Below are 57,671 nucleotides of genomic sequence, written 5' to 3'. Positions count from 1 at the left end.
TGTTGCACCATTGCATAGAAGGCAATTACATGAAATAAAGGGTAGAATATCGTCACGCTAATATCTGAGATAATAAATAATTTAAAGAACAGGGACAGCTCAGATAAGACCAGGCAGGCCGAAGCCAGCATAAGCCACAAAGAGGCATAATGAGACTTGAGAATATACTGTGTAAAAGATATTGCCAGGAGAGTGATGAGCAGCAGAATAAAAAGAGAGGCTTCCACCCGGTGAGAAGGAAGCACCTGGGGCAAAAGCTGGTTTATGGTATAATAAAGGAATCCGAGGAAAACAAACATGATCAAGAGAGAAATAAATTCCACCACATGAATCCTGCCCCATCTAAAACCCGCCAAAGCAAAAACATAGAGAATAACCAGGGCAGTGCCAAAGCACCAAAGAATAGGAATTAAGTTCTCAGAAAGTCCTTCGAGCATCAATAAATCGCGAACGTAAAATAAAAGCAATGCAATGACCATTGGCAGGAACCATTTCTTCACCTTAACCCTGTAAAATAGAATAAGCACCGGAATTAAAAGGAATGTTGTGGGAACAGTAAGGATATCAAGCCTAAGAATAGAGCCAACAACAAAAAGCACACCCACTACCAGGAATAAGAAAAATACTTTTTGACTTGTTTTCACTCTTTGCAATTACAATGTTTAGCAGTTCAGCTAATTGAGTAGAAAAATAGAACTTTTTTTGATTTAGAGATAAACAATTTGTAAAAATTCACAAAAGACTTCTTTTAAAAAAGGATCATAATTTACCTTTCTTTTACTAAAACTTATACTTTTGTCTTTTTATGTAATATAAATGAAGCGATACCTACTCTTTTTGCTGTTGACAGCCGGGGCATGTAAATTCAACGACAATTACACACCGGCCCGCATTGAAGGAAAACAGCTTGAAATAACACCCGACATACCGGCTAACGATTCTCTTGAAAATTTCATCACCCCATATAAAGAGCACATAAATAAGGAGATGGAAGAAGTCTTAGCTTATCTTCCTTATAACCTCAGCAAGTCTGACGGGAGGTACAATACAGCCATAGGCAACCTTATGGCAGATGCCTTAATAGAACTCTCAAATCCCATTTTTAACAAGCGTACAGGAGAGAACATAGATATTGTACTGCTCAATTATGGCGGAATAAGATCATCTATTGCCAAAGGTGATGTGACTACAAGAAGTGCCTTCCAGGTAATGCCTTTTGAAAATGAAGTAGTTGTTGCAGCACTAAAAGGAGAAGCCGTGAGAGAAATGATCCATTACCTTATAGATTCGGGCACTGCTCATCCTGTGGCGGGCATTGAATTGCAACTTGAAAAAGACAACAGCATAAAGAAAGTTTTGATTCAGGGGAAACCTTTAGAGGATTCGGCCACCTATTATGTTGCTACAAATGATTATCTCCTTGAAGGAGGTGACAGTATGAACTTCTTTTTAAAGGCTGAAGAAGCAACCAACCTTGACTATAAGATCAGGAATTTGCTTATTGATTATTTTAAAGCAAAGGATACCCTTAATCCGGTGAGAGATCAACGTTTTATCAAAGTAGAGTAATGGAAAGACGGAAGTTTATACAAAGTACAGCCGCTGCAGGTGCTCTTGCAGGAATAGGCAGCTTAGGCCTTTTATCGTTTACGGCTGCTAAAAAGCCAAAGCACATTACCATTTTACACACCAATGATGTGCATAGTCATATTGAACCTTTTGATAATGGCCACGCACAATATCCAGGTATGGGCGGAGCTGCCCGCAGGTATACCCTTATAAATCAAATTAGACAGGAGAATCCCCATACCCTATTGCTCGATGCCGGGGATATCTTTCAGGGGACACCTTATTTCAACTACTATGGCGGCGAACTCGAATTTAAGCTGATGAGTAAAATGAGGTATGATGCCGCAACTATTGGCAACCATGATTTCGATAATGGAATTGATGGTTTGCTGGCACAACTGCCACATGCCAAATTTCCTTTTATAAATGCCAACTACAACTTTGACAACACTGTTTTGGAAGGGCGAATCAAGCCTTACCAGGTTTTTGTACGGGACGGGATAAAAATTGGCGTTTTTGGTGTAGGTATAGAGCTTAAAGGCCTGGTCGCAAAAAAGCATTATAAAGAGACCGAGTATCATAATCCTATCGACACTGCAAAAACCATTGTCAAACAACTACGGGAAGAGGAAAAATGCGAACTGGTTATTTGTCTTTCCCACCTGGGCTACGAATACCGGGACGATAAAGTAAGTGATCAAAAACTCGCAGCAGCTACTAAAGATATAGATTTGATCATAGGAGGACACACCCATACTTTTCTTCCCAAACCTACTGTAGCACTAAATGCAATAGGTGAAAAGGTATTGATCAACCAGGTTGGCTGGGCCGGTGTCAACATTGGCAGGATAGATTTCTACTTAGATTCTTCAGGAAAGAAGAATGGCGGGGGCGCCGCTATTATTGTGTAGCAGTTTTTAATAAGAAAAGATACCAATCCTAAATGTGAGACTCAAAAGCTGTTTTTGAGATCTTTGGAATAATATCACCTGCAGAGAAGCGTAATTAAGACCAACAAAAAAACCTTCTCAAAAATGTCATTTTTGAGTACCTACGGCTGAATTTGTTCCAGGCTGGTTTTAGAAAGGGGTTTGGAAAGGAAGTCGGCAACGTATGGAAATTGTTCCCTCTCCTCATTAAAGTCTTCAGTTGAAGACGATAAAATGTAGATGGTGAATTTTTGTTTTATTCCGTGATCTAACTTTTCCAGCTCTTCCAGGAATTCCCAACCCGACATAGCGGGCATGTTAACATCAACAAACAACACTGTAGGCACCTGGCCTTCAGCTTTAAGTTCCTTTTCAATATGAATGAGGGCAGCTTCAGGGTTAGTAAAGCTTATCACTTTAGCACCGGGATCATAACCTTTAACGGCGTACTCACAAATAAGGTTATTTGTGCGGTCGTCATCAACTATTATATACTGCCTCGGCTTCTTCATTTTCTAACTTGTTTCTACTGTTTTCATGCTTAAATTCAATAGTGAATTGTGTCCCTTTATTTTCTTCACTCGTCACCTGAATCTCACCTCCTAAAAGCTCAACCTGGGTCTTTACCATAAAAAGCCCCATACCTTTTCCTTCTACGTGATGATGAAAGCGTTTATAAAGGCCAAAGATTTGATTCCCCTTTTTTGAAAGGTCAATCCCCATCCCGTTATCCTTAAAAGTAATACATACATTACCCGACTTCTCTTCAGAAGTAATTTCAATTACAGGAGAAACTTCGGGTCGGCGGTACTTGATACTATTAAAGATAAGATTATAAAAAATGCTATGTAGATAGGTCTTGATAGAATTTATATAAGGCACTTCGGAAAAGTTTGTGATAATTTGAACATTTTCCTTCTGAATAACCTGCCCGATACCCGATTGCACACTTTCAACCAATTCACTGAGTACAATAGGCTCCTTCTTTTCACTCATGTCTACCTTAACCTGAAGTATATTATTCAGGTCTTTAATGATAGTGTCCAATCTTTCGACGTTAGAAAGCAGCTCTTCCTGAAACTGTGTTTTTACTTCCAAAGGGTAATCCTCTTTCAGCAGTTCTCCCAACCCCATGATGTTTGCTACAGGAGCGCGTAAATTGTGAGAAATGATATACGAAAACTGTTCAAGTCCCTTATTTGCCGAAACAAGTTCTTCAGTATAGGCTTTCAGGTTTTTGTTGAGCTCGATGATCTTCAACTCCGATTCTTTTCTTTCGGTCACATCCCTGAAATAGACCGATAATCCACCTTTAGAAGGATATGCAGTCACATCGAACCATTTGTTCACCCTCTCAAAATATTCCTCAAAATCAACGATGATCTGCTCTTTTGAAGCCTTGTAGTAGCAGGTATGGAATTTAGTACCAACGGCATCGGGAAAAACTTCCCAAAAGTTCTTTCCAAGAATGCGGTCTTTATTACTTTCAAGTAATTTCTCTGCATGCTGGTTCCAGTAGGTCACCACCCATTCATTATCAACCGTAAAGAACGCATCACCAATACTTTCAAGGATGGTCTGCTTTTCTTCTGATGCTTTTAAAGCTTTTAATTCTGAATTCTTGATATTAGAAATATCCTGCACGCTGCCATTGATCCTTATACACTTACCGTCAACAAAAGTGGGACGCCCAATCTTCCTCACCCAACACTCATTGCCTTTTGCAGTAACAATCTGCACTTCAAGATCGTAAGGCACATTATTTTCAACAGCATTTTTAAGTGCCGCTTTCATTCGCTCCTGGTTTTCACCTTCCTTACAAAAGAGGAACCCTTTTTCATGATCGGGCTTAAAATCGGGTGCCACTTCATGGATCTCTTTGGTAACCGGAGACCAGTACACGGTGTCCTGAACAAAATCAAATTCAAAACTCCCTATACGTGAAAGCTTTGAAGCTTCATCCAGGAGTTCTTCCAGTTTCTTTCTTTCTGTCACATCCTGGATAGCGCCAACCATACGTAGTGCTTTTCCATTTTCATCTCTAAGAATAAAACCTTTTTCTACTACAAAAGAGTATTTTCCATCTGCATTTTGGAACCTGTACTCTGCTTCCCAATGATTCTCGCTACCTTCTAAGGTGCGGGACAGGCTTTCATTAATCACAAGCCTTTCGTCGGGATGTATGTTTTTTGCCCAGGAATCAATTGAGAGAGAAAAATCTTGCTGAGAATAACCAAACAAAACATAGAATGCTTCTCCCCAAAAGAGATGATCAATTTGTATATCCCAATCGTAAATAGCATCTGAAGTAGCTTTGGAAACCAGTTCATAACGGGCATTGGTTTCCTTGAGGGAGCGCTCTGCCTCTACCCTGTCGGTAATATCAATTCCCACTCCCTGTAGTTCAACAGGCTTTCCTTCGGCATCTGTGAGGCATATAAAATCCCAGAGGGTAGGTTTAACTTTTCCGCCTTCCTGTGACTTATCAATTTCTACCTGGTGAACAACATTGGGATTAGCTAAACATTTTTTAAAGGCACTGCTTACTTTGAGGTGATCATACTCCATCACAGTCTCAATAGCTTTTCTACCCACTAAAATTCCATTGGGGGAGATCCAGTTAAAATCAGTAATAAATTTTTCATTCACGTAAGAATACTTCCCTTGAAGATCTATTCTGGTAAGGTAGTTCGTTTGTGATTTAAGAATAGCACGTTGCCTGCTTTCACTTTGCTTCAATTTGAGCATCGCATTCTTATAGTCTGTCACATCCTGTATAGAACCTTCCAGCTTTACCGGTTCTCCCCTGTTATTTTTAACCAGTTTTCCTTTTTCATGCACCCATTTGATACTACCATCGGGCAGGACAATCCGGTGTTCAAAATCCATATCCTTACTTCCGGAAAGGGCGGCACCGCGCTCATGTAGAAAAGTCTCTAGGTCATCGGGATGTATGGTTTTTAGGAAACCTTCAAAATCTAGGTTATAATCCTCTTTTTTTCGCCCCCAAATCCTGTAAACCTCATCACTCCAAAAAAAGTTATCCCCCTTCACCCCTACCTGCCAATAACCAAATTTCGCCAGTTCTTCGGCCCAAAGAAGTTTCTTGCTCTTATCTTCAAGCTTTTGAATGATCCTCTCTTTCTCGGTGATATCAATAGCGGTTACCAGCCGGCAGTTCCTGCCTTTAAAGAGAATACTGTACCCGTGCACTTCAACAGTAATTAAAGAGCCGTCTTTTTTCCTATGAATGAAATTACCCACATTAAGCAATCCCTTTTCATCCTTTATACGCTGCAAATTGGCAGTAAGTACCGGAATTTCTTCCTGAGGCCGGAGATCACTGAGATGGAAATTTAAAAACTCTTCTTTTGTATATCCATAATACTTCACTGCGGCCCGGTTAACTGCCAGGATTTCGAGGGTTTCAAGATCAAATATCCAGTTTGGAAGCGGATTGAATTCAAACAAATGTTCATAATTCTTCTTTGACAGCAGTAACTCTTCCTCTGCTGTCTTTCTTCTCGAAATATCGCGGATGATGACTATTGCGGTTCTGGCATTCTCTGTTTCGTGAAATGATACTGCGGAAAAAATATCTGCAGGAAATGTAGAGCCATCTTTTCTTTTCAGGATCATTTCCCCCACAAAACCGGCTTCTGAACTTTTGGGTTCCAGAAGTTCTTTCAAAATGGCATTCTCTTCTTCAATTATTCCCCGAAGCCCTATTCCAGACAATTCATCAGATGTTCTTTGAAACATTTTACATGCCGAAGGATTCGCAGCCAATATACGACCCCCGGGCACGGTAAAAAGAACTGCATCTATGCTGTTTTCAAAAATAGACTGATAGGTCATTTTCGACTTACCGGCCGATTTTCGGTTTCTTACCTTTATTTTATTCAGAACCAGGGGAAGTCTCTTTAGCCGATCACGAAAAATGTAATCATAAGCTCCTGCCTCTAAAAGATCAATAGCTTTCTCTTCGTCTTGAGGACCTATTATTAGAACCAGCGGAATTGGTAAATTCTCAATAAGATCTCTGTAAATAGCATCCAGCTTCTCCTGATATTCGGCAACTACAAGGTTGGGACGGCTCCCATTCCCAAAATGAACGGTATCAATAACCTCTTCTTTCCCTGACAGCATCACCAGGTTATCTTTCCTTAACACATCAGCCACATCTGCAAAACAACTGTCTGAAGAGGAAAAAAGAATAACATTTTTAGTAACAGCGCTTTCAGGCATACTCGACGAAATAATTATTTTTATCGATAAACTACATTAATTGGCGAAATTAGGCTTTTTTTAAGACTGTTTTATTAGCTACCTCAGTTTTAACTAAAATCCTGTTTACGGATCTTTTTCACCTTCTCTTTTTGTATTTATCACAAGTAAATCTCTGCGGCTTCTAACATTTTAATGTGCAATATTCAAATGTCTCCTAAGATTCGCGGAAGCAATCAGACAAGGGTATTTCTTTTCTATCACAGCACCTAAAATCATACCTAATTTTAATGATTTATTTGGAATAATAAGGTGACCAGGATCATAAATAATGTGCATCCAATATAATACTTTTGCACGCCAAATATAGATCTATATATTGACAGTCAACAACCTACACCTACAGATTTCGTTTTTTAATAAGAACAAATGATGAGGGAAGAATAAAATTTGGTTAAAAAATGATTCTGGAGCAGCTGCAACTCTATAAAGAATTAAATTTGACCGGTTTTATTTAGTTGAAAAATGAATTTGAAATAAAAAATTGACCATGATTAAAAGAATAATTCAAAAAAGCTATGATTATCTGGATTTCCAGGAGAGATCAATGCTCACTATCTTTTTGATTCTCTCGGTAATTTTAACTGCCATACTTACCTGGGGCACATAACTATTTAATCATTTCGAGGAACTTTTCTTCATCAATGATTGTGATCTGGAGACTTTCAGCTTTAGCGAGTTTGCTAGGGCCCATGTTTTCACCTGCTACTACATAGCTGGTTTTTGAAGAAATAGAGCCTGAAACTTTTCCGCCGTTATCTTCAATGAGCTTCTTAAGGTCATTGCGGGACATTTCAAAAACTCCTGAAACTACAAAGGTTTGGCCTTCCAGTTTGTTTGTTTGTCCGGCAAGTTTCTCGGCAGAGATCTCTAATTGCAACCCGTAACCTTTCAGTCGTTCCACATTGTTCAAGTTCTCTTCATCTGCAAAGAACTCCACCACACTTTCGGCAATTCGCTCCCCTATCTCATCAACATTTTCTAATTCCTGCTGATTTGCTTTTTTCAAAGCATCAATGTTCTTAAATTCTTTAGCCAGCTTTTTGGCTACAGTTTCCCCCACATAGCGGATTCCCAACGCGAAAAGTACCCGTTCAAATGGGATCTGCTTAGAGTTCTCTATACCATTGATCAAATTTTCAGCCGATTTTTCAGCCATACGCTCCAGCGGCAGGATCTGTTCTTTCTTCAACTCATAAAGATCAGCGTAATTTCCAATGAGACCTTCATTCACTAGAAGTGCCACAGTTTCACCTCCCAAACCTTCAATATCCATCGCTTTCCTCGAAATATAATGCTGGATCCTTCCAATGATCTGTGGCGGACAACCATTAAAGTTAGGACAGTAATGCTGTGCCTCTCCTTCATTTCTCACCAACTCAGTATCACATTCCGGGCAATTGGTGATATATTGGGTAGGATTGGAATCCGGGTCTCTTTTGGTGAAATCTACCCCAACGATCTTCGGAATGATCTCCCCTCCTTTCTCCACATAAACCTCGTCCCCTTCCCGAACGTCAAGTTTCTCTATTTGATCGGCATTGTGAAGCGAAGCCCTTTTCACCGTTGTACCTCCAAGCTGCACCGGCTCAAGATTTGCTACCGGAGTTATCGCTCCTGTGCGGCCCACCTGATAGCTGATCTTGTTCAATTTCGTAGAAACCTGTTCGGCTTTAAATTTATAAGCCATAGCCCAACGCGGTGCTTTGGCTGTATATCCCAGCTCTTCCTGCTGGTGCAGGCTGTTAACTTTCACCACCACCCCATCGGTCTCATAAGGCAAATCGTGCCGGTGCACATCCCAGTAATTCACAAACTCCATCACCTCTTTCAGGTTTTTGGCCAGTGTAGCTTCCGCAGGAATTTTAAAGCCCCACTCCCTCGCTTTTTCCAGCCCTTCATACTGCGACTTGATCCCTGGAAGATTTCCGGTTAAGCTGAACAAAAGACAATCTAAAGGCCGCCTAGCCACTTCGGCACTATCCTGCAACTTCAGGCTTCCCGAAGCTGTATTTCGCGGATTCGCATAAGGCTCTTCTCCGGCCTCCACTCGCGCAGCATTAAGCTGGGCGAAACCTTCGTACGGAAGCACAATTTCGCCCCTAATCTCAAATTTTTCGGGAAAATCACCTTTCAGTCTTAGAGGAACAGACCTTATGGTTCGTACATTATTTGTTACATCATCACCCTGAATCCCGTCGCCGCGTGTCACGGCCTGCTTAAATTCCCCTTTTTCATAGGTAAGACTAATTGATGCCCCGTCATACTTCAATTCGCAGGTAAAATTCACCTCTCCATCCACCTGTTTTTCTATTCTTTTCTCCCAGTTTTCAAGGTCTTCCTTAGAATAAGAATTATCAAGCGAATACATCCTGTGCTCATGCACCACGGTGGCAAAATTTTTAGTGACAGCCCCACCAACTCTTAAAGTTGGGGAGTTCTCATCATAAAATTCGGGATGTTTCTCTTCAAACTCCTGTAGCTCCTTCAGTTTTTGATCAAAGTCATAGTCGGATATTTCCGGCTTATCGAGTACGTAATACAGGTGGTTGTGGCGGTGAAGTTCTTCCCGCAGCTTTTTTATTTTTTCTTCAGGTTTCATAGAAGACTTAGTCTTTCGTGCTTAAATGAGGCTCCAAAAATGGCATTTTGGAGAGATATTTTTATTTCAAAAGGAGATGGGTACGCTTTGTCACCAACGGGTATCCAGTCTTTTTGTTCTTTGTTTATTATAATGAAAAGCCCTCCGTCATCACCGGTGGCACAAAAATGTTCATAATCCCCGGTGAACTTTGTAAGGCCGAAATTGGAATTTAGAAAATTAAACTGCTCTTCCACATTCGAGGTGGCAAGGCCAATTTCACTGATCCCTTTAATGCTTGCTGAAGAAAATTCTTCGGAAGCAGATTCAAACATATACCGGCGGGAAATAAATTCGAGGATATTCGAATCTTTGTCATAAAAATAAACCGATTTCGCCTGCCACGCGGGGAAATCAATAATTTCATTGCCATCATCAGGTAGAATTTCCACTCGCTGCTTTAACCAGTGAAGAGCCTTTTCTTCCTGAAGTGCCGTAATGTGAAAAGCAATATGATAAGGAGTGGCGTTTTTGTCCTCTTCAAATTCGAGGCTCGAAAAACCCGTTTTCACCCGGAAATTTTCTTCTGAAATTTTCTCCACCGGCAGCCCCAGCACTTCGCCATAAAAGCGGAACTGCGCCCTGACATTCGGAGTGTAAAGCTTCAGAAATTCGATTCTCATGATTTTATTCCTCTTAGCATGCGATCTACCCCGAAAATATCCTTTTTTAAGCTGGTTGCGAAATTTTTTTCTGCTAAAAGTGCTTCCGTTTCTTTTCCCAGGTACTGGTTGATCTCAAAGTAAAGTTTCCCGCCCGGTTCAAGGTTATCGGCCGCCAGCTCTGTGATTTTTCGGTAGAAGATCAACGGGTCGTGGTCTTTTACGTAAAGTGCTGTTTCAGGTTCATGCTCGAGCACATTGCGCTGCATCTCTTTTTTTTCGAGCTCCCGCACATAAGGCGGATTGGAAACTACTACATCAAACTTTGAAGGCAGCCCTTCAGCAGCAAGAATATCTTTATGAATAAAGTTCACCGCTACTTCATTTAAACCGGCATTGAGTTTTGCTGTTTCCAGGGCTTTTTCAGAAATATCTATGGCTGTGATTTCGGCTTTGGGTAAATGTTTTGCGAGGGAAATTGCGATACAGCCGCTACCGGTGCCAATATCTAAAATCTTTATTCCTTCGGAAGCATCAAGATCGTGAAGCATCCATTGCACCAGCTCCTCGGTCTCCGGCCTCGGAATTAGCACGTTTGAATTCACCTGAAAATTTAATCCGAAGAATTCTGTTGTTCCGGTAATATATTGAAGGGGTTCATGTTGCTGAAGCCTTTGCAAAGCAGCCCTGAGCTTCTCCTCAGCTTCTGCCGGAAGTTCCTGCTGCGGATTCAAAGCAAGATCCAACCTGGTGAGTCCGGTAAACTCCTGCAGCAGAATATTAAAGAAAGAACCAATTTCCTCCTTAGGGTACTCTCCTTCCAGGGTGTCAAAAAAGGTATTTTTAAAGGCTGTTATTTTCATTAATTTCGGCCATTTTGAATATTTTGAAACGATTGAACTCTTTTCACACAGAGGTCACGAAGAGAAAAAAGAAGAACACGAAGAGACAATTGTATTTTTTCCCGCAGATCTCACAGATTTCCGCAGATCTTTAATTTTCAAATCTCCAAATTCTTAAATCTTCAAATCAACTTTGGAATTTGGTTTGTATTTTTTGGTTTTTGGTCCTTGATTTTTGGTGCTTGGTGCTTGGTTTTTGGAATTTACGATCAAAGATCCTTTATCAACCACACCGTACAGTTGTAATGTCCCGTGTCACCCAAGGGTTTTTCCAAAGACTCAAACCCGGACCGTAGATAGAGCTTCTGCGCCTGTTTCATATAAGGCAGGGTTTCAATATAGCATTTTTGGAACCCCTGCTCTTTGGCAAACTCCAGGCAGGTAGTCATCATTTGAGCACCTACACCCTTTCCTCTCACTTCAGGTAAAAAATACATTTTTTGAAGCTCACAAATAGCCCCTTCAAAGTTAGCCAAAGGTGCAATTCCCGCGCCTCCAATGATCCTGTCTTTATCTTCAACAACAAAATATTCCTTATTTGGCGCATTGTATTCGGCATGCATATCTTCAAGGGCGGCATCTTCGTAAGCTGTTCCCACTTTTGGAACTCCCATTTCTACCAGCACATTCCTTATTAAGTCTTTAACCTGCTCATTATCTTCGGGTTTAATTTCCCGTATTACATAACTGCTCATTATCTCTATTAAATGCTATTTTTGTGACGGTGAAGATACATGAAAAATACATAAACCGCTGTATTCAGCTGGCGCAAAACGGGCTGGGAAGGACTTACCCCAACCCTGTGGTGGGCAGTGTTATTGTTCATAATGAAGTGATTATTGGCGAAGGCTGGCATCAAAAAGCCGGGGAACCTCACGCCGAAGTAAATGCAGTGAATTCGGTAAAAGTTAAAAGTCTGCTTCCAAAGTCTACTATTTATGTAAGCCTGGAACCCTGCAGCCATTACGGAAAAACTCCACCCTGCAGCAACCTGATCATTGACTGCGGAATCAAAAAAGTGGTGATTGGCACTGTAGATCCATTTTCGGAAGTTGCAGGAAAGGGAATTAAGAAGCTGATGGACGCCGGTTGCGAGGTAAGAGTGGGTGTTCTGGAACAGGAATGCCGCGAACTCAACAAACGCTTTTTCACCTTTCACACGAAAAAACGCCCTTATATTATTCTGAAATGGGCCCGGAGCAGCGACGGATTTTTAGCGCCCTTACCTCTCAAAAATGCCAAAAGAAAACCGGTTTGGATCACCGGGAAATACACAAAACAGCTGGTTCACAAATGGCGCGCCGAAGAACAGGCGATCATGGTGGGCACGAACACTGCCGTAGCCGATAACCCTCAACTCAACACCCGCTTGTGGCAGGGAAATGACCCTGTCAGGCTTGTGCTGGACAGAAACCTTAGAATTCCGGCAGATTCTTACCTTTTTGACGGATCGGTGAAGACAATTGTTCTTACTGAAGATCCTTCAGAAAAAATGTTGTCCAAAAATGTCATTTTTGAGACCCTGGATTTCAAGGAAGACCTTGCGCAACAGGTTTGTGAAGTACTTTTCCGTCACGAAATCCAGTCGGTGATCATTGAAGGCGGCCGGCAAACCCTGCAGACCTTTATTGATGCCGGTTTATGGGATGAAGCCCGGATTTTCACCGGAAAAACACATTTTAAAGAGGGAATAAAAGCTCCCGAAGTGACCGGCAGGCTTATTTCTGAAACAAAAGTGGATCAGGACCACCTAAAAGTTATTTTCAATGATTAAAACCATCATATTTGATTTTGGAGATGTGTTTCTCAACCTCGATAAACCAGCCACGGCACGGGAATTAAAGAAGTTCGAAATATCCCATTTTTCAGAGGAAATGCTGCAGCAAAACATGGCCTATGAAAAAGGTTTAATCTCTTCGGAAGCATTCATTTCAGGGTATAGCAAATCTTTTCCGAAGTTGACTTCAGAAGTATTTGTGAAGTCGTGGAATTCCATTTTAATTGATTTTCCGAAGTACAGGCTTGAATTTCTTCAGCAGTTAAAAGAAGAGGGTAAATACAAACTCATTTTGTTGAGCAACACCAACCATATTCATATTGACTGGGTAAAACAGCATATTTCATTTTTTGAGGAGTTTAAAAACTGTTTTGACGCCTTTTACCTTTCCCAGGAGATCAACCTGCGCAAACCCGATCAAGAAATTTACAGTTTTGTACTGCAACAACACGATCTAAACCCAGAGGAGACGCTTTTTATTGACGACACTCCCGAAAATACCGAAGCGGCTGCAAAACTGGGCATTCACACCTGGAATATTGATCCTGTAAATGAGGATGTGGTCGATCTATTCACCATTAAAAGCGATTTGTTTTGATCTACCTGCTGTTAAGTGTGCTTTCTTCAAGTGTGATCTTCGTGATCTTCAAACTTTTTGAGCGCTTCAAGATCAACACGCTACAGGCCATAATTTTCAATTATTTTTTCGCCTTTTCGGCGGGGATGCTTGTGGACCGCCAACCCATAGATCCGCTAAAAGTGTTTTCTGAAGACTGGTTTCTAGGAACCTTCATTCTCGGGTTTATGTTTATCGCTGTGTTTTACCTGGCGGCGCTTACCACCCAAAAAAGCGGATTATCGGTAGTCTCTGTCGCTACAAAAATGTCGGTTGCCATTCCTGTACTTTTTGGGATCATTTTATATAATGAAAGCACAGGCTGGATCAAGATCTTCGGAATTATACTCGCCCTGGTGGCTGTTTACCTGACTTCGATTAAGAAGAAAGAAGGAATTAAGATCAAAAAGAGGAACCTGATCTTTCCACTCCTGGTGTTCTTTGGCAGCGGAATTATTGATACTACCCTCAAATTTTTGGAAACTTCTTATGTCGCCGAAGCCGATGTAGCCTTGTTCTCGTCAACTATTTTTGCCATTGCGGGAATTATTGGCGTTTGTATTCTAATTTTTCAGGGAATAAGAGGATCTCTCAAGTTAAATTTCAAAAATGTCATTGGCGGCGTGGCTTTAGGAATTCCGAATTTTGGTTCTATTTATTTTCTTGTACTGGCTCTTCGCACAGAAGGCATGGAAAGTTCTACGATCTTCCCCCTGAACAATGTCGCTATTGTGATGATCTCTACTTTCCTCGGAATTCTTTTATTTAAGGAAAGAATGCTGCCAAAGAACTGGATTGGGATCCTTCTGGCAGTTGCCAGTATCATTTTAATCGCAACTTCTGAAGAATGGATGTAAAAGACACTTATAAAACCATCACGAAACCTTCCGCAGAAGTCCTTTTTAAGGACAAGAACAGTAAATTCTTTGGCTATGCCTTCCCTGTTACCACTGAAGAAGAGGCTAAAGAACATCTTGAAGACCTCAAGAAGAAACATCATGCCGCACGGCACTGGTGTTACGCCTGGCAGCTTGGTAAAAGTGACTTTCATTACCGGGCTAATGATGACGGCGAACCATCAAATTCAGCCGGAATGCCTATTTACGGGCAAATTCAGTCGTTTGAAGTTACCAACATTCTCATTGTGGTAGTACGGTATTTTGGCGGGGTAAAACTGGGAGTTGGAGGATTGATCAATGCCTACAAAACTGCGGCCCAGATGGCACTGGAGGAATCTAACATCGTTACCCGCACCATCGACCTTAAATTTGAGATCTCTTTCGATTATCCCGAAATGAACAAAGTGATGCGGGTGATCAAGGAAAATAACCTAAATGTAGTGGATCAAATTCTTGAACTGGATTGTAAGATTATCATTTCGGTCAGAAAAAGTGAAGCCGAAAGGATCTACGAAAAATTTGACGCTACTTATAAAGTAATGATTAAAGAGCTGGAAGATTAAAACCCCAGCTTTTCAAGAATGTGTTGCGGACATTTAATAGGTTTGTTCTTTTCCATATCCACAAAGATGAGGGTAGTTTCAGCTTCGGTGAGCAGTTCCCCATGTTGATTAAAGATTTCATACTCAAATTCAATACGCACTCCCGGTTTCTTTTTTAGGCGCGTTTCGATCTTTAATTCGTCATCAAATTTAGCCGATTTCTTAAACTTAAGGTTGAGTTCGTAAACCGGCAGCATCACTCCCTCTTCTTCCATTTTGCGATAGGAGATCCCAATAGCATCTAACCAGTCAATACGTGCAATTTCAAGATATTGAGCATAGTTGCCGTGATATACGACTCCCATTTGGTCTGTCTCTGCATATCGAACTTTAACATAGGTGAAGTGGCTTTTCATGATTTTTTTAATGAATTATTTGATTCGGTTTTGTACTTTCACAGTGAACGAAGTATGCTAAAATTTTTGTTAAATTTCAAGTAGGCAAACGTTTTTTTTTCAGATAATTTGTTCACATATTTGTTGCTCTAAAAAACCCGGGAGAAAGACATTTTCTCTTTTTCTTATGGAAACCACTACTAACAAACGTATTATAAATTTAGACTCCGGAATGTCAGAAACTGCGCAATCAGTTTGGAATAACTGCCTTACTTTTATTAAAGATAATATTACTCCACAGGCGTATAAAACGTGGTTTGAACCTATCAAGGCGGTAAAACTTTCAGAGAGCGCCCTAAGCATTCAGGTACCTTCAAAATTTTTCTACGAGTGGCTGGAAGAGCACTATGTTAAACTTCTTAAAGTTTCGTTAAATAGAGTGCTGGGAGACCAGGCAAAACTGGTGTATGTCATAAGAATGGAAAATACGTACGGAAACAAACAACCTTTTACAGAAAAGATACCGAGTACCAACCGTTCTAATGTTGCTTCCCAGGAAGTTGATGTACCTATAAAGAACAAAAATCCCGAGTTAAAGAACCCGTTCATCATTCCCGGAATAAGGAATGTAAAGATCGAATCACAACTTAACCCAAGTTATAATTTTGATAACTTTTTAGAAGGAGATTCAAACAGGCTTGCAAGGTCTGCCGGGTTGGCTGTGGCTAATAAACCGGGGGAAACTTCCTTTAACCCATTGCTTATTTTTGGCGGCGTTGGTTTGGGAAAGACACACCTGGCACATTCTATAGGGATTGAAATTAAAGACAAGTATCCCGAGAAGACAGTTCTTTATATTTCTGCCGAAAAATTTACGCAGCAGTATATAGAATCAGTAAAGAAGAATAACCGTAATGATTTTATACATTTCTATCAGATCATTGACGTATTGATAGTAGATGACATTCAGTTGCTTTCTGGGAAAGCCGGGACCCAGGATGTTTTCTTCCATATTTTTAATCACCTTCATCAAAACCGAAAGCAGGTTATTCTAACCAGTGACAAGGCTCCGGTAGACATGCAGGATATTGAACAACGACTCCTGTCCCGTTTTAAGTGGGGGCTTTCAGCCGAATTACAACATCCTGATACCGAAACAAGAGTACAAATCATTAAGAGTAAACTCTATCGTGACGGGGTGGAAATGCCCGAAGAGATCGTGGAATTCCTTGCCAACAATATTAAGACCAATATTCGTGAACTGGAGGGAGCAATAATCTCTTTGATAGCCCATTCCTCTTTCAATAAGAAAGATATCACACTTGAGCTGGCAAAGAAGATCGTTGATAACTACGTTAAGAACACCAAGCGCGAAGTTTCTATAGATTATATTCAGAAGGTGGTGAGCGAATACTTCCAGATGGATGTGGAAACCCTTCAATCTAAAACGCGTAAAAGACACATTGTGCAGGCGCGCCAACTGGCGATGTTCTTTGCAAAAAAGTTCACTAAAGCTTCTTTGGCAAGTATAGGTTCTCAAATTGGAAAAAGGGATCACGCCACCGTTTTGCATGCCTGCAAAACAGTTGACAATTTAGCTTCAACCGATAAACAATTTCAGAAATTTGTTGAGGATATCAACAAAAAACTAACCCTGTAATATGAAAACCCGGATCCTGATGGTGTGCCTTGGCAACATTTGCAGGTCACCCCTGGCCGAAGGCATTCTAAAATCTAAAGTTGATGCTGAAAAAGTTTTTGTCGATTCGGCAGGAACAAGCAACTATCATGTAGATGACTGCCCCGACCCAAGATCGGTAGATATTGCCAGAGAAAATAATCTTGAAATTAGAACACAACGGGGTCGGCAATTTTCACCAGAAGATTTCGACAATTTTGACAGGATCTACGTGATGGATATGTCAAATTATCACGACGTACTGTCCCTGGCAAGAAATGAACAGGACAGGGAGAAAGTTTCTCTCATTCTTAATGAGGTCTTTCCAGGAGAGAATGTTGAAGTTCCCGATCCTTACCATGGCGGCGCCAACGGATTCAAAAAAGTTTACAACATGCTGGATGAAGCCTGCACGATCATAGCTGAAAAACACCAATAGATTGAGCTCTCCCTTCTCCTATTCCGGAAAATTATATTTGCTACCCACCACTCTGGGTGACAATGAACCTCTTGAAGTTTTACCGGCCACAGTACAACATCAGGTAGAACGTCTTGACATTTTTATTGCAGAAAATGAAAAGACCGCCCGCAGGGCAATAAAGAAATTAGTTCCCGGTAAATCTCAGCCTTCACTTCAGTTTTTCATATTAAACAAACATACCGATCCTGCGGAAGTTTCAGGATTTTTAGAAGCCTGTAAAACAGGTAAAGATATAGGTTTATTGAGTGAAGCAGGTTGCCCCGGAGTTGCAGATCCCGGTGCCGAAGTGGTGAAAATTGCTCACAGAGAAGGCATTCAGGTTGTCCCGATGGTGGGCCCCTCCTCTATTCTTCTGGCCATGATGGCTTCAGGAATGAATGGTCAAAACTTTGCTTTTAACGGATATCTTCCCATTGATAAGGCTGCCAGAAAGGGAGAAATTAAAAACCTGGAAAAGATCTCTCATGAGAAGAACCAGGCGCAGTCTTTTATTGAAACTCCTTACCGTAACAATAAAATGCTGGAAGACCTCACTCAGGTGCTGCATCCCGGCACCCGTATTTGCATCGCCTGTGATCTTACTTTACCAACAGAATTTATAGTGACCAAAACTGCTGCCGACTGGCGTAAAACAAAAGTGGACCTTCATAAAAAGCCCACTATCTTTATATTACAGAAGGATTATTAACCTTCGCTTTCCGGTCTGGCACTACGAAAGAAGTATCAAAACCTTCAAATTTCTTAAAGTAATATTTTATAGAAGTTCCAAAACCATCGCTAAAACTGTTGGCTCCATTGCTTCTTAAAAATTTCTTGACATTACCGGGGCCTGCAAGGTGCGCTGCCGCCAGGATGCCAGATTCTGTTATCCTGATCCCGTTCACTACCTGATTCTGGAATTTTGCAATATCCTTACGTAAAATCCATTTGTTACGAGAAGAATTTGCGTAAAAAGCAGCTTCCTGAAGATCGGGGGAATTAAGGAAAAGGTTGGTGTCTTTAATTCCGATTAATTTTAGGGTACCTCTTCCAAACTGGTATTTTCCCATGTAGCCAAATTCATTGATGACCTTGTAATCACCACCCGACTCTTTAAAGCCCATGGCTTCCTTAAAAGCTACGTAAGATTTCCCTAACTGCGGGTAAGACCTAAGCTGCGGATCAAATACTGTAACATCTGGTGTATGGGGAACGTCAAAATTCAGTTCCTCATTTACTGTCTTGAATTCTTCAAGAACAGCAGCATCAAAATCCTTGGTTTTGTTGGTGGAAAAGCTATAAAAAAATATAGATGCTCCTACAACCGGTAATACTGAAAATTTTGCAACTTTCTTCTTCATCCTTTTTGTTTTTGCTCAAGTAAATCATGAAGATTTCCTCGAAACGGCCGACAAATGTACTACATTTTTTAATAATCTAATTATCAGCATGTTAAACTTACTGAGAGCATTTTTTTTCTCAGCTGACCGGTTAAAAGCATAGAACGTGCCAAAAAGGGTTTTATTGTGGGGAGATTTTCCGGAATATTGCTGTTTACCTGTTGATCTTCTGCTTATTGATCCATTGAACATAGGCCCGTTTATTGGCGTTGTGCTGCGACAGGGTCTTTGCGAACTTGTGGTAACCAAAATTCTCCACATCGGCCACGAAATAGAAGTAGTCGTGATCTTCATGGTTAAGCACCGCATCTATTGAAGAAATGTCAGGCATGGTTATAGGCCCGGGAGGCAGTTCTTTATATTTATAGGTATTATAAGGAGAGTCAAGAGTAAGATCAGCATAAAGAACCCTTTTTATAATGGTATCGAAATTCTGCAGCCTGTCTTTTAAGGCGTAGATCACAGTTGGGTCGGCTTCAAGTTTCCAGCCTTTCTCAATTCGGTTCATATAGACCCCGGCTACCTTTGGCCGCTCGTCTACTTTGGCTGTTTCTTTTTGCACGATAGAAGCAACCACCATCACCTGGTGCGGAGTAAGCCCAATCTCTTCGGCCCTTGCCAGTCTTTTTTCTGTCCAGAAGCGGTCGTACTCTTCTTTCATCCGCTCCCTAAATTCGACAGCTGAAGTATTCCAGAAGAACTGATACTTATTTGGAATGTACATGGCAATCGCATTTCTTCCTTCAAAACCAGAATGTGTCAAAAATGCCGAATCTCTCATGCTTTCCAGAAGCTGTGTACTATCGGCTTCTATTTGGGCTGCGATCCTTCCGGCAAGATCTTCAAGTCGTTCCTGGTTATTAAAGGTTACCCACACCGGCTCGTTTGTACTGCGAAGGGTATTTACAATCTCGTTGTTGTTCATGCCTTTCTTCAGAATAAATCTTCCGGCCTTCACATTATTGATATAGCCTTTTTTCTGTGCAACCAGGTCAAATTCTTCGCTATCTTCAAGATAAGGCTTCAGCAGCTCTCTTACTTCAGCATAAGTTGCGCCTGTAGGCACGTATACCTGGGCAGTTTCTTCAGAAAAAGCAGTGTTAGGAGAAAAGATAATGTCATAGACGTACCAGGAGAATGCTGCCAGACCCAGGATGCCAAAAAGGGCAATTATTAATAAGATTTTTTTGATATACATTAGTTGATCAATTGATAGGTAATTTCATCTTTATATTCTCCCTCTACCAAATTCCAGTCCTTTTTTCTGGCAGTGAGTAAAAATCCGGCTTTTTCAAAGAGCAGCCTACTCGAAGTATTATCACAGCCTACGTTAACATAGACCTGGTGCAGGCCCAGGTGTGTAAAGCAATATTTACAAACCAGTTCTAAAGCCTGGGTGCCATATCCTTTTTTCCGGTTTTTCCTGTTAATAATAAGGATACCAAGGGCAGCACGACGGTTCCTGGGGTCAAAGTCAAAAATATCTATAAGCCCCACAGCTTCCGAAGTGTTATCACAAATGACCAGCCTCAACTGTTTAACATCGTAAATATCGCGATGAGAATTTTCGAGATATTGTTTAAGCACATAGCGGGAAAAAGGAACGCTGGTGGCGCTCACCTCCCAGAATTCTTCATTGTTCTCTACTTCAAAGAGCAAATCGAGATCTTCGGGCTCTAACGCTCTCAGAAAAACCTGTTCCCCCTGAAGTGTTAACATGTTATTTCTCCTTTAAAGACCTGTTGTGCAGGCCCGGTTAGCCAAACATCACTGTAACTGCCACCCCTAGGCGTAAAACGAACGCTAAGTTCACCCCCCGGCGTTTTTAACTCTACTTTATTTGAAGATATTCTTCCGGAGTGATAGGCGGCGATAGCGACAGCTGTAACCCCCGTACCGCAGGAAAGAGTTTCATCTTCCACTCCCCTCTCATACGTACGCACTTTTAAAGTTGACTCATCCAGAGACGAAGAGAAATTCACATTTGTGCCTCCCTTAGCCTCATATTCTGGTGAATACCTTACGGCAGCTCCTTCTTGTTTGACATTAATCTGGTCTACTTCTTCTGAAAAAATGACATGATGCGGGGAACCTGTATTGAGGAAAAGAGCATTACCAATTTCAGAAACCCCTTCAACATCCATCATTTTAAGTCCTACCTTTTCATCTTCTATTACAGCTTCATGAAATCCATCTATTGCAGTAAATGCCGCCCTGTCTGAAATAATTCCTAAATACTTCGCAAACGCTACAAGACACCTGCCGCCGTTACCACACATACTACTTTCGTTGCCATCGGCGTTGAAGTACACCATCTTAAAATCATCCTGCGAATTTTCTAAATTCTCAAGGAGAATGAGACCGTCTGCACCAATGCCAAATTTGCGATCACAAAGCCGTCTTATCAATTTGGTATCATTTTTGGATAAAACCGCTGTACGGTTATCTACCATAATAAAATCGTTTCCCGTACCCTGGTATTTATAAAAATTCAGCTTCATCTGGATTATTTTTCAGGGATCAAAGATACAATAATAGAAAAAACGGGCATGATTAACACACGGGCTTATTAAGGAAAGGTACCTGCTAAAACTGAATTTTTCTACAAATACTAAAACACATATTAAATATGAAAAGATTTGCCAGTTTTCTCATGATCTCTGTTTTAAGCGGCGTTCTAACTCTTGCCGGATACTTGCTTTTCATTGATGAAGACAACGTCTTAGTCGAAGCAAATACGGGTATCCCTGCCTATACCCCGGTAAAAATGAATTCACTTCCTACAGGTACTAATGCAGATTTTACTGAAGCAGCCAATGAATCGGTAAATGCTGTAGTTCACGTAAAAAACGTGGCAACAGTAAGAAGGTCACCCTTCTCTTCGAGTACAACACAAGCCTTACAGGGCACAGGAAGTGGGGTTATCATTTCTCCCGATGGTTATATTGTAACCAACAACCACGTGATACAGAATGCCACCCAGCTTCAGGTTACCCTTAACAATAACCAGAATTATATGGCCGAAGTGATAGGCACCGATCCAAAATCGGATATCGCTTTACTGAAGATAGATGCAGAAGACCTTCATTACCTTCCCTTCGGAAATTCTGACAATGCACAGATTGGAGAATGGGTGTTGGCAGTAGGAAACCCCTTTAACCTTACCTCTACCGTTACTGCCGGAATAATTTCAGCAAAATCAAGAGACCTGGGAATGGATTCTAACATTTCTTCTTTTATCCAGACTGATGCCGCAGTAAATCCAGGAAACAGTGGTGGTGCACTGGTAAACATCAATGGAGAATTGATTGGTATCAATACCGCGATCACCTCTCAAACCGGGACTTATGTTGGGTATGCTTTTGCAGTACCTTCAAATAATGCCAGAAAAATAGTAGAAGACCTTATTGAGTATGGGGATGTACAGCAGGGTATCTTGGGAATACGTGGTGTACAGGCTGCTAATCTTCCCGGAGAATATAATATTGAAATTTCTGAAGGAGTTTACGTAGACCAGGTGGAAGCAGGAAGTGGTGCAGCAAAAGCAGGAATTCGATCAGGTGATGTCATTACCAGGTTAGATAATGTAAAGATCAGTAAATTCTCAGATTTAATTGGTTATATAGGGTCAAAAAGGCCAGACGATGTGGTAACAGTACAGGTGATTCGCGATGGAGATCCAAAAGAATTTGATGTGACCCTTACAAAGTATGAGGTTTATCAAATCAAAGCCATTGGCCTTGAAGTTACCAACGCCAGTACCGATGAACTGAAGCAAAGAAAAGTGACTCACGGGGTGAAGATCACAAGAGGTCTCACTCCTCAAATGCAGAATGAACAGCTTTATGGTACAATAATCACAGCCATTGATAACATTGAAGTGCGGGATATTAAAGATGTTGAAAAGATCATGGCACAAAGATCTCCGGGGCAACCCATCTCTGTAACCTTTGTAACTCCCGATGGGGAAAAACAAAAATACGTTTGGAGATAACCTGCCAAAAATGGCAAAAATTGAATTCTTTTCGGAAATCTTTCTGAAGCTATTTCCAGATCTGGGGAGTCGATAATTAAATATATATAACAAAAATGAGGCTTATAATGGGCCTCATTTTTTTGTTCAAAACACTTTACGAAAACGTTTGAAATCTATATTTTTGCCGCAGTTTAAAAACAACACCAACAAAAAAATGAACTCTAACGAAGTTTACGAAAAAGAATTAGCCTTTCAGGCAGATCGGCGACGGGCAGCAGTACAATTCATCAAGACAGTGAGTGATTTGTGGTATGACAAGTCTATTGAACTTGTGCTATTCAGAAATCAGTTGATAGATCGCAATGTGAGCGACATTTTAGACCTGCACGAGTATGCCGGTGAATTTGTACAAAAGCCAATTTCTATTTTTGATTCGGTTGAGATCGCCGAAGCCATTCAAAGGCTGGATTTCCCACCTGCCAAGCTCGACATTGGAAAAATGACCTATGAATACCACCTGGAAGACCAGAAATATTCGAATGCAACTGCATTTGTTTCGGCTAAACTAAAAGACGCAAAAAAGGGAGACGAACCTACTCCCAAAGATGTTGTACTTTATGGATTTGGACGTATAGGCAGGCTGGTTGCCAGGGAACTCATGACCCGAACTGGCAAAGGCAGCCAACTTAGGCTTAGAGCCATTGTCACCCGCGGAAAGATCGATGAGACTGTACTTGAAAAAAGGGCCAGTCTTCTCAAAAATGACTCTGTGCACGGAGATTTTTCCGGAACCGTATCCTACAATTCAGAAAAGAAGTGTCTTATAATTAATGGCACTACTGTACATATGATCTCGGCCAATGAACCCGAAGAGATAGACTATACTGCTTATGGCATTAAAGATGCCCTGATAATTGATAATACCGGCGCATTTAGAGACCAGGAGGCACTCAGCAGGCATCTCACTTCTAAGGGAGCTTCAAAAGTATTGCTCACAGCGCCGGGTAAAGGAATTCCGAATATAGTTCACGGCGTAAATCATAAGGAATACAACCCCGATGAAGTTTCGATCTTCTCAGCGGCCTCCTGTACCACCAATGCCATTACACCTGTTCTTAAAGCAGTTCAGGATGATTTAGGTGTTGTAAAAGGACACCTTGAAACCATACATGCCTATACAAACGACCAGAACCTGGTTGACAATATGCACAGGAAGTACAGAAGAGGAAGGGCGGCTGCATTAAATATGGTGATCACTGAAACCGGTGCAGGAAAAGCCGTTTCAAAGGCCTTACCCGTATTTGAAGGTAAACTTACCTCGAATGCCATACGTGTTCCGGTTCCCAATGGATCACTCGCTATACTCAACCTGGAGGTGGAAACCGAAACTTCACCGGAAGAAGTAAATGAGATCCTAAAAAAATATGCTTTAGAAGGAGAAATGGTTGAACAGATCAAATATTCTATAGAAAACGAACTGGTTTCTACAGATATAGTGGGATCTGCCCAGCCTTCAATTTACGACAGCAACGCCACCATAGTTTCGGGCGATGGTAAGAATATCGTATTATATGTTTGGTACGACAACGAATACGGGTATAGCCACCAGGTAATACGCCTTGCAAAATACATTGCCAAGGTTAGAAGGTTCACCTATTATTAAAAGGGGTTTAATTAGTGATGGGGACCCGTTGCCAATGGCAACGGGTTTTTTTCTGCCTTTTATTTCTGAAGGATTCCAAAATTCACCTTTTTTGAGAAGAATGAATTTAATAGAAATTCTTCTGAAGTTGCCATTAGAAGCCTGAATAAGAACTGAAGAAAATTAACTAAAAATTTGTGGAAGGACAGCAGAGCCAGGCAGTTATTATTCTTTAATTTTGCCACTGCTTTTTTTCGGCCTGCTTATATACAGGAAGTTAATGAAAAAAAAATTAAACAATCATCAACAATATCATTTTTAGGTGTTCGTTGTGATAATGACCAAGAAATAATACCTGCTATGAAAAAAATTTTATTCACTTTTATTCTATTAACTGCTACAGTCGCAGTAGCCCAGACACCCGGCGAAGCCACTATTGCTGAAAAATTTCAGGAATTGATTACCAGTTCCAACAACTTTAAAGGTTATAAGGTTGTGGATACAGACCAGCTTACAACGCTACAGGAGCTAACTTCAAACAGAATTATTGAACTTAAGGAAGAAATAGCTTCTTCAAAAGAAACTTTGAAATCCCGGGATGCTAAAATTGCCACTCTCGAGGCTGAACTGGAAAACCTCAAAGAGCAGCTTGCCACTTTAAGCGCTGAAAAAGATGAAATAGCCGTGCTGGGAATGTCCCTTAGTAAAGCCACCTATAATACTTTGATGTGGAGCATTGTTGGTGTGCTGGTACTAGCACTGGCTTTGTTTGTAGTGAGATTCAAAAAGAGTCACATTCACACAGCCGAAGCCCGGAAAAATTTAGCCGAAGTAGAAAAAGAGTTCGATGCCTACCGTGCAAAATCTCTCGAAAAAGAGCAAAGACTGGGAAGACTGCTACAAGATGAAAAGAACAAACAGCTTAAAGTCGCAAAGTAGAAACAAATATTCTTGAGGTTTAACTAAATTTGCGGGCTGTGAATTGCTTTCAGCCAAAATTCCCATTCCATGCGATTTGATATTATTACTGTAGTTCCCGAAATTCTTACCAGCCCTTTTGAAGCTTCTATATTAAAAAGAGCAATTGAAAAAGGCCATGTAGAAATTCACCTGCACAACTTACGTGATTACGTAACCGATAATTACAAACAAATAGATGATTATCAATTTGGAGGGGGCGCCGGGATGGTGATGATGATAGAACCCATAGATAAGTGCATAACAGCTTTGAAAGCAGAAAGAGATTATGACGAAGTCATTTATATGACGCCCGATGGAGAAACGCTGAAGCAAGGTATAGCCAATGAACTCTCCCTAAAGGAAAATGTCATTATTCTTTGCGGTCACTATAAAGGAGTAGATCAACGCGTGCGGGAGCATTTTGTTACCCGGGAGATCTCTATTGGTGACTACGTACTTTCGGGCGGAGAATTAGGGGCCGCTGTGCTGTGCGATTCCATTATTCGCCTGCTACCGGGAGTTCTGGGCAATGAAACCTCTGCACTTACCGATTCCTTTCAGGACAATTTGCTCGCGCCGCCAATTTATACCCGCCCAGCAGAATATAATGGCTGGAAAGTACCCGAAATTCTCACTTCGGGCAACACGCCAAAGATTGAAGAATGGCGGGAAGAACAGGCCTACGCCCGCACTTTGGCCCTGCGACCTGACTTATTAAGTGAGGACGAAAAATAAATGAGCCATTAGTTTTTAGAATCACAAAATTTATTACTTTTGCACACGTTCTGAACCAACCTCTGGCGATACCCGTGAATGTTGCTTTAGACTTTATTTTTAAACCATTAGAAATATGGAATCCTTAATTAAATTTGTACAAGAGGAGTTTGTAACAAAAAAAGATTTCCCTGATTTTTCAGCCGGAGATACTATTACTGTTTATTACGAAATTACTGAAGGTCAAAAAACCAGAACTCAGTTCTTCCGTGGAGTTGTGATCCAAAAGAGAGGATCTGGAGCTTCTCAAACTTTTACTATTCGTAAAATGAGTGGTACTGTTGGTGTTGAACGTATTTTCCCGCTCAACCTGCCTGCTCTTCAGAAAATCGAGATCAACAAGCGTGGTAAAGTTCGTAGAGCAAGAATCTACTACTTTAGAGAACTTACTGGTAAAAAAGCTCGAATTAAAGAAAGAAGAAGATAATCTTTCAACATATTACTTGAAAAAGCCTCATTTATTGAGGCTTTTTTGTTAAATAAATATTTCAGTTATTTTTATAAACAATTAAGGCTTAGATATTTGCGTATAAATATTTTCTTTCGTAAATTTAATACAGAGATTTAAGTCAAAGAATGTCGCCAGGAATTCTTCTTAAACTCATGTAGAGCAAAATCTTTACATAAGTTTTTGCCATTTTGAATAACAATATGCCAGACATAGTTGGTTTAATTTGGTAAAAACGTTTTGGAGGATTTACACACACTCTTTTGGGAAATGTAAGTCATCTTGATGAAATAACAACTTGCTTGTGAAATATAGATTTCACTTGAGAAGGTAAAAGTTCAGCAAAGAATTGTTATTTCATTAGAGCCATTTCATTATGAAAATAGTGAAATGGCTTTTTTTTGCACTTTTTATGCCTTTCCTCCATACTATCTTAACCTTTGCACCTGTGAAATAAGCTTGAAAAATGCTAAATTGCACACTCTTGATCTAAAATAAAATTTTCCAATATGTCAAAGACAACCAGAATTATTTATACCAAAACCGATGAGGCTCCAGCCCTCGCAACATATTCCCTACTCCCCATTGTAGAGGCCTTCACAAAACCGGCCAATGTTGAGCTTGAAACAAGAGACATCTCCCTGGCAGGAAGAATTCTTTCCCAGTTTCCTGAAAGACTCAAGGAAGACCAAAAAGTTTCTGATGATCTTGCCGAATTAGGTGAGCTTGCCAAACAACCTGAAGCTAATATCATAAAGTTACCAAACATTAGTGCTTCTATTCCGCAGTTAAAGACTGCTATAAAGGAATTACAGGAGAAAGGCTATGATCTACCTAATTATCCTGATGAACCAGCGACAGATGAGGAAAAAGAAATTCAGGCAAAATATGATAAGGTAAAAGGTAGTGCAGTTAATCCTGTGTTGCGTGAAGGAAACTCTGATCGGCGTGCCCCAAAGGCCGTGAAAAACTACGCCAAAAAGCATCCACACTCCATGGGAGATTGGACCAAAGACTCTAAGAGCCATGTGGCTACCATGAGCAAAGATGATTTTAGACACAATGAAAAATCTGTCACTCTTGACGAAGCTACCACTGTAAATATTCAGCTTAAAACGGCATCTGGAGATACTACCATTCTCAAGAAAGACCTAAAGCTTAAAAAAGGGGAAATTATTGACGGAACTTTTATGAGCAAAAAAGCCCTCATTAAGTTCCTTGAAGAACAGGTTAAAGATGCCAAAGAGAAAGGAGTTTTATTCTCCTTACATATGAAGGCTACAATGATGAAGGTATCAGACCCTATTATTTTTGGTCATGCCGTTAAGGTTTTCTTTAAAGACATTTTTGAAGAGTATGGTACTGAACTACAAGAAGCAGGAGCCGATCCTAACAGTGGTCTTGGTGATGTTTTGAGTGCTATTAATAATCTTCCTGAAGAAAAAAGGAACGAGATTAATTCTAAGATCGAGCAGGATATTAAAGATGGCCCAGACCTGGCTATGGTAAATTCCGACAAGGGAATTACTAACCTGCACGTGCCAAGTGACGTGATCATTGATGCATCTATGCCGGCAATGATAAGAACTTCAGGAAAAATGTGGAATGCTGAAGGTAACCCTCAGGATACCAAAGCCGTAATCCCCGACAGTAGTTATGCAGGTCTTTACGAGACTACCATCCAGTTCTGTAAAGAACATGGAGCCTTTGATCCAACAACGATGGGAACGGTTCCAAACGTGGGGCTCATGGCTCAAAAAGCCGAAGAATACGGTTCTCACGACAAAACTTTTGAAATCAAAGAAACCGGGCAGGTACAAATTGTTACTGAAGCCGGAAAAGTTCTCATGGAACACAACGTTGAAAAAGGGGACATTTGGAGAGCCTGCCAAACTAAAGATGCGCCGGTTCAGGATTGGGTGAAACTTGCAGTAAGCCGCGCCCGTGCTACAGGTTCGCCTGCAGTTTTCTGGTTGGATGAAGATCGTGCACACGACGCAGAAATCATTAAAAAAGTGGAACTCTATCTAAAAGATCAGGATACCGAAGGCCTGGAGATCAAAATAATGTCTGTTGAAGATGCTACCCGTTACACCCTTGAGCGTGTAAAGGCAGGAAAAGATACTATTTCGGTAACCGGAAATGTTCTTAGGGATTATCTTACAGATCTCTTCCCTATCCTTGAGTTGGGTACAAGTGCCAAAATGTTGTCTATCGTTCCTCTTATGAATGGCGGTGGTTTATTTGAAACAGGCGCCGGAGGTTCAGCTCCAAAGCACGTGCAGCAATTTGTGGAAGAAGGCCACCTCCGCTGGGATTCTCTGGGAGAATTCCTTGCACTGGCTGTTTCCCTTGAGCATTTGGGTGAAAAATACAATAATAAGAGAGCTTTAGTTCTTGCCAACGCTCTTGATAAGGCTACGGAAGAATTTTTAGAAAAAGATAAATCCCCATCAAGAAAAGTCAATGAACTTGATAACAGGGGAAGCCATTTTTATTTGGCTCTCTACTGGGCCGAAGCCTTAGCTGAACAGGACGAAGACCAGGAACTAAAAGCACATTTTAAAGAGGTGAGCACGAAGCTTCAGGAGAACGAAAAGCAAATTTTACAGGAATTGATTGATGCACAAGGCTCAGCGGTAGATATCGGAGGATATTACAAACCCGAAGAGGAGAAAGTAACTTCAGCAATGCGACCAAGTAAAACGCTTAACAGCATTCTACAGGGAGCGTAATCTTCTCTTGTAATTTTGATGAGAGGCTGTCTTAAAAGCTGCTATACATCATTCTGAATATACTTCGGAATCTATTAAATCTGAACTTCAGAAATAATAGAAACTATACCGATTCCAGAGTGATAAAAGTTTAGCTTTTAAGTCAGCCTCTTTTATTTTACAGAAGAAAATATTTAGATTAGGTGTCAAAAATGGCATTTTTGACACCTGATATAATTTATTTGATATGAAGCACGTGTGTAATCTCCTGTGCATTTCTTCGGAATTCAGTTCATAGCTCAATCCAAAACTGATGTTACCGTAACTATAGACCAGGTTGCGGAAAACGAAAGGATGTAAGTACACGTTCAAATCATCAGTAAAAGCTGGAACTATTCCCCATTACTGCTGAAATGGGATTATCTTGTTATTCCTATAGAAAAAATAAATACTTTTGCAGCTACTTTAATATAAGGATCTATGACTATTACCCAGTTACATTACGTTTTAGCCGTTGCCGAGCATCAAAATTTCACGAAAGCTGCACAAAAAGTATTTGTAACCCAACCCACCCTCAGTATGCAGATTCAAAAGCTGGAGGATGAACTGGACGTGCTGATTTTTGACCGCAGTAAAAAACCAATTGAGCTTACTGCTACCGGGAGAAAAATTGTTCAGCAGGCGCGAAATATTGTCAATGAGAGTGATAGAATTAAAGATATTGTAGATCAGCAAAAAGGTTTTGTTGGCGGACTTTTCAGGTTGGGAGTGATTCCAACGGTTATGCCTACGCTCCTGCCCATGTTCCTAAATAATTTTATCAAGAAATACCCAAAGGTAAAGCTGAAGATCGAAGAGCTGCATACCGAAGCCATGATTGAAAAACTGGCAGATGGGCATCTTGATGCAGCCATTGCGGCAACACCACTAGGACTACCAAATATTAAAGAACAGGTACTTTTTTATGAACCTTTTGTAGGATATATACCTCCCGGCCACAGGCTCAACTCTAAAGACAAACTGAAGGTTGAAGATCTTGACCTCGATGACATTTTGTTGCTAGAAGATGGCCACTGTTTTAAGGATGGGATCCTCAATCTATGCAAAGCGACGCGGCAATCAAATGACGATCATTTTCAGCTGGAGAGTGGCAGCTTTGAAACCATGATCAAACTTGCAAATGAAGGCCTGGGAATGACGCTTCTGCCCTACCTTCATACCTTAGACTTAAAGGGTGAAGACCAAAAGAATATCAAAATGTTTGTTGAACCAACTCCCGCGAGAGAAGTTAGCCTTATATACAATAAGAGCGAATTGAAAATGCAGATTATAGAGGCACTTCGCAGTACAATAGCAGGAGTAGTAAAAGGGGCAATAACCTTTCAAAATGTGCAGATTATTAGCCCTGTGCACAAGAAGTAAACACTGATGGTGTACAAAAAGGAGGCAGCCTGAAAAAATAATTTCAGGCTGCCTCTTTTATTTTAAGGGTTTAAGTAAATAAGACATTGGTTTAATTCGGGATTTTGCCGAATAAGTGAAAAAATATAAAGCTTCAACTCTTCAATCTCATAAGGTAATAATCGTTGAAGTGCCTTTTTCACCTCTTTGCAGAACAGAGTTACATCAAAACTTACTTTGCTTAGTACCGTCTTGGTGTACTCAAACATCGCTCTTGCCATAATGATAAAATTAGTTAACCTTGGTTAGAATAAGTAATGGTTATCTATAAGCGAAATCGTTTTCGTTAATGGTATAAAAATACATCTTTTTTTCAAAAACCGGAACAAGATGAAGCTAATTTAACACTCTTAAAAACGATTATCTCCACTTACCATATTTCCAAGGCCTCCCAGGATACTTCCCTCTCCTTTATCTTTACCTCCACCCTGTGGTGCCGCAGCTAAAATGCGTCCCGCAAGCCGGCTAAAAGGTAATGACTGCACAAAAACAGTTCCCGGCCCTGTAAGCGTAGCATAAAATAATCCTTCCCCTCCAAAAAGGCTGTTTTTAATACCTCCTATAAATTCGATGTCATAATTCACATCTTTCGTAAAACCAATAATGCAACCGGTATCTACCTTTAGTTTTTCTCCCGGCTGCAGTACTTTTTTTGCAGTTGTACCACCAGAATGTACAAAGGCCATACCATCACCTTCAAGCTTCTGCATTATAAAACCTTCTCCCCCAAAGAATCCCCTGCCCAGTCTGCGACTAAATTCCACACCTATAGCCACGCCTTTGGCAGCACACAAAAAGGCATCCTTCTGGCAAATGAACTTACCTCCAAATTCCGTCAGATCTAATGGGATCACTTTCCCCGGATAGGGAGAAGCAAAACTGATCTTTTTCTTACCTGCTATCTCATTGGTAAACACGGTCATAAAGAGGCTCTCCCCGGTAAGCAATCTTTTTCCGGCTCCCAGGACTTTCCCTAAAAATCCTTCATTTTGTTTTGAACCGTCCCCAAAGATGGTGTCCATTTTGATGCCGTTATCCATCATCATAAAATTTCCTGCTTCGGCGATTACCGCTTCCTGCGGATCAAGTTCCAGCTCTACATACTGCATCTCCTCTCCAAATATCTCGTAATCTATTTCATGTGCATTCATCTTATAAAGGTTTAAGGTTTAAGGTTTAAGGTTTAAGGTTTAAGGTTTAAGGTTTAAGGTTTAAGGTTTAAGGTTTAAGGTTTAAAAATTTATTCAAAAATTTTGATCACACAACCCTGAGCACAGAAAAATTTCATAAAATGCCCGGCATGAATTAAAATCTGTGCCATCTTAGCTACTGCCTACTATTCTACTGTACACTGCCTACTTTAATTTAATCGTCCATTCAAATTCAAAAACAGAAACCTCCTGCCCATCTTCATTTACCCCATGAGAACGCATCCAAAAGGTTTGCCCCTCCCCTGTCTTAATAGTTTCTTCAATAGCAGCAGATATAAGATGAGCGTCATTACAGATAAAACTAATTTTGCCGGTTGCTTTTTTGGTAAACCTGGATTTATTCTGCGCAACAAGCATTGAAATGGGCTTTTTTGATGCCTTAATTGAAGACATTACCAGCGCACCTGTACTTAATTCGGCAGCCATAGCCTGTACTGCAAAATATAAAGAGTTAAAAGGATTTTGATTGATCCAGCTGTGTTTTACGGTTGTAAGGCAGTGGTTTTCATCAATCTCCTTAACCCTTACGCCAGTTAGCCATGCGCTGGGCAGCTTAAACATTAAGAAGGTATTTAATTTTTGGGAGGAAACTTCCATACTTAGTAAGAATTTTTCTAAAAGTATTCAATTTTAATAACATCCTCAAATGTTAAATTCTCAAGCCTAAATAAAAATTATAGTACTTTGTTTTGCATAATACCATCTTTAAGATATATATTTGCATTAGAAAATCATTCAAATGAACAATCAATCAACAAATCCCGACAAAACAGTGGCAGCTTTAATCCACTTATCCACCTTTAGTCAATTCTTCTTTCCGTTTGGAAATTTTATTTTTCCTTTGATCTTTTGGACGGCAAAAAAGAACGACCCGTTTGTAAATGAGCATGGCAAACAAGCTCTAAACTTTCAGATAAGCCTGTTCCTGTATGCTTTTTTCCTGGTAATGGTAGGAGTAGCTGGTGCCATACTTATAGGGCTCAACATTAACTTCGAGGATTCATTTTATATAAATGATCATCATCAATGGATAGGAAATCCTCTTGAGGCAGGTCCTGTTACCATTTATATCATGACAATGGCCCTCCTGGTTCTTGCGCTCTTTGTACTGAATGTCTACGGAGTAGTTTCAGCTACCATTAAGGCTGGTGAAGGAAAATTTTACAAATACCCACTGGCCATTAATTTTTTAAATGCCGGTAAGCCTCAAGATCTATTTACAGCTTCAGGTAATTCTGAAGATCAATCCGTTTAAAAATATCCTCATCAAATATTTTCTAATCATCAATCAATCAAAAAATGAACAGTTCAACAACATTCAAAACTCAACACTATGAAGATTGAAAACACGAAGGCACAAATGCGCAAAGGTGTTTTGGAATACTGCATTTTATCTGTTTTAAGAGATAATGATGCATATGTAGCCGAAATTCTGGATACCTTAAAAGGCGCCAAACTCCTGGTGGTAGAAGGCACTATTTATCCTTTATTAACCCGCCTCAAAAATGCCGGCTTACTTTCTTATCGCTGGGAAGAATCTACCAGCGGCCCACCAAGAAAATATTACGGCCTCACAGAAACCGGAAAAATTTTTCTTAAAGAGCTCACCCATACATGGGAAGAACTGCAAACCGCAGTGACAATTGTAACCACCCAAAAAACTAAAAATCATGAATAAGACAGTCAATATAAATCTCGCCGGCATTTTCTTTCATATTGATGAAGATGCTTATGCCAGGCTACAACATTACCTTGAGGCTATAAAACGATCTCTCACCAACACCTCTGGCCAGGAGGAGATCATTCATGATATTGAAGCCCGGATAGCCGAACTTTTTGCTGAAAAGATCAAAAATGAAAGACAGGTAATCGGGATACGGGAAGTAGACGAAGTGATCTCTGTGATGGGACAACCCGAAGATTATGTCATTGATGACGAGATCTTTGAGGATGAACCAGTGTATACCAAAACAAGAGGTAAAAAACTATTTCGAGATACAGAGCACAGTTATGTAGGAGGAGTATCATCGGGGCTTGCTCATTATACAGGGATTGATGCTGTATGGATAAGAATCCTGTGGATTCTCCTTACCATTTTTTCTACCGGCGCTTTTATACTCATTTATATCGCTCTTTGGATCTTTGTGCCCGAAGCTAAAACCACTGCCGATAAACTTGCCATGCGTGGGGAACCGGTAACCATTAGCAACATTGAACGCAAAATAAGAGAGGGGTTCGATGATGTGTCGGGAAAGGTAAAAGACATCAACTACGAGAAATACGGTTATAAGGCCCGCGCCGGTGCAAACTCGGCTGCGACCGCAGTAGGTGATGTCGTAAAATTCATTCTTAACCTGTTCGTGAAACTTATTGGGATATTTCTCATCCTCATAGCCGGATCTACACTTATAGGTTTGTTTATTGGGCTGTTTTCAATAGGCACCTTTGGGATCATTGAAGCCCCATGGACAGATTTTGTGGAAATCGCCGGCCCTGGCGCAGACAGTATCTGGGTTATTTCAATACTGGCCTTCTTTTCTGTGGGCATCCCGTTCTTTTTCCTGTTCATCCTGGGGTTAAAGATCCTCGTCAAAAACCTGAGATCTATTGGAAGAACTGCAAAGCTGGTGCTATTAGGACTTTGGATTATCTCTGTACTCGGTTTGATCTTCTTCGGAATTCAACAGGCTACCGAAAGAGCTTTTGATGGAGAAGTGAGAATTTCTGAAAATCTTCCTGTAGAAGCCAATGACACTTTATATGTCAACATGATGGGAGATCCGCAGTTTGATTCTACCCCATATCAATCAGGTGATTTCAACATCTCCTATGACGATAGCAACAAAAAAGTGATCTGGTCTCAGAATGTGCAGTTGATTGTGAAATCTACTTCCGATTCAACCGGGAGAATGGAGATCGTTAAAATTGCTGAAGGTAAAACCTATGATGAAGCCAGGCAGAGAGCCGAAGAGATAAATTACCGTACAAGTTTCTCTAACGGAAATCTTGACCTAAGCGGAATCCTAACGACAGATCCTTCCAACAAGCACAGAGAACAAAAAGTACAAGTTACTCTATTTCTTCCAATAGGAACAGTGCTTTACGCCGCAGATAATACCTATTCCTTCCATAGGAATACAGATTATTACGGAGATATTCTTCACAACGGTTATGAAGAACAGTATCTTAAGATCACCCGTGAGGGCGCAGAATGTCTCGATTGCCCTGCCGAGGAAGAAGATCCCTGGAGTGATTCTGAAACTGACTGGGATACTGAAGAAAGCACGGAGGAACCTTTTAAAGAAGATTTCCCCAATGAAGAACAATCCTCTATTGAAACCGATACAATAACGGGAGAATGAGTGTTCTTATAGAGATTTTAATTGCCATCTTTCTCAATTTCCTGGTTTCTACAGGAGATGAGGAAGTTAAACCCGAGCAACCGGAAAATGCGGGAATCGAACAGGTTTCCAAAGCTACTTCCGATGAATGTTAGAATCCTACCTTAAATAAAACGAGGTCGTCTACAAAGCAATTTTTAGGCGACCTTTTTTCTTGGATAATTTTTCAAGAAAGGTTTTTCTTTTTTTTTGGTTTTTATCGAGGATTGAAAAAATGTTTAGAAAAACCTTCTCTAGGCTATACTGACTTCTTTAAGTTATGTGCCATGGCTATTAGCCCTATTTCTGTAGTTACTTTCTACATTCCCCGTAGCATAAATCGCTTGGAGCCCATATTTTGCTTAATATTTCCAAAGACTGCCCCTACATCCCAGCACCTTCGCTTACGATGAGCTATCACAACTTCACTGAGCAGTAAATTTTTCGCTTTCTTTTTTAGGTGGACCAGATTGTGTTATGTTCAATTACCCTCCCTTTTGCCCTAAAGCAACCGCCCCGCAGTGGACAGCCATGGCAGTTTTAAGCCTGATAGCAGTGGATTGCTTTAGTAAAGTCATTCTTGATTTTACTTTGGTAGGTGTCGGTTTCTGAATACAGGGTGATTTTTTGGAACCAGATCATCATAGCTGAGGGAATAAGACTTAAAAACTACTTTTCTGCTCATACATTAAAAATAAGCAGCTACACCTTTTTAAACAAAAAAAAAAGCGCTGCCAAATGACAGCGCTTTAAAAATTATCTCCAAAGTTCCTCCCCTTTCCAAGGGGAGGTTAGGAGGGGTTTACTTCACTTCTTCGAAGTCAACGTCTTCTACATCGTCACCTTGCTTGGCATCGCCTCCGGCTTGTCCACCTTCGGCTCCGGTAGCTCCCTGTTGTGGGCCACCTGGCTGTCCGCCAGCTTCGGCTTGTGCTTTGTACATTTCTTCAGAAGCTACTTTCCATGCCTCATTGATCTTGTCTAATGCAGGCTGAATAGTTTCTACTTCTTTAGTCTCATAAGCTTTCTTAAGCTCTTCCAAAGCGTCTTCGATTGGCTTCTTCTTATCATCAGAAAGTTTATCACCAAATTCTTTCAACTGACTTTCAGTTTGGAAAATCATAGCATCGGCTTCGTTCAGCTTATCTACTTTTTCTTTGGCTTTTTTATCGCTTTCGGCATTCGCTTCAGCTTCCTGCTTCATCTTTTGGATCTCTTCTTCGGTAAGACCAGAAGAAGCCTCGATCCTAATATCCTGAGATTTACCTGTAGCTTTATCTGTAGCGCTTACTTTGATGATACCGTTGGCATCGATGTCAAAGGTCACTTCAATTTGAGGTGTTCCTCTTCGTGCCGGTGGAATTCCGTCAAGGTGGAATCTACCAATGGTCTTATTATCATTTGCCATTGGGCGCTCTCCCTGCAACACGTGGATCTCAACAGATGGCTGATTATCGGCCGCAGTAGAGAATACCTGTGATTTCTTGGTTGGGATAGTAGTGTTTGACTCAATTAATTTGGTCATTACACCACCCATAGTTTCAATACCAAGAGAAAGCGGAGTAACATCAAGAAGCAATACATCTTTTACATCTCCTGTAAGTACACCACCCTGGATCGCAGCACCAATCGCTACAACCTCGTCAGGATTCACTCCTTTTGATGGTTTCTTTCCGAAGAAGCTTTCAACTTCCTGTTGGATTTTAGGGATACGGGTTGATCCACCAACAAGGATTACCTCGTCGATATCACTTTTTGAAAGACCTGCATCGCTAAGTGCTTTTTGAACAGGATCCATAGAACGTTTCACCAAAGTATCGGCAAGTTGCTCAAATTTAGATCTTGTTAAAGTCTCTACAAGGTGCTTAGGCCCGCTTGCAGTAGCAGTAACGTATGGCAGGTTAATTTCGGTTTGAGAAGAAGAGGAAAGCTCGATTTTAGCTTTTTCTGCAGCTTCTTTCAAACGCTGAAGTGCCATAGGATCTTTTCTAAGGTCGATATCTTCAGCTTTTTGGAATGTATCTGCAAGCCAGTCGATGATCACCTCATCAAAATCATCACCTCCAAGGTGCGTATCACCATTTGTAGAAAGTACTTCAAATACTCCGTCTCCTAATTCAAGGATAGAGATATCAAATGTACCACCACCAAGGTCATAAACAGCGATCTTCTGATCCTGAGATTTTTTATCAAGTCCGTAAGCAAGTGCAGCTGCAGTTGGCTCGTTAATGATCCTTCTTACTTTAAGGCCAGCAATCTCTCCTGCTTCTTTTGTAGCCTGGCGCTGAGAGTCATTAAAGTATGCAGGCACGGTAATTACCGCTTCGGTCACATCCTGTCCAAGATAATCTTCGGCAGTTTTCTTCATTTTTTGAAGCACCATCGCAGAAAGTTCCTGCGGAGTGTATTTACGTCCGTCGATCTCCACACGCGGAGTATCATTGTCACCTTTTACTACTTTATAAGGAACTCTTCCTGCTTCTTTAGAAACTTCAGAATATTTATTTCCCATAAACCTCTTGATAGAGGAAATGGTTTTTTGTGGGTTAGTTACAGCCTGGCGCTTTGCAGGATCCCCTACTTTTATTTCGCCTCCTTCTACAAAAGCAATTACAGAAGGAGTAGTTCTTTTTCCTTCGGCATTAGGTATTACCGTTGGCTCGTTACCTTCCATTACGGCAACACAAGAGTTGGTAGTACCTAAGTCGATTCCAATTATTTTACTCATAATTCTATAGGTTGTTATTTATTATTTCTGATTTTTTTGAACAACCTCTTAAAGTCAATCATTATGCCACCCGAAATTATATGACAGGATGTCATAAAAGAAAGACAGATAGCTGACTCCTTCAAGTTAAGACCTACTGCCTACCTTAAGAAGTTCCTGCCATTGTGTGGTATAATACGGGCTTCGATGTTTTTTAATAAGCTCCCATTCCTGCTTTCGTCTGCCGGTAATAGCTGAAGCGACTGTGGCCTTTCCATATTTGTTATTGATACCATCAAAAACTTTCATAAGCACAGGATTAGAAATTTTGGAAGGTTGTTCAAATAAATTAGCCTGCACATATTCCTGTGGAATAATTCCGCTCAAATTAACTCCTACTTTCTTATAGCGAAAACCTGGTTTATATATTCTATGTAAGGCTTTTCTTGCTTCGCTTATCAAAACAAATGTATTATTGGTAGGAACAGGCAAAGTCACAGTACAACTTTCAGAATATCGTTTATCAATTTTACTGTGATAATTGGTATGCACAAACACCTGCACATATGAAGCGCATGAACCCTGTGCCCGCATCACCTCGCTTACCTCGCTAATGTAATAAGCACATGCTTCTTCAATCATGTCGAGATCTTCCAGTCGCTTTCCGAAGGACTTTGCTGTACCTATTCCTTTTTTAGGTTTAGGGATAGTGGTAAATTCTATACATGATTCCCCTCTCAATTCACGCCACAAACGTTCTCCAACTACAGTCATCTCCTTACGCACCCAGGCAAGAGGCGTGTTGTGTGCAAAATCAAACGCAGTAAACACTTTCTTTTCCTGAAGCCGCCTGGCATGTTGCCTTCCTATTCCCCATACATCACCAATTTTTACTTTTTTTAAAGCTGCTTTTCTTTTTTCTTCAGAATCAATTATATATACATGGTCGTGCACTTCCTCTTTTTTAGCTATCCGGTTTGCCAGTTTAGCCAGAACCTTTGTAGGAGCAATACCTACCCCCACCGGTAAACCCGTATACCGAAGAATCTGTTCTTTAATATTGCTGCCGTACTTAGGAAGGTCTAAATGATTTATGCCAGTTAATTCTACAAAAGCTTCATCAATACTGTAAACTTCTACCATTGGAGAAAAAGTCTTCAAAATATTCATCACCCGCTGGGACATTTCTCCATATAAGGTGTAATTAGAAGAAAAGAAAGTCACATTATTTTTTTCCAGAATATCTTTAATCTTAAAGACAGGCTCAAACATGGGGATATGTGCCAGAGATTTAGCCTCTTTATTTGCTGCTATTACACAGCCATCATTGTTGCTTAACACTACTACCGGCTTCCCCAAAAGATCGGGTCTAAAAACTTGTTCGCAGGAAGCATAAAAGCTATTACAATCTACCATTGCAATCATATCATAGCATGAATTATATAAGTAACCACCCCCCACAACAGAAATTCAGGCTGCGTAGATTTACCTGAAAATTGCACAATATCAAATTCCCCATCTTTTATTATAAGTGCAATACGACCTGGTTTAAGCTCCATAGACCGGTCTATAATTAGAACATCTTTATCCCAAATATTAAATTTAGACCAGTTATTGCCTTCAACTCTAATGAAAAATGTCGCATCCTGATTGTAAATCAATTCACTATTTAAATCTATTGGCGCCTCGTAATAATGAGTAGCCGCACTAGGAAACCCTGTTTGCTTTGAAACTTCTGCAGCGTGTCTTTCTTTTCGCTTCTGTATCTTTCCAAAAGTATTTACTTGCATGCTTCAAAATTAGGAAATATTCCATAATAACATGGATTATTTCCTAATTATTTTATACGGTCATTCAAAAAGAAAGATTTAATTTTACCCAAATTTTTATTCCTGAATGCAAAAAATCGAAAGTATCAGCGTTTTTGACATGCTTAAAATAGGAGTTGGTCCTTCCAGCTCCCACACCCTTGGCCCATGGCGGGCAGCCGAAAGGTGGATCGGGGAATTAAAGCAAGCCGGAAAATTTGATGAAGTAGAAAAGGTGACCATCAACCTGTACGGATCTCTTTCCCTTACCGGAAAAGGCCACGCTACAGATCTTGCCTCTGTCCTTGGGCTTTTAGGCTATGATCCTGTCACTGTTCCCGTAGAGAATATTGATCCCGAGATTAATAACATCCGTACTTTTAACCGGCTTAATCTGAACGGCGAGCGCAGTATTGACTTTAGCCTCGAAAACGATATCGTTTTTAACAAGAAGTTCCTGCCATTTCATCCTAACGGAATGAAATTCACAGCCCGACTTTCCTCCGGAAAAACAACCTCCTCCACGTTCTATTCTATTGGCGGCGGATTTGTAGTAAAGGAAGAACGAAAGAATGCCAAGAAGCAGCTGAAGAAATTCAAGGAATTCCCTTTTCCAATTGTAAAAGGAACTGATCTTGCGGCATTTTGCAAACAGGAGAATAAGAAGATTTCCGAAATAGTTTATGAGAATGAAAAATCCCTTCGGACTGAAGAAGAAATTGACGCCGGACTCAAAGCTGTATGGGATGTAATGCTGGAATCTATGTACCTGGGCTGCCATACTGAAGGTACACTTCCCGGCGGACTAAACGTGCGCCGCCGTGCTCCCGATTCTCACAAGAAGCTCATTGGAGATTCAAAGTATGACACCAAGGAAGAATGGATTGAAGCCATTCGAAATACCGAAGTAAAATTCCGGTCCATTCTCAAGTGGGTTAGCTGTTTCGCTTTGGGAGTAAATGAAGTGAACGCATCTCTTGGTAGAGTTGTCACCGCACCAACCAATGGTAGTGCCGGAGTGATTCCTGCTGTGCTCATGTATTATCTCACGATTGAAAACCACAACGCCGGATTTGAAAAGATCAAACAGTTCCTACTCGTTGCCGGAGAAATTGGAAGTTTATTTAAAAAAGGGGCTACCATATCGGCAGCTATGGGAGGTTGCCAGGCAGAAATCGGGGTTTCCTCCTCCATGGCTGCCGGGGCTTTGGCCGAAGTCATGGGCGGTACTCCCGAGCAGGTGATGATGGCTTCTGAAATTGCCATGGAACACCACCTCGGCCTCACCTGTGACCCTATCGCCGGATTGGTTCAAATCCCCTGTATTGAGAGAAACTCCATGGGTGCCATAAAAGCCATTAACGCCGCCGAAATGGCCATGGATGCAGATTCTATCCACGCTAAAGTTCCGCTCGATAAGGTGATCGAAACTATGTGGGAAACTGCAAAAGATATGAACTCAAAGTACAAAGAGACTTCAGAAGGTGGACTGGCGGTAAGGGTGAGTTTGAGTGACTGTTAAACCTCCCCACCCTGCGGGCACCCCTCCTTGAAAAAAGGAGGGGAACACTTTGAAGTTGCGGGCAACTTCCCTGCCTGAAGGCAGGTTCAGGAGACAACCTCCGCTAAAGAAGATCCCTTCCTGCCGCAGGCAGAGTGAACGCGGAGCGAAACCAGCTTAAAGACAACTTCTCCACTTGTGGAGGGTTTCGCGGAGCGGAAATGTCTCCAACAGCTCCCCTCCTTTTTTCAAGGAGGGGTGGCAGGCGATAGCCTGACGGGGTGGTCAGGGGTTACACCCGCGCAGCGGGACGAAGTCCACCAAACCAAACCTAGTACTGTAGCTTCGAAAGCAACACAATCTGCCCCAAATGATAAGCATCATGTTGAATGATCCCCTGGATCAAATAATAAAACCGCTGCCCGTTCCCCGGATAGGTCTTTTCGAGATCTTCATCTTTTAAGCCATCAAAAAATAACAGCCATTCCTGCTGGGTCTCTTCCAGATCCTGCAAAGTCCGCTGCCACGCCTCTTCAGAAGGATCTTCAATTTTTCTAATAAAATTATCTTCGGGAACAGGGACAATAGTGCCAGATAAACGCTTCAGGATCATGCGCCGCCACTCAATGATATGATTGAGGATTTGCCAAATGGAATTTCGGCCTTCAGCAATTTTTTTAAAAGCTTTTTCCGCAGAAATTTCATGAAGTGTCTGCTTCAGAGTGACATCAATCCATGGATCGCCATTATAGAGTTGTGAAAATTCCTGTTTTAATCTTTGTGTTTCCATGCTATTTGAGTTTCTTATATTCACAACCTTCCCTCCTTCTGGTATCAATAAGATAAATGATCTTCCATTCGCCCTTCTGCTTCAAAAGCTGAAAATTATTCACGCCGCAGTGGCTAAAGGTGTCATTAAGGTAAAAAGAATAAGGCGTCCAGGCATTTGCCATGTCGCCATCGATTTTGATCACATACTCGTGAAGCACTTCCTTGAAAGTAGTCTTCAGAGGAATGGAAACAATTCCTTTCAGCAGCTTTTCAAGCTCCTCATTCACTAATTGTGGGACCCCGTCTTCTCCCTTTGCAATAGTCTGTATCACAGGATCTTCATAAAAAACGGATTTCATCATCAAAGAATCCCTGGCATGGAAACCTTCAAAAAAAGTATGCACCACTTCTTTTACCTTTTCTTCTTCCGAAGAGGTCTGCGCGAAAGCCAGGGTGCCAAAAATGACAAAAACAGCAGTGGTTACAAGTCTTTTCATGTGTTCAGTTTTGAATGTAATTTAGTACTTTTACCTGAATTTTAATTTTACAACTATGTCAGTCGCCAAGAAGCAATATAAAAGAATCACTACCAAATCGCTGGTTGAAATGAAAGCCCAGGGAGAGAAAATTTCAATGCTTACCTCCTATGACTTTTCGATGGCAAAAATAGTTGACGGTGCAGGGATAGACGTAATTTTGGTAGGAGATTCGGCCAGTAATGTGATGGCGGGACATGAAACTACACTTCCTATTACGCTTGACCAGATGATCTATCATGCGGTTAGTGTGGTGCGGGCGGTAGAACGGGCCTTGGTGGTTGTTGATCTTCCCTTCGGAAGCTATCAAAGTGATCCAAAAGAAGCCTTGCGTTCAGCGATAAGGATCATGAAAGAAAGCGGCGGACATGCAGTGAAGCTGGAAGGTGGAAAAGAGATCAAAGATTCCGTAAAACGTATCCTTAACGCCGGAATTCCGGTGATGGGCCACCTAGGGTTAACTCCGCAGTCCATCTACAAATTTGGAACCTACACGGTACGTGCTAAAGAAGAAGCTGAAGCTGAAAAACTGAAAACCGATGCGCTTATGCTCGAAAAAGCCGGTTGTTTTGCACTGGTATTAGAAAAAGTACCTGCCAAACTGGCCAAAGAAGTTGCTGAAAGCTTAACCATTCCTGTAATTGGAATTGGCGCCGGAAATGGTGTTGACGGACAGGTACTTGTAGTTCACGACATGATTGGTATGACCCACGAGTTTAATCCAAGATTCCTAAGAAGGTATTTAGACCTGTATTCAGAAATGACGAAGGCGTTCGAGCAATATCGGGATGATGTGAAGAGCAGGAATTTCCCATCAGATGATGAACAATATTAGAGAAGTTCAGAGTTAGGAGTTGGTTCTGAGAAGTAACTGTAAATAATGAAAATAGCGTATTCAAAAAGGCGACTTTATTCCAACCTTGTGTTGGGAGGACTTTTCGTCATTTTAGGTGGTCTCAAAATATATGAAGGAACCGCCAGCTATTTCACTTCTTTTCAGCTTCTCCTCGGAATATTATTGGTTGGCACTTTCTTTTTTGAAAAAAAGCATCAATATCTGAGTATTCAAAAAAGATTATTAACAAAGAATTCTCTCCGAAAGAAATCAATTGAGCTTGATAAAATTGAGCAGGTACAGTCTTTTCCCGGCAGGATAAAACTTTTTACTTCCGAAGAAAAGCTTAGCATCAATACTGAAGTCATAGAAAACGACTCGTTGCACAAACTCTTAAGCACTTTGGGTTCTTTGGAAGTGGAGCAAAATCCGTTTGTTGGCTATGCTACAAAACCCATTTAAAATTTGCCATTTTTGGAACACAAAACAATTTCCACTCCTCAAAACCTTCTGGTACTTTACGAAGACAATCATTTGATCATCGTAAATAAACGTCCTGGGGATATAGTGCAGGGGGATAAAACAGGAGATGTGCCACTTAGCGAAGTGGTAAAGGAATATATCAAGATCAAGTACGATAAACCCGGAAATGTATATCTTGGAGTTGTCCATCGACTCGATCGCCCTACCAGCGGGATTGTGTTGTTCTCCAAAACCTCTAAGGCACTTCCCCGTCTCAACAAGCTATTTAAAGAAAAGGAGGCGAAAAAGACGTATTGGGCAGTGGTAAAGAATGCTCCGCCAAAGCAACAGGACACCTTGGTGCATTTCATGAAGCGAAATCCTAAACAGAATAAATCTTACGCACACATCAAGGAAGTACCAGACTCCAAAAAAGCCATTTTAGAGTACCGGGTTATAAAAGAACTAAATAATTATTACCTCCTGGAGATCGATTTGCATACCGGCAGGCATCACCAGATTAGGAGCCAGTTATCTTCTATCGGCTGCCCAATAAAAGGTGATCTCAAGTACGGTTTTGACCGCAGCAATAAAGACGGCAGTATTCACCTACATGCCCGGAAGCTGGTTTTTAACCATCCGGTAAAAAAGGAAATGCTGGAAGTCATTGCTCCGCCACCAAATGATCCCATATGGGAGGCTTCCAGGGCCTGATCTTTCTTACCTGGAGACCAGTTTCACCTTTTCGGCAATAATTTCGGCAACAGGCCGGTCTTCAATCCGGCTTTCGAGCCAGGACAGTATATCAAGATATAAGAATGCCCTTCGTTCATAAGGATGATCTTCGTAAACCTTCAGCGTACTGTGAAGCTTCCTAAATTCATCTTTAATGTACAGAGGAGAAACTTCGGGTAAATTCCGAAGAAACCTTATCATTTCCTTTTGAACTTTATGCATATCGTTCATTTTAATAAGGAATTTGTACGTTGACTTCACCAGGCTTTCAAGATGATAATCCTTTCCTGCCTCGTAATGGGCAACAAGGTTTAGAATTCTTGAGAAGCACATGAGGTCTTCCCTTACTTCCAAAGATTTATTGTCAATGATCCTTTTCAGAAAGTCTATACACTTTGTGTAATTTCCATTTCCGAAGTATAAAGAGGCAATTTTATAGTAGAAAATCATGATATGGTGCCCATCTATCCGGGAGCCATACTTCTTGATTTTCTTCTCAATTTTCTCTACCAGCGTATCCCCGTTATCAAAATCTCCTTTCATAAACCTAAGGTTGAGTTTATTTGAATAAACGTAGAGAAACGACAGGGTGCCTATGTTGTCATCATCAGGAATTTTGGGGTCTTTTAGAGTTTCCTCGAGATGTTTGAGCGTCTTTTCAAAAAGTGCAGTATGATTGAGATAAAACAACGATTCCAGCAAATAGTGATTTCCTTTTAAATAAGAAACAGGGTGCACGCTAATGAGGTGAGGATATTCCTTAAAAAGATCTATCCATTTGGAAGAATACCGGTAACAGGAAATAAAATTCTGGGAAATAAAGCTATACCACAAATGGGCTTTATATAACCACAGCTTTTCCCGGAAACCGAGTTTTGCAATATCAAATTCGGGCAGATTTTGTTTGAAATAATCACGAATAGTATCCGATTCTTCCTGAGTACGGGCGTGGCCCATCTTCAGAAAAATGTTATAAAGCTGAAGGGAAAGGTTGGAGAGCTTTCCCGAAATGAGATTGAGTTCGGTGAGGTCTTTAGTTTCCTGTACCAGGGTCTCTGCCCTGTTGTGCGTACTGCGGGTGATGTATTGAGACTCGATGATCTTCTCCCACTCAAGAATATCATAAGCCAGTACTTTCTCTTCATAATGCAGTGCTGTAGCCTTCACTTTCTCCAGGATCTTAAGGCTTTGTTTATAAAGCCCTTTTCGATATAAGATGTAAGCAAAATCCATCTGCTCCCTAATATTAATAGGTACACTTTGATGTACGGGATTTAATTTTAGACTTATGAGTAACTGCTTATAAAGATGGGCTTTGATGTTGGAAAGCTGCTGTTTGCTTATCGCTGTATTCTTTAGAATATATTCTTCATCATATTTCTTTTGCCTGGACATTACTTTGAACAGGTTTAGAAATTTACTGTCACTATTCACCCCAATTCGGCCAACGTACAGGGTAAACTGTCGTTTTTCGGAAGGTGAAAGTGACTTAATAAGAGAAAACAGGTTATCGGTTAATTCATTGGTCATTGTAACAAGATCAGGTGCAACTTATTGAAAATCAAATACTTTAAACTCTAATTTTATATTTAATTGTCGTAATAACAGGTATTTATTTCCTATGAAGGGAAATGAGCTGGTTAAATTAGTCAAAGTTATTGTAAAGTAAATTTTATTTGATATGAGTAAAGAAAGGGTACAAATTTTTGACACCACCCTGAGAGATGGGGAGCAAGTACCGGGTTGTAAACTTGAAACCAGGCAAAAACTGAAGATTGCTGAAAAGCTGGAAGCGCTGGGAGTAGATGTTATAGAGGCAGGATTTCCTGTTTCAAGCCCCGGCGATTTTAAATCGGTATCTGAAATCTCCAAACTCGTTAAAAATACCAGCGTTTGCGGACTCACCCGGGCCGTAAAGAAAGATATAGAAGTTGCTGCCGAAGCATTAAAACCTGCTAAAAGGCCAAGAATTCACACCGGGATTGGAACTTCAGATTCTCACATTAAGTATAAATTTAATTCCACCCGCGAAGAGATTATCGTGAGGGCGAGGGAAGCAGTTTCCTATGCCAAAAATTTTGTAGATGACGTGGAATTTTATGCTGAAGATGCCGGACGCACCGACAATGAGTTCCTGGCCCGTGTATGTACCGCCGCAGTAGAAGCAGGTGCCACCGTATTAAATATACCCGATACTACGGGATATTGCCTTCCTGAAGAATACGGACAAAAGATAAAATACCTAAAAGAGAATGTAAAAAACATCGAGAATGTAATTATTTCCTGTCATTGTCACAATGATCTTGGGCTTGCCACCGCAAATGCCATTGCAGCAATTAGAAATGGCGCCCGCCAGGTGGAATGTACCATAAACGGCATTGGGGAACGTGCAGGTAATACAGCTCTTGAAGAAGTAATTATGATTTTGAGGCAGCACCCCGACCTTAACTTTACTACTAACCTGAACCCAAAACTATTATTTGAATTAAGCAACCTCGTTTCGAGGGAAATGGGAATGGTAGTACAACCAAATAAAGCTATTGTTGGGGCTAATGCCTTCGCGCACAGCTCGGGCATTCACCAGGATGGGGTCATTAAAAACCGGGAAACTTACGAAATCATAGATCCTGCAGATGTAGGAGTCACAGAATCGGCTATTATTCTCACTGCAAGAAGTGGCAGGGCTGCACTTGCCTATAAAGCCAAAATTATGGGATATGAACTAACCAAATTGCAGTTAGATATTGTCTATGCCACCTTCCTTAGTTATGCCGATGTTAAAAAAGAAGTAGCAGATACAGACTTACATGAGATTATGGACTTAAGTTTTAAAAACCGAGCCTCTGCCTAATGAAGAAGACGTTATTTGATAAGATTTGGGACTCGCATGTTGTGGAATCAATCCCTAACGGGCCAGATGTCTTGTATATTGATAAACACCTCATCCATGAAGTTACCAGCCCCCAGGCCTTTAATGAATTAAAGGAGCGGGGCATTTCGGTTTACAGGCCCGACAAGATTGTTGCCACTGCCGATCATAATACGCCTACATTAAATCAACATTTACCTATAAAGGATCTCCTGTCAAGAAAACAACTGTCGGAGCTAACGCAAAACTGCGAAGAGAATAATATCCAGCTTTACGGGTTGGGACACCCTTACAATGGAATTGTGCATGTTATGGCCCCCGAATTAGGTATTACCCAACCGGGAATGACCATAGTATGTGGAGATAGCCATACCTCAACGCACGGTGCCTTTGGAACCATTGCCTTTGGTATTGGAACCAGCCAGGTGGCCCAGGTTTTTGCCAGCCAGTGTCTTCTGGTAGAGAAACCGAAAAAGATGAGGGTGAATGTCAATGGAAAGTTGAAAAAAGGAGTGCTCCCAAAAGATGTTATTCTCTACATCATCAGCAAGCTGGGAACAAATTCGGGTACAGGGTACTTCTGTGAATATGCAGGAGATGTATTCGAAAATATGTCTATGGAAGGACGTATGACGGTTTGTAATATGAGCATTGAAATGGGAGCCCGTGGCGGACTTATTGCTCCAGATGATACTACTTTCAATTATGTTGAAGGAAAAGAATTTGCTCCTAAAGGAGAGGAATTTGAGAAACGAAAGGCATACTGGAAAACCCTTAAAACTGACGAAAATGCTGTTTTTGACAAAGAAGTGAGTTTTGAGGCTGAAGATATTGAACCTATGGTTACCTATGGCACCAATCCCGGCATGGGAATAAAACTTACAGGCTCTATCCCTACTGGCGCAGGTAAAAGCGCAGATAAAGCTTTGGAATACATGGGATTTGTGCAGGGGGAATCTCTTCTTGACAAACCGGTGAACTGGATCTTTATTGGAAGCTGCACCAATTCGCGAATAGAAGATTTTAGAGTAGCAGCGTCTTACATCAAAGGGAAGCAAAAAGCTGCTAACGTTAACGCTTTAATTGTTCCCGGCTCCCGGCAGGTAGCCGACCAAATTAAAGCCGAAGGACTTCAGGAGATCTTTGAAAATGCCGGTTTTACTTTGCGCCAGCCCGGTTGTTCGGCCTGTCTTGCCATGAATGATGATAAGATTCCCGCAGGAGAATATTGTGTTTCTACCAGTAACAGAAACTTTGAAGGTAGACAGGGCCAGGGAGCAAGAACTATTCTTGCCAGCCCATTAACAGCAGCAGCCACAGCTGTAGCAGGAAAATTAGTTGACTTTACCAAAAGCCTGAATTAAATGGAAAAATTTATAAAACTTACTGCCACTGCTGTACCTCTCGAAACTGAAAACATAGACACAGACCAGATCATTCCTGCCCGATTCTTAAAAGCGACAGATAAGGCCGGTTTTGGTGAAAATCTTTTCCGGGACTGGAGATATACAAAGGATGAAAATCTTAACCCGGATTTCAGTCTTAACAACCCATCTTACGCGGGCCCTATCCTTGTAGCCGGAGACAACTTTGGGTGCGGCTCAAGCAGGGAACATGCCGCATGGGCTCTTAAAGCCTATGGATTTAAGGTTGTAGTTTCAAGCTACTTTGCAGACATTTTTAAAGGAAATGCCCTGAATAACGGACTCCTTCCGGTACAAGTCTCTCCCGAGTTCCTGGAAAAGCTATTTGACTACCTCAATTCACAGCCTTCAGGAGAGATTATTGTCGATCTTGAAAATCAACAAATCAGCATAAAAGATTCGGGAGAAGCTGAAAATTTTGAAATAGATCCTTACAAAAAGACCTGTATGTTAAATGGTTATGACGATATAGATTTTCTATTAAGCAGGCGCAACGCAATCAAGAAATACGAAGACAAACAATTACAAATATGAAGTTGAAAATAGCAGTATTACCGGGAGATGGAATTGGACCAGAGGTGACAAAACAATCAGTAAAAATTTTAAAGGCAATAGATGAACGTTTTGACCATGATTTTGAATTTGAAGAAGCAATAGTGGGCGCCATTGCCATAGACCGCACCGGAGACCCGCTCCCCCATTCTACCTTAGAATTATGTAAAGAGTCTGATGCAGTTTTGTTTGGTGCGATTGGCCATCCAAAATATGATAATGACCCTGCCGCTAAAGTCAGGCCAGAACAGGGGTTATTAAAATTGAGAAAAGAACTTGGACTATATGCCAACATTAGGCCGGTAAGAGCTTACGAAAATCTGCTGGAGCACTCCCCTTTGCGCCCCGAACGAATCGCAGGAGCCGATATGGTGATTTACAGAGAACTCACCGGCGGAATCTATTTTGGAGAAAAAAGCACCAGCGAAGATGGTCAAACTGCAAACGATCTTTGCACCTACAGCACCTACGAAATTGAAAGACTCGCCCACCTTGCTTTTAAGGCAGCACAAAAGAGGAAAAAGAAACTTACTCTTATAGATAAAGCAAACGTGCTGGAAACTTCGCGCTTATGGAGAAAGACAGTAACAAATATGGCTAAAGAATATCCAGATGTAAGCCTTGATTTTCTCTTTATAGACAATGCGGCCATGCAAATGGTGCTTGATCCAAAACAATTTGATGTGATCGTTACAGAAAATATGTTTGGAGATATTATATCCGACGAGGCCAGCGTTATTGGTGGTAGTATAGGCTTGCTGGCTTCAGCTTCAGTGGGTTTTGAAAATGCTCTTTTTGAGCCTATACATGGATCATTCCCGCAGGCCACGGGGAAAGGAATTGCCAACCCTGTAGCTTCAATTTTATCTGCAGCACTTCTACTCGATCATTTCAATCTAAACCGGGAAGCCGATGTAATTAGAAAAGCAGTTGAAGAAAGCATCAAACTGAATGTTTGTACACAAGATCTAAACAAGAACAATCATTACTCTACAGAAAAAGTGGGTGATTTTCTTGAAGGAAGAATAAGTGAGTCTGAGCATCATCACATCAATGATAATAACCTCACTATTGGCCAAATGACAATAATTTAGAATGGTTGTCTATTGCCTGTAGAGGCTGTCTTAAAGTTATTGAAAGTGTTCTTCTGAATTTATTCAGAAACAAATTGATCAGGCTACCGGTGTTTGCACAACCCGATAACCTGATCAATTAATTCAACCACTATCAATATTTTAGACAGCTTCTTTTTTTATACCAGGAACTGAAAAAGATCGGGGCTATCATTAAGATACTGCCCATAGAAATTGTAATCCTTCATTCGTTGCACTAAAGGTGCAAAATCTTCAGCATCCTTTAGCTCAATTCCTACCACAGCCGGACCATTCTCCCTGTGGTGCTTTTTAGAGTATTCAAAATGGGTAATATCGTCATTTGGACCTAACACAGTTTCAACAAACTCTTTTAAAGCCCCGGCCCGCTGCGGAAAGCGCACAATGAAATAATGCTTAAGACCCGAATACAGTAAGGCCCTTTCTTTAATTTCGGCGGTCCTGGTGATGTCATTATTGCCACCACTTAAAATGCAAACCACATTCTTGCCTTTAATTTCTTCCGAAAAGAGATCAAGCGCCGCAAGTGCCATAGCTCCTGCAGGTTCAGCAACTATAGCATCCTGGTTGTAAAGATCCAGAATGGTTTGACAAATCTTACCTTCGGGGATACTAAGCATCTGGTGCAGGTTGTCCCGGCAGAGATCAAAATTGATTGCTCCCACCTTCTGTACCGCTGCACCGTCAACAAATCGCTCAATAGTTTGCAGCTCCACTACTTTCCCTTCCTGCAGGGAAGCGGTCATAGAAGCAGCGCCTTCGGGCTCTACTCCAATGACTTTAGTTTGGGGCGAAAGTTGTTTAAATACCGAAGATAAGCCCGCTAATAATCCGCCGCCGCCCAAGGGTGCAAAAACGTAATCTATAGGAGCCCCGGCCTGTTCAAGGATTTCGAGAGCAATGGTTGCCTGTCCTTCAATTACCTTGGGGTCATCAAAAGGGTGAATAAAGACCAACGATTTCTCCAGGCCGTGAACTACGGCCTGTTTATAAGAATCGTCAAAAGTGTCACCTTTTAGAACAACTTCTACCCATTCCCCGCCAAACATCTGGGTTTGTTCCACTTTTTGGCGTGGGGTGGTTACCGGCATATAAATAACCCCTTTGGTCTGTAATTTATTACATGCAAAGGCTACTCCCTGGGCATGATTACCGGCACTGGCGCAAATAACTCCCTTGTTCAACTGGTCTTTAGGTAAACTTGAGATCTTATTATAGGCACCACGAATTTTGTAAGACCTTACCTGTTGAAGATCTTCCCTTTTCAGAAAAATATTGGCATTAAACTTCCTGCTATATGTAAATGAGGAAGCCAAAGGTGTCAAAAGTGTCACTTTTGAGATCCTTTCTTTAGCCTCTCTTACAGCCTCCAGTTGCGGGCGGTATTGTTTTGTAGCAGCAGTTAGCTCATCCATTATACTTCGAGTTTTTTCATTGCGGTCATCGCCTTTCTAAGTTTTGCACCAACCTTTTCAACAGAATGCTGTCTTACAGATTCATTTATTTGTGTTACTTTATTTTCATCCTGAACACTACCAGTATACTCCCTTCCAATCACATCTGGCTCCAGGTTATTGATATAATCTTTTATCAAAGGTTTGCAGGAGTGGTCAAAAAGATAACAACCATATTCAGCTGTATCCGAAATAATCCTGTTCATTTCATACAGTTTCTTTCTTGCAATGGTATTGGCAATAAGTGGCGCTTCATGAAGGGATTCATAATAAGCCGATTCTTCTATAATTCCGGCTTCTACCATGGTTTCGAAAGCCAGCTCTACGCCAGATTTTACAAAGGCCACCAAAAGCACGCCCTTGTCAAAGTATTCCTGTTCACTAATTTTTTCTGAAGTAGCGTCAGTTTTTTCAAAAGCAGTATTTTCTGTAGCTGCTCTCCACTCCAACAATTCTTTATCATCATTCTCCCAATCTTTCATCATCCTTGAACTAAAGGCACCGGTGATGATATCATCCATATGTTTTCTAAACAAGGGTCTCAACGTTTCCTTCAGTTCTTCGGAAATTTCATACGCCCTCACCTTTGCAGGATCTGAAAGCCTGTCCATCATTTGAGTAATTCCTCCATGTTTTAGAGCTTCAGTAATAGTTTCCCAGCCATACTGAATGAGTTTTGCAGCATATCCCGGCTCTACTCCTTCAGCAACCATTTTATTGAAGCTCAAAATAGATCCGGTTTGCAGTACGCCGCACAGGATGGTCTGTTCGCCCATGAGATCAGATTTTACTTCGGCTACAAAAGACGATTCCAAAACTCCTGCCCTATGGCCGCCTGTAGCATAAGCATAAGCCTTTGCCCACTCTAAACCTATTCCATGCGGATCATTCTCGTGATGTACAGCAATTAACGTAGGCACACCAAAACCGCGTTTGTACTCTTCACGCACCTCGCTCCCAGGGCATTTAGGTGCAACCATAATTACAGTAATATCTTCTCTTATCTTCATTCCTTCCTCCACAATATTGAAGCCGTGAGAATAGGAAAGAACTGCATCTTTTTTGATCAAAGGCTGAATAGCTTCTATCACCGAAGAATGCTGCTTATCTGGGGTAAGGTTTATAACCAAATCGGCCTGTGGGATCAATTCCTGAAAACTCCCTACTTCAAACCCATTTTCTGTAGCATTGAGGTAAGATTGTCTCTTGTTTTGAATTGCCCCTTCTCTTAAAGCATAAGAAATATCAAGACCGCTATCTCTCATGTTGAGCCCCTGGTTTAACCCCTGCGCCCCACAGCCCACGATTACTATTTTTTTACCGATTAAAGCTGAGGTGCCGTCATTAAACTCTTCGTTAGACATGAACCTGCAGGTTTGTAATTGAGCTAATTGTTCGCCTCTTGAAAGGCTGTTAAAATAGTTACTCATTGTATTGTATTTGAAGTATTGAATTTTTCTAATAGTTCTGATATTGGCATTTCATTTTTGGAAACTGCAATGGTTCCCGATCTTACAAACTGCATAAGCCCGTAAGGTTTCAATTTTTCATAAAGGCTTTCAGTCTCGTGCCGCTCCCCAGTTTTTTCAATGACAAAGAAATTGGGTGAAACAGTGACAATGCGGGCATTGGTCTTTTTAATAAAACTCTGGATGTCAAAATCTTCTACAAAATCTGAAGATCGCACCTTATATAAGGCAGTCTCCTGGTAAATAAGCTCCTCATCTTTGTGATAGAAAGCTTTAATTACTTCTATTTGTTTCTCAATTTGTCCCACGATCTTTTTGACCTGCTCTTCAGTCACTTCTACGATGATGATAAACCGCATCACCTCATGCACCTCACTTTGAGAGACCGTAATACTTTCAATATTTATGTGTCTCTTCAAAAAAATGGCGGCTATTCTACTTAGCAACCCCAGGTTATTTTCTGTGTAAACCGATACTGTATAATTTTTCTTTTCCATTACTCTAAACGTATATCTGAAACTGATGCTCCTGTTGTGATCATTGGGAAAACGCACTCTTCCTTTTCTACTTCTACTTCAAGAAAGAAAGGTTTATCTGATGCCAGCATTTCCTGTACTGCCTCCTGAAGGTTAGATCTTTCTGAAATTTTCCTGGTGGTTAAATGATAGGCTTTGGCGATGCCTGTAAAATCGGGGTTCACCATTTCTGTAGAAGCATAGCGTTTTTCAAAGAACATTTGTTGCCACTGCCTTACCATTCCGAGAAAATTGTTATTTAAAACAACAATCTTCACAGGAACATTCATTTGATAAATGGTAGCCAGTTCCTGCAACGTCATCTGGAAACCTCCGTCACCAATAATTGCCACAACCTGGCGGTTAGGGCTTCCCATTTTTGCACCAATGGCTGCAGGCAAAGCAAACCCCATGGTTCCCAGTCCGCCCGACGTTACATTACTGCGCGAGGAGTTGAATTTTGCATATCTACAGGCCACCATTTGATGCTGGCCCACATCTGAAACTATGATAGCATCCCCTTTTGAAACTGTGTTTATTTCATCGAGAACTTCGGCCATCTTTATCTTTCCTTCGCTTGCTGAAAGATCATTTTTGATGATCTTTTCGTATTCAGTACTATGAAGCTCCCGAAATTTATTATGCCATTGATCATGGCTCTTTGGCTGAAGAAATTCGAGAAGCAGCTTTAAAGTCTGTTTCACATCTCCCAATACCGGGATATGAGCATGTACATTCTTGTTTACCTCGGCAGGATCTATTTCAAAATGAATAATGGTAGCTTGTTTTGCATAAGTATTGAGGTCTCCGGTTACCCGGTCGTCAAAACGCATTCCTATGGCAATAAGCACATCACATTCGTTAGTCAAAATATTGGGGGCATAATTGCCGTGCATCCCTACCATTCCAACATTTAACGGATGATCTGTCTCCAATGCCGAAAGTCCGAGAATTGTCCATGCTGCAGGTATTCCGGTCTTTTCAACCACCTCTTTTAAAAGTTTTTCTGCACTGCCCAAAATAACTCCCTGCCCAAAAACTATCATGGGTTTTTTTGCATTGTTAATGGCCTGGGCAGCTCTTTCCACTTGAAGTAGGTTGACTTCAGGATAAGGCGTATAGCTTCTTATTCCTGAGCATTTTTTGTAGCTGAAGTCCAGGCTTTCAAACTGGGCATCTTTGGTGATATCAATAAGAACAGGGCCTGGTCTTCCACTTCGGGCAATGTAAAAAGCCCTGGCAAGAACTTCAGGAATTTCGGAAGCTTTGGTAATCTGGTAATTCCATTTTGTAATGGGAGTTGAAAGCCCCACGATATCTATCTCCTGAAAAGCATCACTTCCCAGAAGATGCGACCCCACCTGCCCGGTAATGCATACCATTGGCGTAGAATCTATGTGAGCATCGGCAATTCCTGTTATGAGGTTGGTAGCTCCAGGACCCGAAGTTGCAATAGCCACTCCCACTTTTCCGGTGACCCGGGCGTATCCCTGTGCTGCATGTGCCGCTCCCTGTTCATGACGGGTGAGCACATGTTCAATTTGACCCTTGTATTTAAAAATTTCATCGTAAACGGGCATAATAGCGCCTCCGGGATATCCATACATTACCTCCACCCCTTCGGCCAGAAGGCTCTTTATCACGGCCTCTGCTCCCGAAACTTTCAATGTTTCCGCAGTGGAAACTTCTTTAAAACCAGCTGTTTTAACTTCCATAGTTCTACTTATTAGAATTCATCTGTAACACAGCCTTCTGAGGCTGAAGAAACTGTTCTTGCATATTTATAAAGCACACCTTTGCTGAATTTAAGATTAGGGGCGCTCCATTTATTTCTTCGCTCCTGAATCTCCACCGGACTCAAATCAACCGAAATTGTATTGGCTTCGGCATCGATGGTGATCTCATCTCCATCTTCAACCAGGGCAATTAACCCGCCTTCCTGTGCTTCTGGGGTAATATGACCTACCACAAAACCGTGGGTCCCTCCCGAAAATCTTCCGTCGGTAATCAGGGCAACATCTTTACCGAGCTTTGCTCCCATTATCGCTGCCGTAGGCTTCAGCATTTCGGGCATTCCCGGGCCACCTTTAGGGCCTTCATATCTTATGACTACCACATCACCTTTCTTCACTTTCCCTTCAGAAATGCCACTATTCGCTTCATATTCACTATTGAACACACGGGCTTTACCTTTAAACAACAAGCCTTCTTTCCCGGTGATCTTGGCAACCGATCCACCTTCGGCAAGGTTGCCGTACAGGATCCTTAAATGTCCTGATGTCTTAATAGGATTCTCAATTGCTCTTATCACTTGCTGGCCTTCAGTTAAATCGGGCACATCAGCGAGATTTTCAGCTAAAGTTTTACCGGTAACCGTGAGGCAGTCCCCATGAAGCATATCATGCTTCAGCATATATTTTAAAACGGCAGGAATGCCTCCTATACTGTGAACATCTTCCATCGCAAATCTTCCGCTGGGCTTAAGATCGGCAAGGAAAGGGGTGGTATCACTTATCTTCTCAAAATCGGCAAGGGTAAATTCTACTTCAGCAGCTTTTGCAATCGCCAAAAAGTGAAGTACCGCATTGGTAGACCCTCCAAGCACTGTAATCAACCTAACGGCGTTTTCAAGTGCCTTTCGGGTAACAATATCTTTGGGCTTTATATCCTTCTCTACAAGCAACTGAACAGCTTTTCCGGCGGCTTCGCAGTCTGCTCTTTTTTCGGCTCCTGTTGCAGGGTTTGACGAATTGTAAGGCAGTGCCATCCCCAAAGCTTCAATAGCCGAAGCCATGGTGTTGGCGGTATACATTCCGCCACATGCGCCTGCCCCGGGACAGGCTTTTTCGATGACGCTATTGTAATCTTCGTCACTAATATCACCAGACACCTTAGAGCCCCAGGCTTCAAAAACCGAAACCACATCCAGTTTTTTCCCATTGTGGCAGCCCGAAGCTATTGTTCCTCCATACACTAAAATAGACGGCCTATTGATCCTTAACATCGCCATAAGCGCGCCGGGCATATTCTTATCGCACCCCACAACCGTAACAAGCGCATCATACGACATGGCATGGATGACCGTCTCAACAGAATCTGCAATGATGTCCCTGGAAGGAAGAGAATAGCGCATTCCCGGTGTACCCATAGAAATTCCGTCACTTACGCCTATGGTATTAAAAATTAAGCCTACAAGACCATTTTCATTACAACCCTTTTTCACCAGGGTGGCAAGCTCATTAAGATGCATATTACAGGGATTCCCTTCATAGCCTGTACTTGCTATACCCACGAATGGCTTCTGAAAATCTTCTTTTGTAAGACCTATTGCATGTAACATGGCCTGAGAGGCCGGTTGAGATTCGTTTTGTGTTAAAATTTTACTGTACTTATTGTTCATTACGGGATTTCGTCATTTTTTTCTAAAATTAGGCCCATAAATCTTGCACAAACTTGAAGTTGCTGGCTTCATATTATTTTCAGAAGCAACTAAATAGTTTTAATTAACTGAAAAACAAATACTTAACCCTTAATTATTTACGATAGCTAAATTCCAAAAGATATTTTCAGCAGAAAGGCGGGAGTAAATAATCCTCGGGGCAAGCCCCGAGGCATTAGCTAGAATAGTTTTAATTGTGAGTTGTCACTTTTATGCAGT

55 protein-coding genes (1 of these 55 running past the window's edge) are annotated in these 57,671 nt (G+C 41.2%); 28 read left to right on the top strand and 27 right to left on the bottom strand.

Features of this window, described 5'->3' with window-relative positions; all coding sequences use genetic code 11:
- Positions 1-644: the 5' portion of a hypothetical protein gene (locus tag OQ279_RS05590; protein ID WP_266068858.1), read on the bottom strand. It extends 43 nt beyond the left edge of the window; the window shows 644 of its 687 coding nt (coding positions 1-644); its start codon is at positions 642-644; its stop codon lies beyond the left edge, outside the window.
- 172 nt (positions 645-816) lie between these two features.
- Between OQ279_RS05590 and OQ279_RS05585 the strand changes: the two genes are divergently transcribed.
- Both OQ279_RS05585 and OQ279_RS05580 read left to right on the top strand, forming a co-directional pair.
- Positions 817-1,569: a 5'-nucleotidase C-terminal domain-containing protein gene (locus OQ279_RS05585; RefSeq protein WP_266068857.1), complete on the top strand. Its 753-nt coding sequence runs from the start codon at positions 817-819 to the stop codon at positions 1,567-1,569.
- Positions 1,569-2,480: a bifunctional metallophosphatase/5'-nucleotidase gene (locus OQ279_RS05580; RefSeq protein WP_266068856.1), complete on the top strand. Its 912-nt coding sequence runs from the start codon at positions 1,569-1,571 to the stop codon at positions 2,478-2,480. Before OQ279_RS05585 ends, OQ279_RS05580 begins: the two co-directional genes overlap by 1 nt.
- Before the next feature lie 140 nt (positions 2,481-2,620).
- On the opposite strand, the gene OQ279_RS05575 is transcribed toward OQ279_RS05580, so the two are convergent.
- From OQ279_RS05575 to OQ279_RS05550, 6 genes are all read right to left on the bottom strand, one after another.
- The gene (locus OQ279_RS05575; protein WP_266068855.1) at positions 2,621-3,010 is read right to left on the bottom strand and encodes a response regulator; all 390 of its coding nucleotides are present in this window, start codon (positions 3,008-3,010) and stop codon (positions 2,621-2,623) included.
- Positions 2,979-6,746: a PAS domain S-box protein gene (locus tag OQ279_RS05570; RefSeq protein WP_266068854.1), complete on the bottom strand. Its 3,768-nt coding sequence runs from the start codon at positions 6,744-6,746 to the stop codon at positions 2,979-2,981. The genes OQ279_RS05575 and OQ279_RS05570 overlap by 32 nt, the downstream gene beginning before the upstream one ends.
- Before the next feature lie 649 nt (positions 6,747-7,395).
- Positions 7,396-9,387, bottom strand: coding sequence for an NAD-dependent DNA ligase LigA (gene ligA, locus OQ279_RS05565; protein WP_266068853.1), 1,992 nt, complete (start codon positions 9,385-9,387; stop codon positions 7,396-7,398).
- Positions 9,384-10,049 (bottom strand): VOC family protein, encoded by a 666-nt coding sequence (locus OQ279_RS05560; RefSeq protein WP_266068852.1) that lies wholly within the window; start codon positions 10,047-10,049, stop codon positions 9,384-9,386. The genes ligA and OQ279_RS05560 overlap by 4 nt, the downstream gene beginning before the upstream one ends.
- On the bottom strand, positions 10,046-10,891 hold the full coding sequence (gene prmC, locus OQ279_RS05555) for a peptide chain release factor N(5)-glutamine methyltransferase (RefSeq protein WP_266068851.1): 846 nt from the start codon (positions 10,889-10,891) through the stop codon (positions 10,046-10,048). Before prmC ends, OQ279_RS05560 begins: the two co-directional genes overlap by 4 nt.
- A 248-nt stretch (positions 10,892-11,139) precedes the next feature.
- A complete protein-coding gene (locus OQ279_RS05550) occupies positions 11,140-11,625 on the bottom strand; it encodes a GNAT family N-acetyltransferase (protein WP_266068850.1) in 486 nt (161 codons plus the stop codon).
- Positions 11,626-11,654: 29 nt separating this feature from the next.
- Here OQ279_RS05550 and ribD point away from each other — a divergent pair, with 29 nt between their 5' ends.
- Genes ribD through OQ279_RS05530 form a run of 4 tightly spaced genes read left to right on the top strand, consistent with a single transcriptional unit; the run spans position 11,655 to position 14,785 of the window.
- Complete coding sequence (gene ribD / locus OQ279_RS05545; RefSeq protein WP_266068942.1) at positions 11,655-12,704, top strand: bifunctional diaminohydroxyphosphoribosylaminopyrimidine deaminase/5-amino-6-(5-phosphoribosylamino)uracil reductase RibD; 1,050 nt, start codon at positions 11,655-11,657, stop codon at positions 12,702-12,704.
- Positions 12,697-13,305 (top strand): HAD family hydrolase, encoded by a 609-nt coding sequence (locus OQ279_RS05540; RefSeq protein WP_266068849.1) that lies wholly within the window; start codon positions 12,697-12,699, stop codon positions 13,303-13,305. The genes ribD and OQ279_RS05540 overlap by 8 nt, the downstream gene beginning before the upstream one ends.
- A complete protein-coding gene (locus tag OQ279_RS05535) occupies positions 13,302-14,180 on the top strand; it encodes an EamA family transporter (protein ID WP_266068848.1) in 879 nt (292 codons plus the stop codon). Before OQ279_RS05540 ends, OQ279_RS05535 begins: the two co-directional genes overlap by 4 nt.
- Complete coding sequence (locus OQ279_RS05530; RefSeq protein ID WP_266068847.1) at positions 14,171-14,785, top strand: IMPACT family protein; 615 nt, start codon at positions 14,171-14,173, stop codon at positions 14,783-14,785. The genes OQ279_RS05535 and OQ279_RS05530 overlap by 10 nt, the downstream gene beginning before the upstream one ends.
- Here OQ279_RS05530 and OQ279_RS05525 read toward each other — a convergent pair.
- Positions 14,782-15,180: an acyl-CoA thioesterase gene (locus OQ279_RS05525; RefSeq protein ID WP_266068846.1), complete on the bottom strand. Its 399-nt coding sequence runs from the start codon at positions 15,178-15,180 to the stop codon at positions 14,782-14,784. The two genes, OQ279_RS05530 and OQ279_RS05525, sit on opposite strands and share 4 nt — an antisense overlap.
- A 211-nt stretch (positions 15,181-15,391) precedes the next feature.
- On the opposite strand from OQ279_RS05525, the gene dnaA reads away from it, so the two are divergent.
- The 3 genes from dnaA to OQ279_RS05510 are packed head-to-tail and all read left to right on the top strand — an operon-like array spanning position 15,392 to position 18,006.
- Positions 15,392-16,819, top strand: a complete 1,428-nt coding sequence (gene dnaA, locus OQ279_RS05520) for a chromosomal replication initiator protein DnaA (protein ID WP_266068845.1) — start codon at positions 15,392-15,394, stop codon at positions 16,817-16,819.
- A gap of 1 nt (position 16,820) precedes the next feature.
- A complete protein-coding gene (locus OQ279_RS05515) occupies positions 16,821-17,276 on the top strand; it encodes a low molecular weight protein-tyrosine-phosphatase (RefSeq protein ID WP_266068844.1) in 456 nt (151 codons plus the stop codon).
- Positions 17,277-17,313: 37 nt separating this feature from the next.
- Complete coding sequence (locus tag OQ279_RS05510) at positions 17,314-18,006, top strand: SAM-dependent methyltransferase (protein WP_370866499.1); 693 nt, start codon at positions 17,314-17,316, stop codon at positions 18,004-18,006.
- Here OQ279_RS05510 and OQ279_RS05505 read toward each other — a convergent pair.
- From OQ279_RS05505 to dapF, 4 genes are all read right to left on the bottom strand, one after another.
- Positions 17,984-18,658, bottom strand: coding sequence for a peptidoglycan-binding protein LysM (locus tag OQ279_RS05505; protein WP_266068842.1), 675 nt, complete (start codon positions 18,656-18,658; stop codon positions 17,984-17,986). The genes OQ279_RS05510 and OQ279_RS05505 overlap by 23 nt on opposite strands.
- 193 nt (positions 18,659-18,851) lie before the next feature.
- The gene (gene mltG / locus OQ279_RS05500; protein WP_266068841.1) at positions 18,852-19,895 is read right to left on the bottom strand and encodes an endolytic transglycosylase MltG; all 1,044 of its coding nucleotides are present in this window, start codon (positions 19,893-19,895) and stop codon (positions 18,852-18,854) included.
- Positions 19,895-20,416, bottom strand: a complete 522-nt coding sequence (locus OQ279_RS05495) for a GNAT family N-acetyltransferase (RefSeq protein WP_266068840.1) — start codon at positions 20,414-20,416, stop codon at positions 19,895-19,897. The genes mltG and OQ279_RS05495 overlap by 1 nt, the downstream gene beginning before the upstream one ends.
- Entirely contained in the window at positions 20,410-21,198 is a 789-nt protein-coding gene (gene dapF / locus OQ279_RS05490; protein ID WP_266068839.1) for a diaminopimelate epimerase, read from the bottom strand. The genes OQ279_RS05495 and dapF overlap by 7 nt, the downstream gene beginning before the upstream one ends.
- Before the next feature lie 128 nt (positions 21,199-21,326).
- On the opposite strand from dapF, the gene OQ279_RS05485 reads away from it, so the two are divergent.
- The 7 genes from OQ279_RS05485 (at position 21,327) to OQ279_RS05455 (ending at position 30,633) form a co-directional block, all read left to right on the top strand.
- Positions 21,327-22,691 (top strand): S1C family serine protease, encoded by a 1,365-nt coding sequence (locus OQ279_RS05485; protein WP_266068838.1) that lies wholly within the window; start codon positions 21,327-21,329, stop codon positions 22,689-22,691.
- Between the two features lie 196 nt (positions 22,692-22,887).
- Positions 22,888-24,336, top strand: coding sequence for a glyceraldehyde-3-phosphate dehydrogenase (locus OQ279_RS05480; RefSeq protein WP_266068837.1), 1,449 nt, complete (start codon positions 22,888-22,890; stop codon positions 24,334-24,336).
- Positions 24,337-24,675: 339 nt separating this feature from the next.
- Entirely contained in the window at positions 24,676-25,254 is a 579-nt protein-coding gene (locus OQ279_RS05475) for a hypothetical protein (RefSeq protein ID WP_266068836.1), read from the top strand.
- Positions 25,255-25,323: 69 nt separating this feature from the next.
- A complete protein-coding gene (gene trmD, locus OQ279_RS05470; protein ID WP_266068835.1) occupies positions 25,324-26,010 on the top strand; it encodes a tRNA (guanosine(37)-N1)-methyltransferase TrmD in 687 nt (228 codons plus the stop codon).
- A gap of 115 nt (positions 26,011-26,125) precedes the next feature.
- Positions 26,126-26,476, top strand: a complete 351-nt coding sequence (gene rplS, locus OQ279_RS05465; RefSeq protein ID WP_266068834.1) for a 50S ribosomal protein L19 — start codon at positions 26,126-26,128, stop codon at positions 26,474-26,476.
- A gap of 530 nt (positions 26,477-27,006) precedes the next feature.
- The gene (locus OQ279_RS05460; RefSeq protein WP_266068833.1) at positions 27,007-29,232 is read left to right on the top strand and encodes an NADP-dependent isocitrate dehydrogenase; all 2,226 of its coding nucleotides are present in this window, start codon (positions 27,007-27,009) and stop codon (positions 29,230-29,232) included.
- Positions 29,233-29,691: 459 nt separating this feature from the next.
- On the top strand, positions 29,692-30,633 hold the full coding sequence (locus OQ279_RS05455; RefSeq protein WP_266068831.1) for a LysR family transcriptional regulator: 942 nt from the start codon (positions 29,692-29,694) through the stop codon (positions 30,631-30,633).
- Positions 30,634-30,695: 62 nt separating this feature from the next.
- Here the strand turns inward: OQ279_RS05455 and OQ279_RS05450 are convergent, their stop codons facing one another.
- The 3 genes from OQ279_RS05450 to OQ279_RS05440 all read right to left on the bottom strand — a co-directional run bounded on the left by OQ279_RS05450 (position 30,696) and on the right by OQ279_RS05440 (position 32,480).
- Positions 30,696-30,893 carry a hypothetical protein gene (locus tag OQ279_RS05450; RefSeq protein WP_265163695.1) on the bottom strand — a complete coding sequence of 66 codons (198 nt, stop codon included), beginning with the start codon at positions 30,891-30,893 and terminating at the stop codon, positions 30,696-30,698.
- A 129-nt stretch (positions 30,894-31,022) separates the two neighbouring features.
- Positions 31,023-31,823, bottom strand: coding sequence for a TIGR00266 family protein (locus OQ279_RS05445; protein ID WP_266068830.1), 801 nt, complete (start codon positions 31,821-31,823; stop codon positions 31,023-31,025).
- A 204-nt stretch (positions 31,824-32,027) separates the two neighbouring features.
- A complete protein-coding gene (locus tag OQ279_RS05440) occupies positions 32,028-32,480 on the bottom strand; it encodes a DUF4442 domain-containing protein (protein WP_266068829.1) in 453 nt (150 codons plus the stop codon).
- A 142-nt stretch (positions 32,481-32,622) separates the two neighbouring features.
- Between OQ279_RS05440 and OQ279_RS05435 the strand changes: the two genes are divergently transcribed.
- The 4 genes from OQ279_RS05435 (at position 32,623) to OQ279_RS05420 (ending at position 35,379) form a co-directional block, all read left to right on the top strand.
- A complete protein-coding gene (locus tag OQ279_RS05435; RefSeq protein ID WP_266068828.1) occupies positions 32,623-33,138 on the top strand; it encodes a DUF4870 domain-containing protein in 516 nt (171 codons plus the stop codon).
- A gap of 78 nt (positions 33,139-33,216) precedes the next feature.
- On the top strand, positions 33,217-33,561 hold the full coding sequence (locus tag OQ279_RS05430; protein ID WP_266068827.1) for a PadR family transcriptional regulator: 345 nt from the start codon (positions 33,217-33,219) through the stop codon (positions 33,559-33,561).
- Positions 33,554-35,245, top strand: a complete 1,692-nt coding sequence (locus OQ279_RS05425; RefSeq protein WP_266068826.1) for a PspC domain-containing protein — start codon at positions 33,554-33,556, stop codon at positions 35,243-35,245. The genes OQ279_RS05430 and OQ279_RS05425 overlap by 8 nt, the downstream gene beginning before the upstream one ends.
- Entirely contained in the window at positions 35,242-35,379 is a 138-nt protein-coding gene (locus OQ279_RS05420; protein ID WP_266068825.1) for a hypothetical protein, read from the top strand. The genes OQ279_RS05425 and OQ279_RS05420 overlap by 4 nt, the downstream gene beginning before the upstream one ends.
- A gap of 203 nt (positions 35,380-35,582) precedes the next feature.
- Here the strand turns inward: OQ279_RS05420 and OQ279_RS05415 are convergent, their stop codons facing one another.
- From OQ279_RS05415 to OQ279_RS05400, 4 genes are all read right to left on the bottom strand, one after another.
- Positions 35,583-35,732 carry a transposase gene (locus OQ279_RS05415; RefSeq protein WP_370866502.1) on the bottom strand — a complete coding sequence of 50 codons (150 nt, stop codon included), beginning with the start codon at positions 35,730-35,732 and terminating at the stop codon, positions 35,583-35,585.
- A gap of 333 nt (positions 35,733-36,065) precedes the next feature.
- Positions 36,066-37,991 (bottom strand): molecular chaperone DnaK, encoded by a 1,926-nt coding sequence (gene dnaK / locus OQ279_RS05410; RefSeq protein WP_266068823.1) that lies wholly within the window; start codon positions 37,989-37,991, stop codon positions 36,066-36,068.
- 126 nt (positions 37,992-38,117) lie between these two features.
- On the bottom strand, positions 38,118-39,395 hold the full coding sequence (locus OQ279_RS05405; RefSeq protein ID WP_266068822.1) for a Y-family DNA polymerase: 1,278 nt from the start codon (positions 39,393-39,395) through the stop codon (positions 38,118-38,120).
- Positions 39,392-39,760, bottom strand: coding sequence for a S24 family peptidase (locus tag OQ279_RS05400; RefSeq protein ID WP_266068821.1), 369 nt, complete (start codon positions 39,758-39,760; stop codon positions 39,392-39,394). Before OQ279_RS05400 ends, OQ279_RS05405 begins: the two co-directional genes overlap by 4 nt.
- A 106-nt stretch (positions 39,761-39,866) precedes the next feature.
- Between OQ279_RS05400 and OQ279_RS05395 the strand changes: the two genes are divergently transcribed.
- Positions 39,867-41,300 carry an L-serine ammonia-lyase gene (locus OQ279_RS05395; RefSeq protein WP_266068820.1) on the top strand — a complete coding sequence of 478 codons (1,434 nt, stop codon included), beginning with the start codon at positions 39,867-39,869 and terminating at the stop codon, positions 41,298-41,300.
- 310 nt (positions 41,301-41,610) lie between these two features.
- Here the strand turns inward: OQ279_RS05395 and OQ279_RS05390 are convergent, their stop codons facing one another.
- Both OQ279_RS05390 and OQ279_RS05385 read right to left on the bottom strand, forming a co-directional pair.
- Entirely contained in the window at positions 41,611-42,069 is a 459-nt protein-coding gene (locus OQ279_RS05390) for a DinB family protein (protein ID WP_266068819.1), read from the bottom strand.
- A 1-nt stretch (position 42,070) separates the two neighbouring features.
- The gene (locus OQ279_RS05385) at positions 42,071-42,547 is read right to left on the bottom strand and encodes a nuclear transport factor 2 family protein (RefSeq protein WP_266068818.1); all 477 of its coding nucleotides are present in this window, start codon (positions 42,545-42,547) and stop codon (positions 42,071-42,073) included.
- A 55-nt stretch (positions 42,548-42,602) separates the two neighbouring features.
- Between OQ279_RS05385 and panB the strand changes: the two genes are divergently transcribed.
- The 3 genes from panB to OQ279_RS05370 are packed head-to-tail and all read left to right on the top strand — an operon-like array spanning position 42,603 to position 44,597.
- Positions 42,603-43,421, top strand: a complete 819-nt coding sequence (gene panB / locus OQ279_RS05380) for a 3-methyl-2-oxobutanoate hydroxymethyltransferase (RefSeq protein ID WP_266068817.1) — start codon at positions 42,603-42,605, stop codon at positions 43,419-43,421.
- Between the two features lie 45 nt (positions 43,422-43,466).
- Entirely contained in the window at positions 43,467-43,883 is a 417-nt protein-coding gene (locus tag OQ279_RS05375) for a hypothetical protein (RefSeq protein WP_266068816.1), read from the top strand.
- Positions 43,884-43,895: 12 nt separating this feature from the next.
- Positions 43,896-44,597, top strand: coding sequence for an RluA family pseudouridine synthase (locus OQ279_RS05370; RefSeq protein WP_266068815.1), 702 nt, complete (start codon positions 43,896-43,898; stop codon positions 44,595-44,597).
- A gap of 6 nt (positions 44,598-44,603) precedes the next feature.
- Here OQ279_RS05370 and OQ279_RS05365 read toward each other — a convergent pair whose 3' ends face one another.
- Complete coding sequence (locus OQ279_RS05365; protein WP_266068814.1) at positions 44,604-46,148, bottom strand: hypothetical protein; 1,545 nt, start codon at positions 46,146-46,148, stop codon at positions 44,604-44,606.
- Positions 46,149-46,299: 151 nt separating this feature from the next.
- On the opposite strand from OQ279_RS05365, the gene OQ279_RS05360 reads away from it, so the two are divergent.
- From OQ279_RS05360 to leuB, 4 genes are read left to right on the top strand one after another with little or no spacing between them, the layout of a single operon-like run.
- Positions 46,300-47,469, top strand: coding sequence for a 2-isopropylmalate synthase (locus OQ279_RS05360; RefSeq protein ID WP_266068813.1), 1,170 nt, complete (start codon positions 46,300-46,302; stop codon positions 47,467-47,469).
- Positions 47,469-48,851, top strand: a complete 1,383-nt coding sequence (leuC, locus tag OQ279_RS05355) for a 3-isopropylmalate dehydratase large subunit (protein ID WP_266068812.1) — start codon at positions 47,469-47,471, stop codon at positions 48,849-48,851. Before OQ279_RS05360 ends, leuC begins: the two co-directional genes overlap by 1 nt.
- Positions 48,852-49,445 (top strand): 3-isopropylmalate dehydratase small subunit, encoded by a 594-nt coding sequence (gene leuD / locus OQ279_RS05350; protein ID WP_266068811.1) that lies wholly within the window; start codon positions 48,852-48,854, stop codon positions 49,443-49,445.
- Complete coding sequence (gene leuB, locus OQ279_RS05345) at positions 49,442-50,557, top strand: 3-isopropylmalate dehydrogenase (RefSeq protein ID WP_266068810.1); 1,116 nt, start codon at positions 49,442-49,444, stop codon at positions 50,555-50,557. The genes leuD and leuB overlap by 4 nt, the downstream gene beginning before the upstream one ends.
- 158 nt (positions 50,558-50,715) lie before the next feature.
- On the opposite strand, the gene ilvA is transcribed toward leuB, so the two are convergent.
- The 5 genes from ilvA to ilvD are packed head-to-tail and all read right to left on the bottom strand — an operon-like array spanning position 50,716 to position 57,413.
- Positions 50,716-51,990, bottom strand: a complete 1,275-nt coding sequence (gene ilvA, locus OQ279_RS05340) for a threonine ammonia-lyase IlvA (RefSeq protein WP_266068809.1) — start codon at positions 51,988-51,990, stop codon at positions 50,716-50,718.
- A complete protein-coding gene (ilvC, locus tag OQ279_RS05335; protein WP_266068808.1) occupies positions 51,990-53,459 on the bottom strand; it encodes a ketol-acid reductoisomerase in 1,470 nt (489 codons plus the stop codon). Before ilvC ends, ilvA begins: the two co-directional genes overlap by 1 nt.
- Positions 53,456-53,995: an acetolactate synthase small subunit gene (gene ilvN, locus OQ279_RS05330; RefSeq protein WP_266068807.1), complete on the bottom strand. Its 540-nt coding sequence runs from the start codon at positions 53,993-53,995 to the stop codon at positions 53,456-53,458. The genes ilvC and ilvN overlap by 4 nt, the downstream gene beginning before the upstream one ends.
- Positions 53,995-55,728, bottom strand: a complete 1,734-nt coding sequence (gene ilvB, locus OQ279_RS05325) for a biosynthetic-type acetolactate synthase large subunit (RefSeq protein ID WP_266068806.1) — start codon at positions 55,726-55,728, stop codon at positions 53,995-53,997. Before ilvB ends, ilvN begins: the two co-directional genes overlap by 1 nt.
- 11 nt (positions 55,729-55,739) lie before the next feature.
- On the bottom strand, positions 55,740-57,413 hold the full coding sequence (gene ilvD, locus OQ279_RS05320) for a dihydroxy-acid dehydratase (RefSeq protein WP_266068805.1): 1,674 nt from the start codon (positions 57,411-57,413) through the stop codon (positions 55,740-55,742).
- Between the last annotated feature and the right edge of the window lie 258 nt (positions 57,414-57,671).

It is taken from the genome of Salinimicrobium profundisediminis, assembly GCF_026241755.1.
Taxonomy (GTDB): domain Bacteria; phylum Bacteroidota; class Bacteroidia; order Flavobacteriales; family Flavobacteriaceae; genus Salinimicrobium; species Salinimicrobium profundisediminis.
The sequence above is the reverse complement of the archived record's forward strand: the minus strand, read 5'-3'. Positions and strand labels throughout refer to the sequence as shown.

Excerpts from the sequence above, each read along its gene's own strand:
- OQ279_RS05585 (WP_266068857.1), top strand. The coding sequence starts at position 817 with ATGAAGCGATACCTACTCTTTTTGCTGTTGACAGCCGGGGCATGTAAA.
- OQ279_RS05580 (WP_266068856.1), top strand. The coding sequence starts at position 1,569 with ATGGAAAGACGGAAGTTTATACAAAGTACAGCCGCTGCAGGTGCTCTT.
- OQ279_RS05575 (WP_266068855.1), bottom strand. The coding sequence starts at position 3,010 with ATGAAGAAGCCGAGGCAGTATATAATAGTTGATGACGACCGCACAAAT.
- OQ279_RS05570 (WP_266068854.1), bottom strand. The coding sequence starts at position 6,746 with ATGCCTGAAAGCGCTGTTACTAAAAATGTTATTCTTTTTTCCTCTTCA.
- ligA (WP_266068853.1), bottom strand. The coding sequence starts at position 9,387 with ATGAAACCTGAAGAAAAAATAAAAAAGCTGCGGGAAGAACTTCACCGC.
- OQ279_RS05560 (WP_266068852.1), bottom strand. The coding sequence starts at position 10,049 with ATGAGAATCGAATTTCTGAAGCTTTACACTCCGAATGTCAGGGCGCAG.
- prmC (WP_266068851.1), bottom strand. The coding sequence starts at position 10,891 with ATGAAAATAACAGCCTTTAAAAATACCTTTTTTGACACCCTGGAAGGA.
- OQ279_RS05550 (WP_266068850.1), bottom strand. The coding sequence starts at position 11,625 with ATGAGCAGTTATGTAATACGGGAAATTAAACCCGAAGATAATGAGCAG.
- OQ279_RS05540 (WP_266068849.1), top strand. The coding sequence starts at position 12,697 with ATGATTAAAACCATCATATTTGATTTTGGAGATGTGTTTCTCAACCTC.
- OQ279_RS05530 (WP_266068847.1), top strand. The coding sequence starts at position 14,171 with ATGGATGTAAAAGACACTTATAAAACCATCACGAAACCTTCCGCAGAA.
- OQ279_RS05525 (WP_266068846.1), bottom strand. The coding sequence starts at position 15,180 with ATGAAAAGCCACTTCACCTATGTTAAAGTTCGATATGCAGAGACAGAC.
- dnaA (WP_266068845.1), top strand. The coding sequence starts at position 15,392 with ATGTCAGAAACTGCGCAATCAGTTTGGAATAACTGCCTTACTTTTATT.
- OQ279_RS05515 (WP_266068844.1), top strand. The coding sequence starts at position 16,821 with ATGAAAACCCGGATCCTGATGGTGTGCCTTGGCAACATTTGCAGGTCA.
- OQ279_RS05505 (WP_266068842.1), bottom strand. The coding sequence starts at position 18,658 with ATGAAGAAGAAAGTTGCAAAATTTTCAGTATTACCGGTTGTAGGAGCA.
- mltG (WP_266068841.1), bottom strand. The coding sequence starts at position 19,895 with ATGTATATCAAAAAAATCTTATTAATAATTGCCCTTTTTGGCATCCTG.
- OQ279_RS05495 (WP_266068840.1), bottom strand. The coding sequence starts at position 20,416 with ATGTTAACACTTCAGGGGGAACAGGTTTTTCTGAGAGCGTTAGAGCCC.
- dapF (WP_266068839.1), bottom strand. The coding sequence starts at position 21,198 with ATGAAGCTGAATTTTTATAAATACCAGGGTACGGGAAACGATTTTATT.
- OQ279_RS05485 (WP_266068838.1), top strand. The coding sequence starts at position 21,327 with ATGAAAAGATTTGCCAGTTTTCTCATGATCTCTGTTTTAAGCGGCGTT.
- OQ279_RS05480 (WP_266068837.1), top strand. The coding sequence starts at position 22,888 with ATGAACTCTAACGAAGTTTACGAAAAAGAATTAGCCTTTCAGGCAGAT.
- OQ279_RS05475 (WP_266068836.1), top strand. The coding sequence starts at position 24,676 with ATGAAAAAAATTTTATTCACTTTTATTCTATTAACTGCTACAGTCGCA.
- trmD (WP_266068835.1), top strand. The coding sequence starts at position 25,324 with ATGCGATTTGATATTATTACTGTAGTTCCCGAAATTCTTACCAGCCCT.
- rplS (WP_266068834.1), top strand. The coding sequence starts at position 26,126 with ATGGAATCCTTAATTAAATTTGTACAAGAGGAGTTTGTAACAAAAAAA.
- OQ279_RS05460 (WP_266068833.1), top strand. The coding sequence starts at position 27,007 with ATGTCAAAGACAACCAGAATTATTTATACCAAAACCGATGAGGCTCCA.
- OQ279_RS05455 (WP_266068831.1), top strand. The coding sequence starts at position 29,692 with ATGACTATTACCCAGTTACATTACGTTTTAGCCGTTGCCGAGCATCAA.
- OQ279_RS05450 (WP_265163695.1), bottom strand. The coding sequence starts at position 30,893 with ATGGCAAGAGCGATGTTTGAGTACACCAAGACGGTACTAAGCAAAGTA.
- OQ279_RS05445 (WP_266068830.1), bottom strand. The coding sequence starts at position 31,823 with ATGAATGCACATGAAATAGATTACGAGATATTTGGAGAGGAGATGCAG.
- OQ279_RS05440 (WP_266068829.1), bottom strand. The coding sequence starts at position 32,480 with ATGGAAGTTTCCTCCCAAAAATTAAATACCTTCTTAATGTTTAAGCTG.
- OQ279_RS05435 (WP_266068828.1), top strand. The coding sequence starts at position 32,623 with ATGAACAATCAATCAACAAATCCCGACAAAACAGTGGCAGCTTTAATC.
- OQ279_RS05430 (WP_266068827.1), top strand. The coding sequence starts at position 33,217 with ATGAAGATTGAAAACACGAAGGCACAAATGCGCAAAGGTGTTTTGGAA.
- OQ279_RS05425 (WP_266068826.1), top strand. The coding sequence starts at position 33,554 with ATGAATAAGACAGTCAATATAAATCTCGCCGGCATTTTCTTTCATATT.
- OQ279_RS05420 (WP_266068825.1), top strand. The coding sequence starts at position 35,242 with ATGAGTGTTCTTATAGAGATTTTAATTGCCATCTTTCTCAATTTCCTG.
- dnaK (WP_266068823.1), bottom strand. The coding sequence starts at position 37,991 with ATGAGTAAAATAATTGGAATCGACTTAGGTACTACCAACTCTTGTGTT.
- OQ279_RS05405 (WP_266068822.1), bottom strand. The coding sequence starts at position 39,395 with ATGATTGCAATGGTAGATTGTAATAGCTTTTATGCTTCCTGCGAACAA.
- OQ279_RS05400 (WP_266068821.1), bottom strand. The coding sequence starts at position 39,760 with ATGCAAGTAAATACTTTTGGAAAGATACAGAAGCGAAAAGAAAGACAC.
- OQ279_RS05395 (WP_266068820.1), top strand. The coding sequence starts at position 39,867 with ATGCAAAAAATCGAAAGTATCAGCGTTTTTGACATGCTTAAAATAGGA.
- OQ279_RS05390 (WP_266068819.1), bottom strand. The coding sequence starts at position 42,069 with ATGGAAACACAAAGATTAAAACAGGAATTTTCACAACTCTATAATGGC.
- OQ279_RS05385 (WP_266068818.1), bottom strand. The coding sequence starts at position 42,547 with ATGAAAAGACTTGTAACCACTGCTGTTTTTGTCATTTTTGGCACCCTG.
- panB (WP_266068817.1), top strand. The coding sequence starts at position 42,603 with ATGTCAGTCGCCAAGAAGCAATATAAAAGAATCACTACCAAATCGCTG.
- OQ279_RS05375 (WP_266068816.1), top strand. The coding sequence starts at position 43,467 with ATGAAAATAGCGTATTCAAAAAGGCGACTTTATTCCAACCTTGTGTTG.
- OQ279_RS05365 (WP_266068814.1), bottom strand. The coding sequence starts at position 46,148 with ATGACCAATGAATTAACCGATAACCTGTTTTCTCTTATTAAGTCACTT.
- OQ279_RS05360 (WP_266068813.1), top strand. The coding sequence starts at position 46,300 with ATGAGTAAAGAAAGGGTACAAATTTTTGACACCACCCTGAGAGATGGG.
- leuC (WP_266068812.1), top strand. The coding sequence starts at position 47,469 with ATGAAGAAGACGTTATTTGATAAGATTTGGGACTCGCATGTTGTGGAA.
- leuD (WP_266068811.1), top strand. The coding sequence starts at position 48,852 with ATGGAAAAATTTATAAAACTTACTGCCACTGCTGTACCTCTCGAAACT.
- leuB (WP_266068810.1), top strand. The coding sequence starts at position 49,442 with ATGAAGTTGAAAATAGCAGTATTACCGGGAGATGGAATTGGACCAGAG.
- ilvA (WP_266068809.1), bottom strand. The coding sequence starts at position 51,990 with ATGGATGAGCTAACTGCTGCTACAAAACAATACCGCCCGCAACTGGAG.
- ilvC (WP_266068808.1), bottom strand. The coding sequence starts at position 53,459 with ATGAGTAACTATTTTAACAGCCTTTCAAGAGGCGAACAATTAGCTCAA.
- ilvN (WP_266068807.1), bottom strand. The coding sequence starts at position 53,995 with ATGGAAAAGAAAAATTATACAGTATCGGTTTACACAGAAAATAACCTG.
- ilvB (WP_266068806.1), bottom strand. The coding sequence starts at position 55,728 with ATGGAAGTTAAAACAGCTGGTTTTAAAGAAGTTTCCACTGCGGAAACA.
- ilvD (WP_266068805.1), bottom strand. The coding sequence starts at position 57,413 with ATGAACAATAAGTACAGTAAAATTTTAACACAAAACGAATCTCAACCG.